Raw genomic sequence first — 54,889 nt, 5'->3', positions numbered from 1 at the left:
CAGTCGAGGCGCCGACCGACCTGGGCCGTCGCCGGGATGACGATGCCGCCGGACGAGCGACGCTCGCCCTCGCCGTTGTCGGCCCGCACCAGCACCCGGTCGTGCAACATCCGGATGGGCAGCTTGTCGTGGCTGGGGCCGGCGGTGGGGCCGGGGGTGGATTGAGCGCTCACGGAACGACCGTATATCAGGCGCGGCCCGCCGGGTCCGCGCGGGGCGGCGGGATCCGCCGCCCGACGCCCGCCCGACACCGGACCGACACCGGACCGGACCTAGTCGCGGCGCCGGCGGGAGGAGAGGACGAGCAGGCCGGTGACCGCGACGGCCAGCAGCGCGACGGGCACGAGCCGTTCGAGCCGCGGCGCGCCCTCGGGCGAGACGAACGTGCCGCGCACGCCCTCGACCCCGCGGCCCACGGCGGTGAACGCCCGGCCCGCGGTGCGGTCCACGGTCTCCGCGGCGCGGGCCTTGGCGTCGCCGACGATCGTCCGGGGGTGCACCCGGACGGCGATCTCGTCCAGGGTCGCGGCGAGGTCCCGCCGCCGCCTGGCGATCCGCGCCTCGATCTCCGCAGGGGTCCTGGCTGCTTCCGCCACCGCTCACGCCTCCGTCGCTGTTCCTGGTTCCCCCACAGTGTGTCAGCTCCTCCGCCGCGTTGCCCGTCGCCTCCCCCGATTAGGCTGGTGGCGATCCACCGTCCCTGACGACCACACCCGACCGCCACCCCCCGAGGAGCACGACACGATGAGCGCGCGTCTGGAGCCCGGCGACGAAGCCCCCGCCTTCACCCTGCCCGATGCCGACGGGAAGCAGGTCTCCCTCGCCGACCACCGGGGGCGCAAGGTCATCGTCTACTTCTATCCCGCCGCCCTCACGCCAGGCTGCACCAAGCAGGCGTGCGACTTCACGGACAACCTGGAACTGCTCGCCACCGCCGGGTACGACGTGATCGGCGTGTCCCCCGACAGCCCGGAGAAGCTGGCGAAGTTCCGCGACCAGGAGTCGTTGCGGGTCACGCTGGTCGGCGACCCGGAGAAGACGGTCGTGGCGGCCTACGGCGCGTACGGCGAGAAGCAGATGTACGGCAGGACCGTCACCGGCGTCATCCGCTCCACGGTCGTCGTGGACGAGGAGGGCCGGGTGGCCCGGGCGATGTACAACGTCAGGGCCACCGGGCACGTGGCCAAGCTGATCAAAGACCTGGACCTCTGAGGGACGGGGGTGCAGGCGATGTCTGAGCGGAAACCGATCGAGTCCTGGCTGACCGACATGGACGGCGTCCTCATCCACGAGGGCGTGCCCGTGCCGGGCGCCGAGCGCTTCGTGACGCGGCTGAAGGAGTCGGGCCGGCCGTTCCTGGTGCTGACGAACAACTCGATCTACACGCCGCGCGACCTGCGCGCCCGGCTGGCCAGGATGGGCCTCGAGGTGCCGGTCGAGTCGATCTGGACCTCGGCGCTCGCCACCGCGCGGTTCCTCGACGACCAGCGCCCCGGCGGCTCGGCCTACGTCATCGGCGAGGCCGGGCTGACCACGGCGCTGCACGACGTCGGGTACGTGCTCAGCGACATGTCGCCGGACTACGTGGTGCTCGGCGAGACCCGGACGTACAGCTTCGAGTCGCTGACCAGGGCGATCCGGCTGATCAACGACGGCGCCCGGTTCATCGCCACCAACCCGGACAACACCGGCCCCTCGATCGAGGGCGCGCTGCCCGCGACCGGTTCGGTGGCGGCGCTGATCACGAAGGCCACGGGCCGCGAGCCGTACTTCGTGGGCAAGCCGAACCCGCTGATGATGCGGACCGGACTGAACCTCATCGGCGCGCATTCGGAGACCAGCGCGATGATCGGCGACCGGATGGACACCGACGTGCTGGCAGGGCTGGAGGCCGGCATGGAGACGTTCCTGGTGCTGACCGGGGTGACCAGGCGCGAGGAGATCGACCGGTACCCGTTCCGGCCGATGGCGGTGGCGGACTCCATCGAGGACCTCATCGAGCTGATCTGACGCCCGGGCACGCCACCCGTACGGCCGCGCTGCGGGTGCGCGGCGCGGCCTCGGCGGCGACCTTCGGAGTACCGAGCCGGAGGTCGTGCGAGATGGTCAGCCTGGGCAGAGCGAGGCCGCTGTGCGGCGCCGCGCGGGTGGCGCGCGTGGGCGCGGCGTTGGTGGGCGCGGCGGTCACGGGCACGGCGTTCGCGGCCACGGCCGTCACGGGCACGGCGTTCGCGGCCACGGCCGTCACGGGCACGGCGTTCGCGGCGGACCCGGGCGGCGGTGTGGGTGCCGTGACGGTGGTGCCGGCGGATCCGAGCCGCGGCGAGGAGGTCGAGCTGCGGGTCACGGGCTGCGCGGGCGACTTCGGCAACGCGCGGTCCGCGGCGTTCGTCGCCGACGCGCCGCTGGCGCCCGATCCGACCGAGGCCGGCGTCCTGGTCGGCGAGACGCTGGTGAGCTCGACGGCGGAGCCCGGCAGCCATCCGGTCGAGGTGTCCTGCGACGGCCACGAGGCCACCGTCACCGGCGAGTTGGTCGTCTCCGACGCCACCGCGGGAGCCGCGGACCCGGGTGGCGCGACCGGTGCCGCCGACGCGACCCGACCCGCGACCCCGGCCGAGCCGAGCCCACAGCCCGCCTCCCCCACCGCCCCCGTGCAGGCGGGCGGCGGCGGCACGGCCACCGGACAGGGCGGTGGCGGCGCGAGCCTGACGATCGGCCCGGCCGGCCTGGCGGTGCTCGCCGGCACGCTGCTCTCGGGCACGGCGGTGGCCGCCAGGCGCCGCACCCGGAGCGGGGAGTGAGATCAGGCCGCCTGGCGTCCTGCGCGGTCTGGACGCTGCTGCTGTTCGTGCTGTGGACGTGGGGCTGCCGGCTCACGGACGGCGGGCCGTTCGGCGGGGCCGGAACGGGGACGACCGCCGAGGGCGCCCCCGCCGTGGCCCGGGCCGCGCCGCTGTCCGGCGACCCGGCCCCGACGCTGCTGGAGATCGACGCGATCGGCGTGCGCGCCGCCATCGTGCCGCGCGGCCTCGACGCGGCGGGCGGCGTCGCGCCGCCGCCGCTGGACACGCCGGATGCGGTGGGCTGGTACGCGGCGGGCCCGACGCCGGGCGCGGCGGGCGCGGCAGTGCTGGTCGGCCACCTCGACACCGCGACCGATCCGGCCGTGTTCCACGACCTCGGCAGCGTCGAACCCGGCACCCGGGCGCGGATCACCAGGGAGGACGGCTCCACCGCGGAGTTCACGGTCAGCGACACGGAGGTGGTGGAGCACGCCGACTTCGACGCGCACCGGGTCTACGGGCCGCACGAGGACGGCGCCGCCGAACTCCGCCTGATCACCTGCGGCGGCGACTACGACCACGAGACGGGCGGCTACTCCGCGAACGTCGTCGTCTCGGCCCGGCTCACCGGCACGGGATGAGACGGGGCGCACCATGCGCAGTCACAGTGCAGCTCTTGCTGGCATAATGATGGCATGACCGCGATCACCATCCGGGACGTTCCCGAGGACACACTCGCCGCGCTCAAGGCCAAGGCCGCCCGGTCGGGCCAGTCGCTGCAGGCGTACCTGCGCGATCTGGTCGCCCGGGACGCCACCACCCCCACGCTGCAGGAGAGCGTCGCCCGCATGCGGGACACCGCCAGCGCGGATCTCAGCGACGTGGACGTGAGCTCCCTCATCGCGGCGGGCCGCGAGCGCCGGTGATCGTCGTCGACTGCTCCGCGCTCGTGCATGCCCTCACCGACACCGGACACCGGGGAAAGGCGGTCCGCGACCGGTTCGACCGCGAGGACGGCCTGGCGGCGCCGAATCTCCTGGACACGGAGATCCTGTCCGCCCTGGTCGGAATGGCCCGCCGGAGCGGAGCGGGCACTCCGGCCCAGCTCTCCGCGCGCGACCGGGACAAGGCCATGGAGATCTACCGGGAGCTCCCGCTGGTGCGCCACGACGTGGTCCCCCTGTGGCCCCGCATGGTTCGCCTGGCGTCGAACCTGTCGGTCTACGACGCCTCCTACGTGGCCCTCGCCGAAACGCTCACCGTGCCGTTCGTCACGAGCGACGCCCGCATCGCGCGCGGCTACGACGCCCTGAACGGCACGCGCTGCCGCATCGAGACCCTCTGAGACGCGGCCGACACCGCGCTCAGGTGCCGGACCGCCGGTCACTGATCACTGATCACCGATCAGTTCGCCGACCACCGGGGCCAGGGCGCGGAACGCCTGGCCGCGGTGGCTGATGGCGTTCTTCTCCTCCGGAGTGAGCTCGGCGCAGGTGCGCGTGTCCCCGTCCGGCTGGAGGACCGGGTCGTAGCCGAAGCCGCCGGCGCCGGACGGGGCGCGGCGCAGGGTGCCGCGCAGCCGGCCCTCGGTCACCCGTTCCGTGCCGTCGGGCAGCGCGAGCGCCGCGGCGCACGCGAAGTGCGCGCCGCGGTGCTCGTCGGGCACGTCGGCGAGCTGGGCCAGCAGCAGTTCCAGGTTGGCCCGGTCGTCCCCGTGCTTGCCGGCCCACCGGGCCGAGAAGATGCCGGGCGCGCCGCCGAGCACGTCGACGCACAGCCCGGAGTCGTCGGCGATCGCCGGCAGCCCGCTGGCCCGCGCGAGGGCGTGCGCCTTGAGCAGCGCGTTGGCCGCGAAGGTGACCCCGGTCTCGGCGACCTCCGGCGCGTCCGGCACCGCGTCGGCGCCGACCAGTTCCACGTCGGGTCCGACGGACGGGGACTCGGCGAGGATGGCGCGCAGCTCGGCGATCTTGTGGGCGTTCCGGGTGGCGAGTACGAGACGGGTCATGCGCCCGATTCTGCCCCAGCCACGGCCTGGGCGAGCAGGCCGTCCACGAAGGCCCGCAGCCCCGGGACGTAGGTGTCCCGCGCGGCCAGTGCCGGCCACTCGTCGCCGATGGCGGCGAGGCTCGGCATCCCGGACATGTCGACGGCGCCGAAGAAGGCGTCGCGGTCGGCGGGTCGCTCGTCGCCGGCCCGCCGGTGGGTGGAGTGGGCGGAGTGGGCCCGGACCAGGATCTCGCCGACGGTGTAGTACCAGGTGCTGCGGAACACGTTCGCGGCCTGCGTGGGCGTGCATCCCGCGTCGACCGCCCCGGCCACGATGGTCTCGACCACGCGCAGCGCCGGTTCGCCGAGGCGGCCGAGGAAGCCGTCGACGGTGAGGATCTCGGCGGCCGACGGCCAGGCGGCGAGGGAGTCGTGGATCGCGGTGGCCGCCGCGACGATGCGGTCCCGCGGCTCGCCCGGGAGGTCGGGCCGCAGGGTCTGGTCCAGGTGTTCGTTGAGCAGTTGGACCAGCAGGTCCTCCCGGTCCCGAACGTGGTGGTACAGGGTCGTCGTCCCGATACCGAGCTCCCCGGCCAGCCGGCGCACGGTCAGCTTCTCCCAGCCGTCCCGCTCGATGATCTGCCGGGCCGCCGCCAGGATCCGGGCGCGGGAGGTCACCGGTGGCCGGCCGGTGCGGCCGTGCGGTGCGTTGCTTCGGGGCACGGCCCCATCATGCCGCCCCCGCCGATTCGCGCTGGACAGGGGTCCGCCGTCGGAGGTACTTTCGGAACATGTTCCCAAAGTCGCCCACCAGCACCTCCACCAGCACCTCCACCGGCTCGGCCACCAGCACGGCCGTCCAGCCCGGGCTCACCCTCGCCGCGGTGGCCGTGGTGCAGTTCATGGTGTCCCTGGACCTGTCGGTCGTGAACGTGGGACTTCCGCGGATCGCCGTCGGCCTCGGCTTCAGCGACGTGGACCTGACCTGGGTGATCCACGCCTACGCCCTCACCTTCGGCGGGCTGCTCCTGCTGGGCGGCAAGGCCGCCGACCGGTACGGCCGCAGGCGGGTCCTGCTCCTCGGGCTCGCACTGTTCGGGCTCGCCTCGCTCCTCGGCGGCCTGGCGCAGGAGCCGGGACAGCTGGTGGCCGCCCGCGTCGCCCAGGGCATCGGCGCCGCCGCGCTGGCTCCGTCCGCGCTGGCGCTGCTGACCGCGACGTTCCCCGAGGGCCGGGCCCGCGTCCGGGCCTTCGGCGTGTGGAGCGCGATGAACGCCGCCGGCGGCGCGCTGGGGGTGCTGATCGGCGGCCTGCTCACCGAGTACGCCAGCTGGCGCTGGGTGATGTTCGTGAACGTGCCGATGGCCGCCTGCGCGCTGGCCCTGACCTGGCGCGGCGTCGCCGCGGGACCGCCGCCGGCCCGCGACAGCCGGCCGGACGTCCTCGGCGCCGGCCTGGCCACGGCGGGCATGACCCTGCTGGTGTTCGGCGTGGTCCGCACCGACCGGTACGCGTGGACCTCGCCGGTCACGGTGACCACCCTGGCGGTCGCCGTCGCGCTGCTGGCCGCCTTCCTCCACGTCGAGCGGACCACCGCCCGCGATCCGCTCGTCCGGCTCGGCCTCTTCGCCCACCGTTCGGTCGCCGCCGCGAACGCCTACAACCTGCTGGTCGGCGGGGCCATGGCCTCGGCCTTCTACTTCGTGTCGCTCTACGTGCAACGGGTGCTCGGCGCCGGGCCCGCGGCGACCGGCATCCAGTTCCTGCCGTTCGCGCTCGGCGTGGTCGCCGGCTCCGTGCTCGCCATCAGGCTCGGCTACCGTCTCGCGCCGCGGACGCTGATGACCGTCGGCGGGCTGCTGACCGCCACCGGGTTCGCCTGGTTCGGCCTGATCAGCCCGGACGGCGCCTTCGCCACCGACGTCCTGGGGCCCTCGCTCGTCGCCAGCGTCGGCTTCGGGCTCTGCCTCGGGCCCGTCGTCTCCGTCGCCACCGCCGGCGTCGCGGCCCACGAGACCGGCACCGCGGCGGGCCTGCTCAACAGCTCCCGCCAGATCGGCGCCTCGCTCGGGCTGGCCGCCCTCGGCACCGCGGCGCACCACCGCACCGGCGAGGCGACCACGCCCGAGGCGTTGAACGACGGCTACGCGCTCGGCCTGACCCTCAGCGCCGCGCTCCTGGTCGCCGCCGTCCTCGTCGCCCTCACCGTGCCGCGCGGGGCTCGCCCGGCCCGCCGGGCCGGGTAGCCGACGAGGCGGCCCGGGGCACGGCGGAGCCGGGGTCGCACCCCGCGAAGACCAGCCCGATGACGAAGCCCGCCACCTCCTCCAGCTGACGGACCCGGTCCAGCGCCCCCAGGACGGCCGGCGTCCCGCCGACGTCGCGCACCAGCTCGCTCACGACGTCGAGCGCCGCCGGCTCGTCGCCGCACATGGCCACCGTCACGAGGGAGACGTTCGCGGTCCCCGGGCCCGCCCCCGTCCCCGTCCACTGGGCGGCGGGAAAGAGGTGGAACGCCTTCACGACGTGCGCTCCCGGAGCCAGGCCGGCGATCCGCCGGGCCATCGGCTCGCCGTCCTCGGTGAGCAGCACGCCGACTCCGTGCGCCACGGCGTTCGTCGGATCGATCAGCGGCGTCCCCGCCAGCGAGCCGTCGGACGCGCCGGCGAGGCGGAGCATGTCCTCGGCCGCGTCCCACGGCACGGCGAGCAGCACCGCGTCGCGCCCGACGACCGCCTCCCGCGGCGGGACGGCGCGCGCCCCGCCGCCCAGCCGGTCGGCGAGCCGCTCCGCCCTGGCGGGCGACCGCCCGCCGATCACCACCGCGTGTCCCGCCCGAACCCAGCCCTCGCCCAGCGCCGCCGCCAGCGCCCCCGTGCCCAGGATCCCGATGCGCATCGCCGTCTCCCTCCTCGCATCCCCAGCGGATCGCGTGGTCAGCCACGGTAGGGAGGTCGATACGCACCGATCGGTGCGTGCCGGGCGTGCGATGCTGGCCCCATGCACGAGTGGGTCGCCGACTGCCGGCTGCGGGCCGCCACCGACCTCTTCGTCCACATCTGGGATCCGGTCGTCCTGGCGGCCCTCGACGGCGGACCGCGCCGCCGCCGCGAGCTCCGCGCCGCGATCGGCGGGATCAGCGACAAGGCGCTCACCGACGCCCTGCGCCGCCTGCTCGCCAACGGCCTGGTCGACCGCCACGCGCACGCCGAGGCGCCGCCGCGCGTCGAGTACGCCCTGACCGCCCTGGGCCAGAGCCTGGTCGACGGCCCGCTGCGGGCCCTCGGCCGCTGGACGACCGAGCACGCCGACGAGTTGCTGGCCGCGCAGGAGAACGCGACAGCGCGCCGGGACTCCCCTCAGGACGCCTGATCCTGAGGCGGCTTCCGTTCCTCCGGCGGCGGCTTCCCTTCCTCCGACGGACCGGCTGACGGCCGAGGCGGGCCGGACGGGCGCGGCGGATGGGGTGGGTGGGGTGGATAGGGCGCCTGGGTCGGCACCGGGAGGGGCCGGGGCGGGACGGGGGTGGAGACCACGATCGAGGTGGTGGTCTGGCCGTGCGGGGCGAAGCGGTCGAGGATCGTTTCGAGGTCGGCCACGGTCGGCGCGTGGATCTTGACCAGGAAGCAGTCCTCGCCGGTGATCCGGTGGCACTCGCTGACCTGCGGCAGTTCGGCGGCCAGCTTGGCGACCCGCGGGAGCTGTCCCGGCGTGGGCCGGATCCGGGTGAACGCCGCCACCGGCAGGCCGAGGGCCTCAGGGGCGACGTTCAGCTGGTAGCCGGTGATGACCCCGGCCCGTTCCATCCGCTGCACCCGTTCGGTGACCGCGGGCGCGGACATCCCGACGCGGCGGGCGAGGGCCGACATGGTGACGCGCGGGTTCGCGTGCAGTTCGGTGAGGAGGCGCACGTTGACGTCGTCGAGCGGCCCGTTCGGCGCGCTGTAGGCGGCGAGGTCGTTCTGCTTCGAATCCTGAGGCATCTGGCTTCTCCCACCTTCAGGTTGCCATTCCATCGCGGCAACGCGCTTTCAAGAATAGCCAGATGCGCCCCCCTCCCGTCTCGTACTTCGTGGTCAGCGCCGTGTTCCACTACCTCGGTCCGGCGTTCGCCGTGCTGCTCTTCGCCCACGTCAACGCGCTCGGCGTCGCGTGGCTGCGGATCGTCAGCGCCGCCGCCGTGTTCGCGGTGTGGTGCCGGCCGTGGCGTGTGCTGCGGCGGGCCGACCGCAGGGAGCGCGGCCTGCTGGTGGCCCTGGGCCTGACGCTCGCGGGCATGAACTCGCTCTTCTACCTGGCCCTGGACGGCCTGCCGCTGTCCACCGTCGGCGCGATCGAGTTCCTCGGCACGGTGGCCCTGGCGGCGGCCGGGATCCGGACGCCCCGGAACCTGTGCGCCCTGCTGCTCGCCGTGGGTGGTGTGGCCGTCCTCACCGACATCCGCCTGGCCGGGGAGCCGTTGGCCTTCGCGTTCGCCTTCGGCAACGCGGCCCTGTTCCTGCTCTACGTCGTGCTCGGCCACCGCAGCGCCAACTCCGGCGCCGGCGCAGTCGACCGACTCGGCGCCGCGATGCTGGTGGCGGCCGTGGCCGCCACCCCGGTCGGGTTGGCGGCCGGCGGCGCCGTCGCGTTCGCCCATCCGACCTGGCTGCTGTGGGGCGTCGGCGTCGGCGTGTGCTCCTCGGTGATCCCCTACGTCGCCGACCAGCTGGCGATGGCCCGACTCCCCCGCGCCACGTTCGCCCTGCTGCTCTGCCTGCTGCCCGCCGTCGCCACGCTCGTCGGGCTCCTCGTCCTCGACCAGGTGCCCACCCCGCAGGACCTGCTCGGCATCGCCCTCGTCGTCGGCGGCGTCGCGCTGCACCACCAGGACACGAAGGAGAACCAGACAGCATGAAGCCGGAGATGACCTACGCCCGCCTCGGCACCACCGGGCTGACCGTCTCGCGGATCTGCCTCGGCATGATGAGCTGAGGCCGTGGTGGCGGCGGTCCGCGCGGTCGCCGAGGCGCGCGGCTGCCCGCCGGCGCGGGTGGCGTTGGCCTGACTGCTCGGACGGCCGGCGGTCACCGCACCCATCGTGGGCGCGACGGCCACCCACCACGTGGACGACGCGGTGGCGGCGGTGGCCCTGACGCTGACCGAGGACGAGACGACGGCCCTCGAACGCTCCTACCGCCCCCACCCGGTCATCGGCCCCGTGTGAAACGACGACATCGTGCGCGGTGAGTCCCGTCTGACGGGACTCACCGCGCACGATGTCCCGCCGCCAGGGACCGCCCGAAGCGCCGCATCTCCCCGTCCGGGAAACGCAGCACACCGGCGGCGAGGTTCTTGGAGTCACGGACGGCGAACCCGCCGGATATGCGCATGATCTCCACGCAGTCGGGACCGTCGCCTGGGCTGTAGGACGACTTGGTCCAGGTGCCGTCGAGTGGGGCCGCGTACAGATCCTTCGGTCCAGAGTTCACAGCTCATCCACCATCCGCTTGACGAGATTGACCGATGCCGTTGGGTCCAAGGCGTTCGCCGCGAGGTCGGCGAACTTGCGTCGGGCTCGACGGAGTTCACTCACATCATCCGTGAACTCGGCATTGCGGGACTTCTCGTGTTGCACCACGCTGGGCTCGTCTGGACCCGGGAAGTCGATGATCATAAACGGCGTGCCGAAGACCGCGGGCGCTCCAGCCGACAACGGGACCACCCGCAGAGTGATGTTGCCGCGCTGCGTCTCCTCAGCGACTCGGAGCAGCTGCTCGCGCATCACCAGCGGGCCGCCCACGACCGCGCGCAACGCGACTTCGAGGCAGAGCACGTCGAGCGTCACGGCGTTCGGCCGGGTGAGGATCTGCTGCCGCTGGAGGCGCGCCTCGACGAAAGCCTCACGTCGGTCGATACTCTCGTCCTTCTGGCCGAACTTCGCCAACGCCTCGATGTAGGCCCGGGTCTGGAGCAGGCCGGGGATGTAGTTCCCCGTGTGGGCCGAGATCCTCTCGGCGGCGTCTTCGAGCGGGAAGATCTGCGCACTCATCCGGGGGAAGAGATCACGGATCTCCGGCTTCTCCCACCACATGCGGGCGGATTCTCGCGCCGTGCGGATCTTGGTCGCGATGGCCGCGCGACGCACCGCGTCAACGCCGTAGAGATCGAGCAGCGGGCCGATCTGTTCGTCGGTAGGCCACTTGCGGCCGACCTCGATCTGCGAAACGCGAGCCTGAGAGATGCCAAGACGCGCCGCCACATCGGCCTGCCGCTTGAACCCCGCCTGGATCCGGAGGTCTCTCAACTCGACGCCCACCTCGCGCCGCAGTCGGATCGCGTTGGTATTGACGCTGGTTGACACGATGCTCCCTCAGATGTCGCCCTTCAAGGCACCCGTTCGGGTGAGCGAGGCCCGGCAGGACCCACTACCGGTCGTACGACCGGTAGTCTGCCACACGCTACGCAGGCGCATGAACACAATGCGCTGTCGAACCCGACGGTTAGGGGAACACGCATGGCCTCACCCGCGCAGTCCGCCGCCCTGTTCGCCTGGACCTTCCCGCGTGAACCCCCTTCCGTCGCGCTCGCCCGCGCGTTCGTCAGCGACGTCCTTCCGCACGTGCCCTGCGTCCGGTGCAACGAGGAACTGCGGCAGACGGTTGTGCTGTTGGTGAGCGAGGTGACCACGAACGCCGTGCGGCACGGGGCGGGGTCACACTTCCTGGTCGAGTGCCAGGTGCCCGACCCCACGCGTCTGACGGTCACCGTCCACGACGACGGGCCGGGCCTGCCCTGCCCCCGCGTGGCGACGGCGGAGGACGAGGGCGGGCGCGGCCTGGCGCTGCTTGACCTCCTGGCCGACGAGTGGCGGTACGAGCATCGCGGCCCCGGTAAGGCCGTCGCCTTCACGGTCACCGCGCCCACGCTGCGGTCTCGGAAATGCGCCGTTCGGGTTACCGCCCTACCGTGAATGAGGAAAGTCGACGAGAAGCTCCCCGCTGCGGGAGCGTCGCGCCGTCGCACAGTGGAATTCATCGCGCAGGAAGCACCCCACCATGCAGATGAACACGGTGTACGACTACGCCATTCATGGCCGTTACCCCCAGCCGACGGGAAAAGGTCCGCTGGACGTCACGGTCTGCAACATGTTGCCCATTCCCCTGGCCGTGTACGAGGGAATCGGCCTCGAGCGCTTCGGATTCGACCCGGACTCGGGGACGTCAGACCTTCAGTGCCCGCCGCGGATCCTTCCTCCCCATGACCCAGGCAAACCGGATCGCGTCACGCTGTGGCCCGACAAAGAGAGCTACCTGCTGTTCATCAGCGCCGTGGGTCAGTCCTTCGTTGCCGCGGCGCAGGTGACCGGGGAAACGACCGAGGTGAGCGTGAACAGCTGGTACCTGCTGGAGCCGAACGACATCGGGACGGTGCCGACGCCGGACGCCACGGAGGGAACGGTCGTCCCCGCTGACTCGCCGCCCGTCGTCGTGGGGTGCGGCAGGGTGGCGGATCCCACCGGTTCCCCCGGCTCGCCGAACGTCGTGATACGCGAGCAGTTCTGGCAGGCCCTGCCGGACTCGTACAGCGTCGCGCCCGGCGAGAAGAAGCAGTACAGCCTTGAGGTCACCTCCGGAATGCAGCGGACGACCTCGGAGGAGGACACGGTCGCGGCGTCGGTCAGCGCGTCCGTCGGTGGCGGCTGGGGGCCCGTCTCGGCCTCGGTGTCCGCGGCGCTGAGCGCGTCCTCCACGACGTCGCAGCAGGTGGTCATCAGCGAGGAGACCACCAAGTACGTCTCGGACACGCACGGACTGCCGGACGACCACGTGTACCCGAAGATGGTCATGCACTGGCAGCTCACCGACCGCGTGACCCTGTACGACAGCGCCACCATCGCCTCGGACCCGGAGAGGGCGCCCCTGAGCTCCGTCGTGGTGAGCACACAGCCGACGCTCGCGAGTTCCTCGGACATCGTGCCCTGACGCGCTCGTCCGGAAAGGCTCGGTCGATGACATGAACCTCGACACCACGCACCAACAAGCGATAGACGGAACGCTCACGTCACCGACGTCGGCCACCGCCCCCGCGGGCTGGGTGACATTCGAGAACAGGACGCCGCTGCCGCTCGGCGCCTACCTGCTGTCCGACACGGGAAGCCGGCTCGGGATGGTCCCGGGCGACGCCGGGCGGAGGGCCGTCGACGTGGGATACCCGCCCGTTCCGGTCCCGCCCCTGGGCACGACCGCGTTCCAGGTGGGACCGGCCCTCAACGGTTGGTACTTCGTCCTGGTCAACGCGGCCACGGGCGCCTTCGTCGACGTCCGGAGCGCGTACGTCAAGCAGGAGGGCGGCGAGTGCCGCATCACCGTCACGCCGAGAGACCTGTGTGCGCCCAATGCCATCGGGAAACCACCCAGGCCCAACAGAGCCGTCGTCATCCCCACCGACTCGGCACGGGTCACGGTCGGCTGCGGAGCCCTCCGGCACGAGGACAACCGCGTCGCCCTCGAACAGTACTGGCGACGCCTGCCGCAGTCCTACAGCCTGGGACCGCAGGAGGAACGGGTGGTGAGCTACACGACGACCTCCGGCATGGACACCACGACGTCGGAGCAGCGTCAGGTGGCCGCGTCCGTCGGGCTCGACGCCAGCGTCGGGTGGGGACCGATATCGGCGAGCGTATCGGCGTCGCTCGACCTGAGTTCGAGTACCTCGCAGCAGGTGAACGTGCGATCCCAGACGACGTCCTTCGTGTCCGAGTCCTTCGAGAACAAGCACGACACGACCAAGCTGATCCTCCTCTGGGAACTGACGACCGTGGCGACGATCTTCGGTCCGGAGGGCACGGCGCTGGCGTCGATCGTGTACGGATCGGAGGATCCCGCGGTGATCGGGGGCCCTTACGACATCGACCACCTGGACCCGCGCCCCCTGGACAAGGCGGAGCCCATGAGCCAGGACATGCGCGCGATCCTGTCCGGCGACAGGGCACTCACCTAGGGCCGGGAGCACGCATGCCCGTCTACTACCTCGTGTACCAACGCGTGGACGCCGGCGCACGGATACTGCTCGCCCGGAAGAACATCTACTACGGTGGCAACCGGCATCCCTACTTCCGCCCACACGAGTGGCCCGTGCCGCTGAACAACGCGGGCCAGATCGTCATTCCGGGAGGGAATCCACCGCAGGGATTCTTTGGAGTGCAAGGCGCCCGAAGGGAATTCCGGGAGGAGGTGGGAATCAACTTCGACGATGACCAGGTCCGCGGCTGGGACTGTGTGGGCGACGAATGGCGGTACAGCCCTGGTAATTTCGTCACCTACTACCAGCGGGTGGAAGACGTGGCCGATCTGGTCGCACGAGGAAACGCCGCCATCGGTGCCCACGGGCTGCGCGTGCACGCCGAGCTGTTGCACGTCTTCGCCGTCGACAGCGCGCAACCAGGCTTCGGCCGCACGGCGCCCCAACTTCAAGGGGATCTCGCAGCGCAGTACAACGACCTGGGCGCCTGGCACCAGCACCACCCACACCCGCCCCTCAACGCCCCTCCCAAGGCAGCGGACCCTCAGAAATGGGCGGGGGACAGGATGGCCGACGATCCCGGTTGGTACACCAGCTCGGTGCAGTACTTCAATCAGCATCTGGACCAACACCCGTGAGGCCGCCGGCCGGCCTCACGGGTGACGTACCGCCTGGGCAGCGCGGCTACCCGGCGCCCTCGACGAGCACCCGGACGTCCCAGGGGCCGAGCAGCAGCTCGTGGCCCTCGGGCAGGGCGGTGTCGGTCAGCGGGTCGGTGGCCGGGGCCGGCAGGCGGTAGGCCGTGGAGTCCCAGGACCAGTTGTGCAGGAACCGCAGCCGGGTGCCGTCGGCGGCGGTGGCGCCGGTGAGGGTCTGGCTGGGGTGGGTGGGGCGCCACGGATCCTCGTCCGGCAGGCACCAGGCGAAAAGCGCCGCGGCCAGCGCCGGGTCGGGCACGGTGCCCAGGTAGCTGACCCGGCCGGCGCCGTGCCGGCGGGTGGTGAGGGCCGGCCAGCGGCCGAAGTGCGGGTGGTCGTAGCCGGCCAGCACCTGGGCGCCGGCGCCCTCGGGCGCCTGCACGCCGTCGATCCAGCGCGTTCCCTGGCCGCCGCCGTCCGGCAGGACCAGCGGCGAGCCGGGCGCCGCCCGGACGGGCACGGGCTGGCGCAGCGTGGAGAACTCGTCGTAGTGGATGCCGGCGGCCTCGGTGAGGAACGCCGGCTTGCGCTCCAGGCGGGCCCGGGCCTCGGCGTCGCCGTATCCGGTGCGGATGCCCAGCAGCAGGTGTCCGCCGGCCGCCGCGTAGGCCGCCAGCCAGCGCAGCTCCGCGTCGTCGGCGACGAGCAGCCCGGCCGCGACCAGCACCGGGTGGCTCGCGGCGAACGCGGCCGGGTCCGCGCCGAACGCCTGGCCCTGGTGGACGATGCGGGCCTGCCGCCCGGCGTCGAAGACGCCGCGGTAGAGGGCGTCGAAGACCGCCTGGTAGGAGTTCCGGTCGGGCCCGCCGTCCGGGTCGGCCAGCATCGGGTTCTCCTGCAGCAGCCACTTGCTGTCCGTGGAGTACAGCAGCGCCACGTCGGCGTCCGGGGTGAGGCCGGCGACCAGGCCGCCCAGGCGTTCCAGCTCGGCGCCCAGGCCGGCCAGTTCGGCGTACACCCGGCCCGGCTCCTGGCTGTGCGGCAGGATGCCGCCCCAGTAGGTCTCGGCGCCGTAGTGCAGGGTGTGCCAGTGCCAGTACTCGATCATCCGCGCGCCGCGCGCGACCAGGGCCCAGGCGGCCTGCCGCCACTGGCCGTCGTAGGCGGGCTCGTTGATCCAGGCCGGGCCGATGGCCTGGGCGTTGGTCTCGGTGACCAGGAACGGCTCCTGGCGCGAGGCGTACATCCGGTCCGCGGACCGGTAGAGCGCCCATGTGCCGTGGGTGGTCCAGCCCTGGCCGGATTCGCCGGCCGCGGGGGGCAGTTGCAGGCTGTCCTGCATCCGGTAGTACGGGTTGCCCGCCGTGACGTCGAGGCGGCGGGTGAGGTCGTCGTCGTGGACGGTGCGCCGCTCGTAGGCGATGCAGGTGGTGACGAACTGCTCGGGCCGCGCGTACTCGCGCACGACGTCGGCCTGCCAGCCGATGAAGTCGGTGGTCAGCGACCCCTGGAAACGGCGCCAGGCCAGGTCGTACTCCGGCTGGCCGTTGGCGTCCGGGGTCCACAGGTCGGCCCAGGTGGACAGCCGGTGCGACCAGTAGGTCAGGCCCCAGCGCTCGTTGATCTCCTCGACGGAGCCGTAGGTGTGCCGCAGGTGGTCGACGAAGCGCTGGAAGACGCCGCGGTTGTGGAAGATCTCCAGGCCCGGCTCGTTGTCCACCTGCCAGCCGATGACGGCCGGGTGCCCGGCGTACCGCTCGGCGATCCGGCGGATCACCCGCTCGGCGTGGAAGAGGAAGGCCGGGTGGGTGTAGTCGATCTCCTGGCGGATGCCCCAGCCCATGGGCTGGCCGGTGCGCCGCTCGGCGTTGATCTCCGGGTAGCGCCGCGCGAGCCACGGCGGCACCGCGTAGGTGGGGGTGCCGAGGATCACGGCGATGCCGCGGGCGTGCGCACCGTCCAGGACCGGCTCCAGCCAGTCCAGGTCGAAGACGCCGTCCTCCGGCTCCCAGGTGGACCAGACGGACTCGCCGACCCGGATGACGCTGAAGTGGGCGCGCGCCATCAGGTCGAGATCGGCGTCGAGTCGGGGCGAGGGCTGGTACTCGTGGTAGTACGCGGCCCCGAACAGAACGCGGTCGGGTAGCTCTGGCATGCGGTGCATCAGCCTTTCACGGCGCCGGTGGACAGGCCCTCGAGCAGCTGCTTGCGCAACAGCAGGAAGACCAGGATGGTCGGTACCGAGGCCATGACGGCGCCCGGCAGCACGAGGTCGAAGGCCCGGTTCTCCGAGCGGAAGAGGATGTTCAGGCCGAGCGGCACGGTGTACTGCTCGGTGTCGGAGATCAGCACCAGGGGCCACAGGAAGTGGTTGTAGCTCTGCAGGAACTGCCAGACGCCCAGCGCCCCGAGCGAGGGCCGCAGCAGCGGCAGCACGACGCGCAGGAAGATGCCGAACTCGCTGGCCCCGTCGATGCGCGCGGCCTCCAGGATCTCGTCGGGGATCGACTGGATGATGTACTGCTGCATCATGAAGATGCCGAAGGCCGGCGCCACCCAGGGCACGGTCAGGGCGAACCACGGGTTCGAGAACCCCGACTTGACCACCAGGATGAACAGCGGGATCAGGATCACCGCGAACGGCACGGACAGCGAGCTGAACATGATGCTGAACAGCACCCGCTTGCCGGCGAAGCGGTACTTGGCGAAGCCGAAGCCGGCGAGCGCGCAGACGAAGACGGCGACCACGGTGGAGATCAGGGCCGTGATGACGCTGATCCCGAACCAGTTCCAGAACGGCTGGCCGTCCAGCAGGTTGGTGTAGTTCTCGGTGGTGGGCGAGTCGGGTATCAGCTTCGGCGGGTACTCGAAGATGTCGCCGCGCGGCTTGAAGGAGGCGCTGATCGCCCAGACCATCGGCGCCACGAAGACCAGCAGCAGCGCGGTCAGCGTCACGTACAGCAGCACGCGTCCGGGGGTGGGCCACCGGCGTGGCCGGGACGGGACGGGTGCGGGCCGGGTGGACGGCGTCCGTGGGGCGGTCGCGGTGCTCATGAGATCCTCCCGATGGACAGCAGCCGGTTCAGCACCTGACTGATCCCGAAGACGATGACGAACAGCACGAGCCCGGCGGCGGCCGCGTAGCCGAACTGCTGGCGCTCGAAGGCCGCCCGGTAGACGAACATGGCGACGGTCAGCGTCTCCTCGCCGGGTCCGCCGCCGGTCACCAGATAGGGCTCGTCGAACAGTTGGGCCGAGCCGATGAACGAGGTGACGACGACGAACGCCGTCACCGGCTGGATGGACGGCAGCGTCACCGTCGTGAACTTCCGCCACATGCCGGCGCCGTCGATGTCGGCCGACTCGTACAGCTCACGCGGCACGGCCTGGAGCGCGGCGAGGAAGAAGATGGTCAGGTAGCCCACCCAGCGCCACATCAGCACGAAGCTGACGGAGACCTTCGCCATCGTCGGATCGCCCAGCCAGTCCACGTTGCCGGTGCCGAACAGGGCCCGCAGCACGGAGTTGACCACGCCGTACTCGCGGTCCAGCAGCAGGCTGTAGACCAGCGAGATCACGATGGGCGACAGCACCATCGGGACAAAGAAGGTGACCCGGAACAGGTCCCGGGCGCGCAGGCCCCTGACGTTCAGGGCCTGGGCTATCAGCAGGGCCGCCGGGACCACCAGGAAGACGCTGACCAGCACGAAGATCAGCGAGTTGGACAGGGCCTTGTGGAAGCTGGTGTCCTGCGCCAGATGGGAGAAGTTCCGCAGGCCGACGTACTCGGGGGTCCCGAGGCCGACCCACTCGGTCAGGCTCAGATAGACCCCGACCAGGATCGGGACGATCATGAACAGGCCGTAGAGCACGTAGAACGGCGCGATGAAGGCGTACGGCGCCAGCTGGCGGCGCCGGCCCGGCGGTCGGCTCGCCGCGGGCGCCTGTGCGGTCTCGGGGGGCGTGGCCTGGGGCGTCGTGGCGGTCATCGGGTCTGCCCTTCGAAGTCGTCCGTGGCCCGCTCCAGGGCCTCCCGCGGTGACATGTCGCCGTTGTAGGCCCGGAGCAGGTAGCCGCTGAGCACCGTGTCGATGACCGGCCGGTCGGCGCTGAGGTAGAAGACCGGCGCCTCGTCCACGATGTCCCGGTAGACCTCGAACATCCGCTGGCCGCCGCAGTACTCGTCCTCGATCCGCAGCAGCGCCGGGTCGTCGAAGACCGAACGCCGGGTCGGCAGGTATCCGAGCTCCTGGTAGCGGCGGATCTGCTCCTCGGGGGTGAGGTAGGCGGCCCGGATCAGCTCGATGCCGCCCTGGGTGTTCTCCTTGCCGCGCAGCGAGGCGAAGCCGGTGCCGCCGAGGAACGAGGCCCGCGAGCCGCCGTCCCGGAAGACCGGCAGCGGACGGATCCGCCACTGCCCCGACTGGTCGGGCACGTTGGGCATCAGCCCGTAGACCTTGTACCAGGTGGCCATCCACAGGCCGATCACCTGGTTGTTGTGCAGCGCGGCCTGCATCGCGGGGCCGTAGTAGTCGGACACCGTGCTGAAGACGCCGCTCTGCACGCCGCGAACCAGGAAGTCCAGGCTCCGCTCGGCCTCGGGCGAGTCCAGCGCGAGCCTGCCGTCCTCGTCGAAGAGCATCCCGCCGTTCTGCAACAGCAGCATCTCGTAGCTCTGCACCACCGCGGTCAGGTCGCTGCCGCCGGTGACGACGGCGCCGAAGGACACCCCGTGGCGCTCGTGCGCCCGGGTGGCGGCGTCCAGGAACTCCTCCCAGCTGCCGATGTCCGTGGGCATGCCGACCCGCTCGAACTCCGGCTGGCGGTAGTAGTAGACGGCCAGCGGCGTGTCGGAGTCGAGGGCGTAGAGGTTGCCGTCCTTGGTGAACGGCGCGGTGCGCACGGTGAGCAGGTCCTCGCGGACGTCGGCGACCGCGTCGTTCAGCGGTTCCAGCAGTTCGGCCGCCAGCTCGCCACGCAGCACGCGCGGGAACTGGTTGATCTCCAGCCCGGCCACGTCGGGGGTGCCGCGACCGGCGATCGCCTGGGCGATCATCTTGGTGACCACGTCGCGGGCCCCCACGATGGTGGGGTTGAGCTGCCATTCGAACGGGGTGGTGCCCGCGCGGTTCTCGGCGGCGGCCCGGAAGAAGTCCACGTAGGCCACGTCGTGGGTCCAGAACGACAGGTCGACCGTGCCCGAGGTGAGCGGTTCGGCGTCGAGTGTGCTGCCGCAGCCGGACAGCCCGCCGCCCAGCGCGGCGGCCCCGAGCCCGCCGCCGAGCCGCAGCAGCCGTCGCCTCGACAGATGCGTGTGTGGGGTCATCTCTCTCCCTCGCTGGCGCTTCTCTTGCCGGCACTGCCCTCGCGGGGTGGGGTGGCGCTGTCCCTGACCACCAGCTCGACCGGGACGCGCCCGGACTCCGCGGGTGGTGGGGTGCCGGTGATGGCGGCGATCAGCCGCCGCATGCCCTGTTCGGCGATCGCGTCGAAGTCCTGGCGGACCGTGGTCAGCGGGACGGACAGATAGGCGGCCTCCGGGACGTCGTCGTACCCGACGACGCTGACGTCGTCGGGCACCCGCAGCCCGGCCCGGGTCAACGCGTGCACGGCGCCGATGGCCATCTGGTCGTTGGCCACGAACAGCGCGGTCAGGGCGGGGCCCGCGCCGGCGGGGCCGTCACCGGCCGAGAGCCTGCCGGCGGCGCGGAGCAGCTCCGTGGTGGCGCGGTGGCCGGAGGCGGGGGACCAGTCGCCGTGCACCGGGGGCGGGACGGCGGCGCCGGCGGCGCGCAGCGCCGCCCGCCAGCCCGCGACGCGGTGCTCGGTGACCTCCCAGCCCGGCGCCCCGGCGACGTGGTGCACGGTGCGGTGGCCCAGCCGCAGCAGGTACTCGGTGGCCGCCCTGGCGCCCGCGGCCTCGTCGTTGCCGACACCCTCGACGCGACCGGCACCGCTGCCGACCGGACCGGCGGGGTCGGCGGCCGGCGGGTAGCCGATGGCCAGCACCGGGATCCCGTGCGGCACGTGGTTCGCGGCCGAGGTGGTGCCGAGCCAGGTGGCGATGACGACCCCGTCGAGGCCCTGGCTGACCAGATGCGTCACGAGGTGACGGGTCTCGTCCTCGTCCTGGTCGTCCGCGTGCCCGACGCTGACGTAGTAGCCGGCGCGGCGGGCCGCCCGTTCCAGCCCGCGCAGCACGGCGGCCGGGCCGAAATACGACGTTCCGGTGGCGACGATGCCGATGCGGCGGGAGCGCCGGGTCACCAGCGCCCGCGCCGACTCGTTGGGCCGGTAGCCGAGCCGGGCGATCTCGCGCAGCACGCGCTCCCTGAGCGCCTCGCTGACGTGCGGCTCGCCGTTGACGACGCGGGACACGGTCTTCTGGGAGACGCCCGCGCTGGCGGCCACATCGCTCATCGAGACCCGGCCCGTCACCCCACCAGCTCCCTCACCAGCACGTCGTCGCACCCGGTTGACTGCGCAGTCAACCGGCGCGGGCAACGCTAGGGAGGGTGGCCGAAAAGAGTCAATACATCGGTTCGAGATTCCGAGATGCGTTCGACCAACCGGTCATCGCAGGACCGCCCGGGCACCGCCGGTACGGCGGCGGGCCCCGCCCGGCCGGTTCACGTCCCGTCGGCGGGGGTGCGGACCTGGGTGAGCTCGTATGGGGGCATCTCCCAGGCCCTCAGGGTCTGGGAGATGCCCCCATGCCCCGCTTCGCGGGGGCGTCACAGCCGGTCGCGGCGACGCCGGCCAGCGCCGCGACCGCCGTGCCCGCCGTTCTCACTGGCCTCACTGGCCTCACTGGCCTCACCCCACGCTCAACTCCCCAACGCCTCCCGTTGCGCGTCGTCCAGCTCCGCGCAGCCGGCCACCGCGAGGTCGAGCAGGGCGTCCAACTCCCCGCGGTCGAACGGCTGTCCCTCCGCGGTGCCCTGCACCTCGACGAAACGACCATCCCCCGTGCAGACCACGTTCATGTCCGTCTCGGCCCGCACATCCTCCTCGTAGGCCAGGTCGAGCATCGGCGTGCCGCCGACGATGCCCACGCTGACCGCGGCCACCCGGCCGGTCAACGGCTGCGACCTCGCCTTGATCAGCTTGTGCCGCTGCGCCCAGTCGATCGCGTCGGCCAGCGCCACGTACGCGCCGGTGATGGCCGCGGTGCGGGTGCCGCCGTCGGCCTGGAGCACGTCGCAGTCGAGCACCACGGTGTTCTCGCCGAGCGCCTTGAAGTCGAGGACGGCGCGCAGCGATCGGCCGATCAGCCGGGAGATCTCGTGCGTCCGGCCGCCGATCTTGCCGCGCACGGACTCGCGGTCGCCACGGGTGTTGGTGGCCCGCGGCAGCATCGCGTACTCGCTGGTGACCCAGCCGAGCCCGCCGCCCCGCCGCCAACGCGGCACGCCCTCGGTGACGCTGGCGGTGCACAGCACGCGGGTGTCGCCGAAGGAGATCAGCACGGACCCTTCCGCGTGCTTGCTCCAACCGCGTTCGATGCTGACGGGACGGAGTTGGTCGGCCGCTCGGCCGTCGATACGAGCCATGCCGGGAGCCTAGCCCGTCGCCGCCCGGGGCCCGTCGGGCCGGCGGCGCCGCCGGCCCGCCTAGACCTGGTAGACCGCCCCGGGCCTGGCCAGTTCGACCGGTCCGTCGAAGACGGCCTTGGCGTCGCAGAGGTTGACCTGGGCGTCGGTCCACGGCGGGATGTGGGTGAGCAGCAGCCGCGCGGCGCCCGCCTCGCTCGCGCACTCCCCCGCCTGCCGACCGTTGAGGTGCAGGTCCGGCACCTCCTCCTTGCCGTAGGTGAACGACGCCTCGCACAGGAAGAGGTCCACCCCGCGGGCCAGCTCGGTCAGCTCCTTGCAACAGCCCGTGTCACCCGAATAGCAGAAGGCCCGGTCGCCGTACTCGACGCGGAAGCCGAAGGTCTCCACCGGATGCGCCAGCCGCGCCGTGCGGACCGTCAGCGGGCCCAGTTCGAAGCTCCCGCCCGGGGTGAGCGTGCGGAAGTCGAAGACCTCGCTCATCGACTCCTCGGAGGGGGTGTCCCCGTAGGCCGCGGTCAGCCGGCGCTCGGTGCCCACCGGGCCGTACACCGGGATCGGATCGCAGCGCCCGCCCTCGTGCCGGTAGTACCTGGCCACGAAGTAGCCGCACATGTCGATGCAGTGGTCCGGGTGCAGGTGACTGATCGCGATCGCGTCGATGTCGTAGAGGCCGATGTGTTTCTGGAGCTCGCCGAGGGCGCCGTTGCCCATGTCCAGGAGCAGCCGATGGCCCTCGGCCTCGACGAGATAACTGGAGCAGGCCGAGTCCGCGGACGGGAATGACCCCGAGCAGCCGACGACGGTGAGCTTCATAGACGGGGGAACCTCCATAGTGGGGTTCGAACGACTGTAAGTCGCGGAACGCGCCGTCGCTCCTCATGCGAGGCTTGGTGTGGGCGGAATCACCAGCGCGGGGTACCGTCGCAGACGTGGACGCTCTGTGGTGGCTGGCGTTGGTGGCCGTGGCCGCGCTCGCCCTCGTCGCGACGCTGATCGACGGGGTGGGTCGACTCGGCCCGCGACGCCGGGGACGCGGCCGGCGTTCCCCCGAGCGACGACCCGAACGCCCGTCCGATCCGCCACCGGACTGACCGTCGTCGGCGGCCCGGCGCGGCCGGTCAGACCACTCCGCGTGACCTGACCCGGATCGCCAGCAGCAGGCCCACGGCGATCCAGATCGCGAACATCGAGGAGCCGCCGTAGGAGAGGAACGGCAGCGGCAGTCCGGTGACCGGCATGATGCCCAGCGCCATCCCGATGTTCTGGAACGACTGGAACGCGATCCAGACGACGATGCCCGCCGCGACGATCGTGCCGTACACCTCGGGCGACGCCACGGCGATCCGGCAGGCGCGCCAGAGCACCACGCCGAGCAGCAGGATCACCAGGCCGCCGCCGAGGAAGCCGAGTTCCTCGCCGGCCACCGTGAAGATGAAGTCGGTGTGCTGCTCGGGCACGAACTGCCCGGTGGTCTGGCTGCCCTCGAACAGGCCCTGGCCCGACAGCCCGCCGGAGCCGATGGCGATCCTGGCCTGGTTGGTGTTGTAGCCGACGCCGGCCGGGTCCAGGCCCGGGTTGGCGAAGGCGGCGAACCGGTTGACCTGGTACTCGTCGAGCACGCCGAGCTGCCAGACCGCCACGGCGCCGCCGACGCCGAGCGCCAGCAGCCCGACCAGCCAGCCGCGCCCCGCACCCGCGGCGAGCAGCACGCCGAGCGCGATGGCGGCGATCACCATGGTCTGGCCGACGTCGGGGGTCAGCAGGATCAAAACGGCGGGCACGGCGGCCAGCAGCAGCGCCTGGAGCACCGACCTGGCGTCGGGGCGCTCCTTGTGATCGCTCTCCGAGGGCGCGGAGAGCAGCGTGGCCATGGCGAGGATGACGCCGATCTTCACCAGCTCGGACGGCTGGAAGGCGAAGCCGCCGCCGAGCTGGATCCAGCTGCGCGAGCCGTTCACCGTGGAGCCGAGCGGGCTGAGCACCAGCAGCGACAGCAGCAGCGAGAGGGCGTAGAGGAACGGCACGGCGTTGCGCAGCCTGCGGTGGCCCAGCCACACCAGCAGGGCGGCCAGGCCCATGCCGATGCTCGCGTTGAGCGCCTGCCGGAGCATGAAGAAGTGGTCGTCGCCGCCGGTCAGGTCGGTGCGCCAGCGGGTGGCCGAGAAGACGAGCAGCACGCCCATCAACGTCAGCACCAGCGCCGCGGTCAACAGCGGCCAGTCGAGCCGCCGGACCAGCGAGGAGCGGTCGGTGATCACGTCCCACAGGGTCCGCTCGGCGCCGGAGCGCCGCCGGACGGCGTGGGAGGAGTAGCTGCGCACGGTCACACGGATGACCCTAAGTCCTGGAGCGGACACCCTCCGTGAGACAGGCCAGCGTCGGCGTGGCCCCGGCGCCGAGCCGGCCGGGAAACGGCGGCGCGCCCGGCGCTGGGTCGGTCGAGCGCCGGGCGCGCAACGGCCCGGTCGGGCGGAGCTGGCGGGTCGGGCGGAGCTGGGCGGCTACGCCCAGAGCTGCCCCTGGAGCAGTTCCACCGCGGCCTCCGTGGACTCGGCGGTGTAGATGCCGGTGGACAGGTACTTCCAGCCGCCGTCCGCCACCACGAAGGCGATGTCGGCGCTCTCCCCGGCCCGGCTGGCCTTGCGCCCCACGCCGATCGCCGCGTGCAGGGCGGCGCCGGTGGAGACGCCCGCGAAGATGCCCTCCTCGGCGAGCAACTCCCGGGTGCGCGCGACCGCGTCGGCCGAGCCGACCGAATAGCGGGAGGTGAGCACGGTCTCGTCGTACAGCTCGGGCACGAAGCCCTCGTCCAGGTTGCGCAGGCCGTAGACCAGGTCGTCGTAACGCGGCTCGGCGGCGATGATCTGCACCCCCGGGCGGTGTTCGCGCAGGTAACGGCCGGCCCCCATCAGCGTGCCCGTGGTGCCCAGACCGGCCACGAAGTGGGTGATGGAGGGCAGGTCGGCCAGGATCTCGGGGCCCGTGGTGGCGTAGTGGGCGCCGGAGTTGTCCGGGTTCCCGTACTGGTAGAGCATCACCCAGTCCGGATGCTGGGTGGCCAGTTCCTTGGCCACCCGGACGGCGGTGTTGGAGCCGCCGGCGGCCGGCGAGGAGACGATCTCGGCGCCCCACATCGCCAGCAGCTGGCGCCGCTCGGACGAGGTGTTCTCCGGCATCACGCAGATGATCCGGTAGCCCTTGAGGCGGGCGGCCATGGCCAGCGAGATGCCGGTGTTGCCCGAGGTCGGCTCCAGGATGGTGCAGCCGGGGGTGAGCCGGCCGTCCTTCTCGGCCTGCTCGATCATGAACAGCGCGGGGCGGTCCTTGATCGAGCCCGTCGGGTTCCGGTCCTCCAGCTTGGCCCAGATCCGGACGTCGTCGGCGGGCGACAGGCGCGGCAGCCGCACCAGCGGAGTGTTCCCGACCGCGGCGAGCGGGGAGTCGAAGCGCATCAGCGCGCGCCCCCGGCCACGGCGGGGAGGATGGTGACGCTGTCCCCGTCGCTCAGCTTCGTGGCGATGCCGTCCAGGAAGCGGACGTCCTCGTCGTTCAGGTACACGTTGACGAAGCGACGCAGCCGGCCGTCGTCCACGAGGCGGTCCTGGATCCCGGGGTGGTGGGCCTCCAGGTCCGCGAACAGCTCGCGGAGGGTCTCTCCGGTGCCGGAGACGGCCTTCTGGCCGTCCGTGTAGCTGCGCAGGATGGTCGGGATGCGGACCTCGATGGCCATGGATGCTCCAGGAGGAAGACTGGGGTGGGCGGACATGTCGCGGCGAACGTGCGACGTCAGAAGCGGTCAGGCGGTCGCCGCCGAGGCGGCCGTACACATGTCACTGGCGAGGCGGCACAGGTCGACGTGGAGACGTGCCACGAGCAGCGTGGGTTCGCGTGCGTCGCTCACGTCCTGGAAAACCATGGCGTCATCGTATCGATTCCCGACCCCCGAACCAGAGGGCTATATCACCATCCGGACGGCTCCGTCTCACATGCCGTCGCATCGGCCCGATGCGGCCCGGATCAGGCCGGATAGGCGTCCACGAAGCGGACCTCCTCCTCGGTGATCGTGCCGTCGACGATGCGGAACGAGCGGAAGGAGACCGGGCCCTCCTCGTTCCCCGACTCGGCGGTGGAGACCACCACGTAGTGCGCGCCCGGCTCGTTGGCGTACGACACGTCGGTGCGGGACGGGTACGCCTCGGTGGCGGTGTGCGAGTGGTAGATGACCACCGGCTCCTCGTCCCGGTCGTCCATCTCCCGGTAGAGCTTCAGCAGGTCGGCCGAGTCGAACTCGTAGAACGTCGGCGAGCGGGCCGCGTTGAGCATCGGGATGAACCGCTCGGGGCGGTCGCCGCCGGCCGGGCCGGCGATCACACCGCACGCCTCGTCGGGGTGGTCGGCGCGGGCGTGCGCCACGATCCGGTCGCGCAGTTCGTGGGTGAGGGTCAGCATGCGGCAACGATAGGACGGCCTGCCGCATCCGCCGTCCGGGGGGCGGCGGTCAGGTCGACATCGTCTCCACGAGCGACTCCTGCAGCCCGCCCAGCCAGAAGTAGGCCATCACCATCGGCTTGTTCGGATCGTCGTCCGGAAGCTCGAAGAGCCGGTCGGTGCCGTCGTCGTCGGTGAGCTCGAGCCGGGCCGCGATCGCCAGCCGCAGATCGTTCAGCGCGCCGAGCCACTGCCGGGAGTCCTCCGGCTTGAGCGTCAGCACGGCCGCGCCGCCGGACGCCTCGCCCGGGTCCAGGGCGTCCAGGGCGTGCACCATGGCGAGCAGGTCGTCGCGCTTCCTGGCCCGCAACTCGCCCTCGGTGAAGCGCCGGAACTCCGCGGAGAACCGGCGGCTCTCGGAGTCCTGCGGCCGCCCCGGGTCGCCGTAGGCGTCCGGGAAGAGCCGGGCCAGCGCCGGATCCCGCGGTGGCTCGCTCGGCCCCTCGGCGAACAGCGCGTCCAGCGGGTCGCCCCCGCCCTTCGCCCCCTCGCCCGCCGCGTCCCCGGCGTCGGGCGCGGGGCCCGGGCCGATCAGCTCCAGTAGTTGCGTGGCCAGGCTCCGCAGGATGGAGACCTCGACCTCGTCCAGCGCGATCGCCGCGCCGCCGCCCGTTGCCTCGAAATAGCCCGCCATCACCGATCCTGCTGCAGAGTGGCCCACAACCCGTACCCGTGCATCGCCTGCACGTCCCGCTCCATCTCCTCCCGGGTGCCCTGGGAGACCACGGCACGCCCCTTGTGGTGCACGTCCAGCATCAGTCTCCTGGCCTTGTCCTTCGGATAGCCGAAGTACGCCTGGAACACGTAGGTGACGTAACTCATCAGGTTCACCGGGTCGTTGTGCACCACCGTGACCCAGGGGACATCGGGCTTCGGCACCTCGGCCGGCGCCGGCTGCGACTCGGTCCGCTCGATCTCCACGGGGATGGCACTCACGTACCCCATGCTGCCACCACCCCCTCCCCCACGCCCAAACGACGCCACCGAAGCAGATATCGTCAGTTTGACGAGATCTGGGGTAGGGTGACGGTATGACGCATCACGCAGAGCACGGGCTGCCGGTGGCGGTGCCCTCCACCGCGCTCTTCACCGACCAGTACGAGCTCACCATGCTCCGGGCCGCGCTGCACGCCGGTACGGCGCACCGGCGTTCGGTCTTCGAGGTGTTCACCCGCCGGCTGCCCGAGGGCCGGCGCTACGGGGTGGTGGGCGGTACGGGACGGGTGCTCGACGCCGTCGAGAACTTCCGCTTCGAGCCCGCCATCCTGGACTTCCTCCGCGAGCGGCGGGTGGTCGACGGGCCGACCCTGGAGTGGCTGGCCGGGTACCGCTTCGCCGGCGAGATCCACGGCTACCCGGAGGGCGAGGTGTACTTCCCGGGTTCGCCGATCCTCCGGGTCGAGGGCACCTTCGCGGAGTCCGTGGTGCTGGAGACCGTGATCCTGTCGATCCTGAACCACGACTCGGCGGTCGCCGCCGCGGCCTCCCGGATGGCGGTGGCCGCCGCGGGGCGCCCGCTGATGGAGATGGGCGCCCGCCGCACCCACGAGCTGTCCGCGGTGGCCGCCTCCCGGGCCGCGTACATCGGTGGCTTCTCCTCCACGTCCGACCTGGCCGCCGGCTTCCGCTACGGGATCCCGACGGTCGGCACCAGCGCGCACGCGTTCACCCTGCTGCACGACAGCGAGCGCGCGGCGTTCACCGCCCAGGTGGAGTCGCTGGGCGCCGGGACGACGCTGCTGGTTGACACGTACGACGTGGCGGAGGCGGTGCGCACCGCCGTCGAGGTGGCCGGGCCCGGGCTCGGCGCGGTCCGCATCGACTCCGGCGACCTGCTGGTCATCGCGCACCGGGTGCGGCAGCAGCTGGACGAGCTGGGCGCGAAGGACGCCAGGATCGTGGTCACCAGCGACCTGGACGAGTACGCCATCGCCTCGCTGGCCGCCGCCCCCGTGGACGCCTACGGGGTGGGCACCCAGCTGGTCACCGGCAGCGGGCATCCGACCTGCTCGATGGTGTACAAACTGGTGGCCAGGGCGGACGGCGACACGCCCGACGCCCCGCTGCGGCCGGTGGCGAAGAAGTCGCTGGGCGGCAAGCTGTCGGTCGGCGGCGTGAAGTGGGCGGCCCGGCAACGGGACGCGGAGGGCCTGGCCGAGGCCGAGGTGGTCGGCACCGGCGAGGTGCCGCCCGAGCTGGCCGGGGAGCAGCTGGTGGTCCCGCTGATGCGGGACGGCCACGCGATCGCCAGGGAGCCGCTCGAGGTGCCGCGGGAGCGGCACGTGCGGGCCCGCGACCGGCTGCCGCTGTCCGCCACCCAGCTCTCCAGGGGCGAGTCCGTGCTACCCACGCGGTACGTGTGACGCGTGGCAGATGCTGCCCGTAGGCTCGGAAATGTCCACCACCAGACCGAAGAGGTGTTCCCCATGCACCGCGCACTGATCGTCGTCGACGTGCAGAACGACTTCTGTGAGGGGGGAAGTCTCGCGGTCGCCGGCGGGGCGGAGGTCGCCGCCGGCATCACGGACCTGATCGGCTCCGCCACCCCCGGATACCGCCACATGGTGGCCACCCGTGACCACCACATCGCGCCGGGCGGCCACTTCTCCGACGACCCCGACTACGTGGACTCCTGGCCGCCGCACTGCGTGACGGGCACGGAGGGTGTCGGCTTCCATCCGAACTTCACGCCCGCCGTGGCGTCGGGCGCGGTGGAGGCGGTCTTCGACAAGGGCGCGTACTCGGCCGCGTACAGCGGCTTCGAGGGCCGCGACGAGGGGGGCACCAGCCTCGCGGAGTGGCTGCGGGCCCGGGACGTGTCCGAGGTGGACGTGGTGGGCATCGCGACGGACCACTGCGTCCGGGCCACCGCGCTCGACGCGGTGCGCGAGGGCTTCCGGGCCCACGTGCTGCTCCCGCTGACGGCGGGCGTCGCCCGCCCGACGGTCGACGCCGCCCTGAAGGAGATGTCCGCCGCGGGCGTCACCCTCACCGGCGACCCCGTGGTCGTCGCGTAGCCCCTCCCCGCGCCTTCCGTACCCACGAAGGGGCTCACCGCCGCGGGCGTCACCCTCACCGGCGACCCCGTGGTCGTCGCGTAGCCCCTCCCCGCGCCTTCCGTACCCACGAAGGGGCTCACCGCCGCGGGCGTCACCCTCACCGGCGACCCCGTGGTCGTCGCGTAGCCCCTCCCCGCGCCTTCCGTACCCACGAAGGGGCTCACCGCCGCGGGCGTCACCCTCACCGGCGACCCCTTGGTCGTCACGTAGCAGCACGGCACGAAGGCTTACCGCCACGGGCGTCACCCACCCTGGTGCCCGCCTCGTCCGCGCGGCAAGCGCTACGCGGCGTGCGGGTGCTGGTGGGCGTGGGCCTCGGGGTGGAGGAGGCGGCACATCGGGTGCCAGCCCTCCGCGGGGTGGCCGGGCGTGGTGCGCCAGACCGCGCCCTCGGGGTGGTGCAGCACGGCCGATATCTCGTCGTGCGTGGGCGGCGCCGCGTTCCCGCGCAGGTAGACCTGGCGCAGGCCGAGGTTGCGCAGCCGGGTGAGCGCCCGCGGCCGGTTCGCGGCGTGCACCAGCACCCGGACGTGCCCGACCCCGGCGGGTCGGGGCAGGCAGAGGGCGACGACGACGCTGCCGTCGAGCAGCCGCACGAAGCCCCCACCGCCTCCGGCGGGCAGGGGGAGGGCGGCCGTGTGGTCGGCCATGGAACGCGGAGTCCTTCCTCGGGTCGCTCGGATCGCTCGGGTCGGGCGAACCCCGCCATAGTGACCCGCCCGGCCGCCGCCCGTCGAGAGGCGGCGGCCGGAACCACGTCACGTCACCGATCGGAGGCCCGACGATGACCGACGGTGACCATATCGGTCAGAAATCCATCGGCACCCGACCGGTCACGACCGGATGGGTCACTCCGCGCTGGCGCCGACCCGCACGGTCATCGGCCGCTCCGGATCGCGCGGCTCGGTCACGATGGTGATGCTGGTCCCCGTGTCGGGCACCTGGACACTGTTCTCGGGGTTGTCCTCGCTCCAGTACGTGCCCGCGCGGTCGTCGAAGACGGTCTCGCCGGGCGCGGCCGGCAGCCGCGTCGACTCGCCCTCGTTGTGCAGCGTGACCGCCTCCACCGGGTAGGTGCTGAACGTCGCGTCCCGGGTCTGGATCCGGTTCCGCATCACCGAGTCGTCCGACCAGGTGTCCGCCTCCGGATGCGCGTCCACCGGCAGGATCAGGCCGGCGCCCGGGTGGGTGCTGGTGTTGTTGTCGGTCTGCGAGGTGTCCCACAGCCACACCAGCAGGCCGTTCTGGTACGGGAAGTGCTCGACCCAGTCGGGCCGGTCGGTGAGCCAGCCGAAGTTGTACGGACCGGTCTCCAGCGTGGCGTCGAAGCCCACGTACTGGCGGTTCTCCACCACGTAGAACTGCGGGTAGTCGTCGGTGACCGACGCGCCCACCGTGCTGAAGCCCTCCACCGTCCAGTCGCCCTCGCCGGACTCGGCGTCGTCCGTGAACACCGGCTCGCCGTCGGCGCTGACGGTGATCTCGTCGGCGGTGAAGCCGGTCAGCGACATCGACCCGTCGGTCTGGTAGCGGAACCGCAGCTGGACCGGCTCGCCCGCGTACGCGTCGAGCGGGAACGACAGCGCGGCCTGCCCGCCGGACTCGCCGGTCAACGCCGGCCGGTCGGCGCCGTCCCGCGGGATCGGCTCGCCGTCGGCGGTGCCGTCCAGCGGGGTCCAGGTGGTGCCGTCGGTGGACGCCTCGGCGTAGAGGTAGTCGTAGTCCTCCTCGATGCTCCACCAGCCGGTCAGGTCCAACGAGGCGGAGGTGGCGCCCGTCAGGTCGACCTCGCGGGTCAGCGTGTTGCCGAGGTCGTCGCCCATCCCGCTCCACCACTGGGACTCGCCCTGGGCCGGCGGGTTGATCTCGGTGGTGACCGTCTTCTCCGGCAGCTCCACCACCAGGCCCTGGCTGGCCCCGCCGGGCTCGCCCTCGGGGTACTCCAGGGCGGAGGCGCCGAGCCGGTGCGTGGACTCGGTGGCGGCCGCGGCCTGGTCGTAGTCCAGCCAGCCCAGCTGGAGCTTCTCCCACGGCCCCATGTCGTTCGGCAGCGAGCCGATCACGCCCTCGCCCCGGCTGAGCCAGGAACCGGAGGACATGGCCGACCAGAAACCGGTGCCGTTCTCGCCGCCGGCCGTGTCGTAGAGGTCGGGCAGGCCCAGGTCGTGCGCGAACTCGTGGGCGAAGACGCCGACGCCGCCGTTCTCCGGCTGCATGGTGTAGTCGCCGACCCAGAGGCCGGTGTCGGCGATCTGGGTGCCGCCCACCGGGTTGTTCTCGGGACCGGTGAGGCCGACGTCGTCGACGAAGGCGTACCAGCGGTGCGCCCAGATGGCGTCCTCGCCCTGCGCGCCGCCGCCGGCCGACTCGTCCTCGCCGGCGTGCACGATCTGGAAGTGGTCGAGGTAGCCGTCCGGCTCGTTGAAGTCGCCGTCGCCGTCGTAGTCGTACCGGTCCTGGAGGTCGTACTCGGACAGCAGCGAGCGGATCTCCTCGGCGGTCAGCCCGGCGGCCAGCTGGTCCTCGTACCAGGTGTTGACGCCCTCGGCGACCAAATCCCAGACGGACCGGCAGACGTTGGAGCCGCAGGCGTTGTTGCCGTACCTGGCCTCGTTGTAGTCCACCCGGACCCAGTCGCTGACCTGGCCGTCGACGGTGTAGCGGCCCGAGGACTGGCTCTCGAAGTACTGCTTGACCGACGGGGTCTCCGGGTCCTTCGCGTAGTAGATGTCCTCGTAGTACTGCCGGTCGAAGTCCGCCTGCCAGATCGTCGTGTTGTCGTTCTCGCGGTCCGGCTCGGCGATCTGGTTGTGCAGGGGCCCCGGGTCGCCGCCGAACTCCGGGTCGACCTCCTCGCCGAACTCGGCCAGGATCGTGAAGATCTTGTCCGTGCCCGTGGTGGCCGTCTCGACGAACTCGCCGTCGCTGAGCCGCACCACCTCGGAGCCGCCCAGCGTGCGGGCGTCGGCCTCGCCGCTGAGGAGCTCCTGGTACGCCTGCTGGCGCTGCGCCTCGCGCTTCTCCGCGAGCGGGTTCTCCAGCTCCGGCTCGGCGGCGTAGCGCTGTTCGAGCTGGCCGGGGTCCGCCGCGCCGACGGGGGGTTGGGCCTGCGCCCCGCCCAGCGGCATCAGGGTCGCCGCCCCGAGGGCGGCGACCGCGGTGGCCGCGGTGGCGATCATCGGTTTTCTGGCTCTGCCTCGTTGGGTCACCTGCGTCATCCTCCCTTGGGAACGCGGTGTCGTGACGGGAGGCATTTGACATGAGTGAGACAGAAAAAGACAGTCCTTGACTCAAGTGATCGGTGTAACGACCCGTCAGTGGCCTCCGGTCGCAGGCATGAACCCGTGCGCCCCCCGTGCTCCCGCGGCCCAGGTAAGGGGACGCTTACCATTTCACCGTCACGGGCATCGAGGCCCGTAGGACCGTTTGGGACACCCTCCGTGCGGAACCCGGGTTCCGCCTGCCCCTTCGAGGACGGAAACCGCCATGCCGCATCCGACCCCCGTGCAGATTGCCTACGGTTCGGCCACCGTCATCTCCAGCACCCTCCTCCTGCTCTTCCTCGTCCCCACCGGCTCGACGCTCGCCGTCTGGCTCGTCGCGGTCGTCGCGCTGCTGCTGGGCGTCGTCGTCGCCGTCGTCTTCGCGTCCGGACGCGCCGCCGGCCAACCGGCGGCCGGGGTCCGCGCCCCCGCCCACGACCGGGCGCACGAACCGGGGCCGGCGCCCGGCGCCGCGCGCGATCCGCAGGACTACCGGGAGCCCGCCTCCGTGTCCGCCCAGGCATCGCGGGCCACCACGTCCTCGCCGGAGGTCGCGCTGCGCGGCCGGTAGCGACCGGAGCCCAGGACTGGGCCCCGTCTGACGAGTCCTCGCCCGACCGGCGCTGTCAGTCGGACAGGACCTGGGCGGCCGAGACCACGACGGTCTTGGCCGCCTTGTCGTGGATGCACTGCCGGTAGGGCCGGTCCCAGGTGCAGAACAGCACGTTCAGCAGCCAGAACAGGAAGCCGATGCAGGGCACCAGCTGCGGCAGCGAGTAGACGCCGGCCCGGAACCAGGCGGGGTTGCCGTGCGGCACGGTGCCGTTGTCGAGCATCGCCACCCGGATCCGCATCGCCATCTTGCCCAGCGTCTGGCCCCGGGAGCTGAGCATCCAGCCGTCGTAGACGAAGTAGACGAGCAGCACGATGGCCTGCTGCACGTACGAGCCGCCGTCGGAGCTCTCGCCCGTGCCCACCTCCCAGTCGCCCATGAGGCCCCAGAGGATCAGGGTCACCGGGATGCCGATGATCAGCGCGTCGATGATCCTGGCGACCAGCCGCCGGCCGAGCGCGGCCAGCGGCGGCATCCCGGCCAGCGGATCCACCGCACCCTCCGCGCCGCCGTACGGGTTGCTGCCGTACGGCGCGTCGTAGCGTGCCGAGTCGTCGCCGGGCGGCGGCGCGCTGGGCAGTCCCGGGCCGTCCGGGCGCTCCCCGCCCTCCCCCGCCGCGCGCGGGGGCTCATCCGGCTGTCCGCCCGGCCGGGGCGGCGGCTGGTCGTTGCTCATGGCGGCAAGTCCACAACGCCGAGGGGCGTGACGCATCCGTCGCCGCGCGTTCGGGCTATGACACTGCGCCAACCGGGGCATCGGCTTCCCCACCCCGGGCCCGCCGGGCCCGGGGGGCGGGATCAGCCGGCGGCGACGAAGGTGCCCGCCGCCTTGTCGTGCCAGCACTGCCGCCAGGGGCGGTCACGCAGGCACCACAGCACGTTGACGACGCCGATCACCAGCACTCCGAGCACGCTGTACACCAGCCAGCGCAGCAGCGCGGCGCCGAACGAGGGACCGCTCTGCCGCTCGACGTCCAGCACCCGCAGCCGGAGGGCCGCCTTGCCGAGGGAACGCCCCCAGATCGCGGTGGGCAGCGCCTCCAGCAGCAGCCCGACGCCGAGGAAGACCCCGAGCACCATCGCCAGGTACCCGCCGGTGGTGCCGTCGATCAGCCAGATGTCGCGGGTGACGCCCGCGTGTTCGGCGGCGTCGATCTGCTGCTGGATGTGGTCCCTGGCCTTGTCGATGAACGGCCAACCGACCAGCAGCGCGCCGCCGATCGGCAGCAGCGAGTCGAGGATCCGGGCCAGCAGCCGCCGGCCGAGCGCCGCCGGATAGACGTTGCCGACATCGGCGAACGCCGGGTCGCCGCGCCGCGGGGTGATCTGGGCCGTGAGCATGTCCGGCTGGACGAAGGGCGAGTCGGCCGCGGAGCGCAGCGGCTGTGGCTGCGGCTCCGGCGGCGCGGACTGCGGCGACGCGGAGTGGGGGTAGCCGTAGCCTCCCCCGGGGCCTGACGGACCGGGAGGCGCGCCCTGACCGGCCGGGGGCGGCCCGGACTGGGGATAGCCGTAGCCTCCCTGACCGACCGGGGGCGGCCCGGCCATGGGGCCACCGCCCGGGCCGCCAGGGCCCGGCGGAGGATAGCCGTACGCACCCGGGCCGGCCGGCTGCGGACCCTGCTGCCCGGGAACGCCGGGCGGCGGAGCCGCCGGTCCCGGCTGCTGCCGCTGGGGCGGCGGGCCCTGCGGAGGCTGCTGCCGCGGGGGTTGCTGCTGTGGAGCCTGCTGCGGGGTCTGCTGGGGGGTCTGCTGGGGCGGTTGCTGCTGCGGCTGGCCGGGCGGCGCCTGCCGCGCCGGCGGCTTCAGCGCGGGCGGCGCGACCGCCGCCGCGCCCTGCTCCTGCGGCGGTGACTGCTGCTGCGGCTGGGCCAGATCGTGCACCTGCTGCCGCCAGGGCGCCGCGCCCTGGATGTCGGCCAGCCGCAGGCCGACGGTCTGCTCCCGCGCGTCGGGCTCCGGGGCCCGGTCCCGGCGGTCCTCAGGCTTCGGCCGCGCCGGCTGATCCTCGGCCCGCTGCTCGTCGGCGGACGGAGCGCGGGTGGGGTCCTGGGCCGGTTCCGGCTCCCTGGGCTCCGGGACGCTCGGCGTCCTGGGCTCCCGCGGGGAGCTGGTCCGCGCGCCCTCGGCCGGCGTGCGCTGGAACTGACCGCGCGGGTCCACCCGGCCCGCCGCGGCGACCGGCGAGGTGCTGACGTCCTCGTCCGAGCCCCAGGTGACCCGCTGGTCGGCGCCGCCCTGCCGCTGCCCGGCCTCGGCGCTCCAGGCGGGCGCCGGCTCGGGCTGTGCGGGCGACACGTCGCCGCGCCGGCGCAGCTCGGGGAGCGCGGAGCCGCGCTCCGCGTCCGGCTCCGCCGCGTCTCCCTGGTCCGCGACCGGTTCGCTCCCGCCGTGGGCGCTCGGCAGTTCGGGCGTCGCCGCCGCCCCCGCCACCGCGCCCTGCGCGGGGGCTCCTCCGGGAACGTCGGGGCCCGCGGGAGGAGTGGGGCGGGGTTCGCCGTCCCGAGGCTCGGGGCGGCTGCTGCCCGGCACCCAGGAGGTGCCGTTCCAGTACCGGATGTAGCCGGGAATGGACGGGTCCGGATACCAGTCGGGCCCCGGAGCGCCGCTGGCGTTTCCTGCGGGTGGGGAGCTCATGAGCGGTGCCGACTCTCCTCGTCCGTGCGGTCGTCGATCTCTGGCCGGGCTATGCATGGTAGTCGCCGAGCGGGCGCGCGTTCCCCCCAGTCCGGCCGAGAAGGACCTTAGCCAACGCGGGCCCGTCCCCGGCAGCCGAGCCCGCGCAACCCAGCTCGGAGAAAACTCCTGGAAATTCTTCGGGACCCGCGTAATGGATCGCGGCCGGCCCCCTCTCTCCCTGTGCGGCCCCTGAAGCACGCACAGCACGATCCCAGGAGCGACGAGGAGCCTGACATGCCTACCACCATCGAGCGGGAGCTCGAAATCGATCTGGTGCTCTCGCCGGACCACAGCGTTCCGGTGCCCGCGCAGCTGGTCTATCGCTCGGACGACCCCTACGCCGTGCACGTCGTCTTCCACATCGGCTCCGAGGTCCCGGTGCACTGGACCTTCGCCCGCGAACTACTGATCGAAGGCGTCTTCCGGCCGTGCGGCCAGGGCGACGTGCGGATCTGGCCCGCCAAGACCTACGGGCGCAACATCATCTGTCTGGCGCTCCGGTCACCGGACGGGGAGGCGCTGGTGCAGGCGCCCGCCATCGCCGTCTCGGCCTGGCTGGAGCGCACCCTGCGGGCGGTGCCGCCGGGCTCCGAGGGCGACCGCATGGACGCGGAGGACGAGTTGTTCGCGCTCCTCGCCCACCGCCCCCGCGACGAGCCCGGCGCGTCCTAGCACGACGCGGGCGGGCGGGACGGGTAGGACGGACGCGACGGGATGGGCGGGAGGGAAGAGCGGGACGGTGGCGTACCGCGGGGACGAAGCGATGGGAACACGGGTCACGTCCGGGGCGAACATGTCCGGCGAGCGACACGGGGCGCAACGCCGGGCGAACGACGAGGGACTTCGAGACGCCCTCAGATCGATATAAAGCCATCGAGCGTGAACCGACCAGTGGCGGGCAGGAGTAAGACACCACCCCCCACAAGCCGCCCCCGCGACCTGCACTCGCGGGGGCGGTCCCGTTCTGCCGCCGGGGAGCTCAGCAGGACGGCACGGACTCGCCGTCGGCCAGGGCGCGCAGGTCCTCGACGGCACCGCGCAGGGTGCTGACCGGCATCAGCCGCAGCCCGTCCGGCGCGGTGGCGGACGCCTCCGCGCATTCGCCCCGCGGCACCAGGAACACCGTCGCGCCGTCCCGTTCGGCCGCCTGGGTCTTCAACGGCACGCCGCCGACGGCGCCCACGGTGCCGTCCGAGGCGATGGTGCCGGTGCCGGCGATGACCTGACCGCCGGTGAGGTCGCCGCCGTCGCCGTCACCGTCGAGCAGTTCGACGATGCCGAGCGAGAACAGCAGCCCGGCGCTGGGGCCGCCGACGTCCCCGGAGTTCAGCTGGACCTCGACGACGCCGGCGTCGAGCCCGAGGTAGGACAGCGCGGCGGTGACCGCGGAGTCCTGCGACTCCCGCATCTGGCCCCGGTTGTACTCCCTGATCTCCTCGGTCGAGTCGCCCACCGGGTAGACCGCCTCGCGGGGCATGACGGCCCGGTCGTCGGCGAAGTAGCCGCTGATCACGTCCGTCAGCCGCACCACGGTGTCCGGCGAGGTGGCGGAGATGGTGGTCATCCGCAGCTCGCCCTCCGGGTCCCGGACCGGGGCGCCGGTGATGCTGATCACCGGCTCGCCGTCGCTCTCCCCGAGCACGTTGGCCGTGCTGCCCGGATAGGTGACCGAGAACGGCAGCGGCGCCAGCAGCGCGACGGCCAGCAGCCCGGCGAACACCACCGCGCAGAGCGCGAGCGGCAACGGCGGGCGCCGCGCCGACGAGGCGGCGGACCCCTCCGACGTGGCGGGTGGTTCGGACGAGCGCGAGGCGGAGGGCGCGGCGGGCATGGCAGCGAATCTAACGCACCCGCTGACCAGCCCCGCCACCCACACCGACACCCGGGCACGGGCCGAACCCGGACAGCACAGCCGCGTGAACGACGCCGCGAGGCAACACAGCTGGCGGCTAGCGGAGGACCGTGGCGATCTCCAGGGCCGCGCGCAGCACCCGTTTGCCGACGTCCGGCGGCACCGCCTCGCTGAGCATCACCACGCCGACGCTGCCCTCTATCCCGCAGTCCCGCGGCAGCGGCGCCGCGGCCCCGCTCGCCCCGGCCTCCAGTTCGCCGTGGGTCAGCACGTAGCCGTCCTCGTCGTGGATGTCGGGACAGCGCCCGGCGAGGATCGCCCGGCCGGCCGCCCCGCGATCCAGGGGATGCCGGAAGCCCGCCCGGTACGCGACGTGGTAGTCCGTCCAGCTGGGCTCGACCACGGCCACCGCCAGGGCGTCGCTGCCGTCCACGACGGTGAGATGGGCGGTGGCCCCGACGTCGTCGGCGAGCGAACGCAGCGCGGGCAACGCCGCCTCGCGCACCAGCGGGTGCACCTGCCGCCCCAGCCCGAGCACGCCGACCCCCACCCGGGCGCGGCCGTTGCCGTCCCGGCGCACCAGGGAGTGCAGCTCCAGCGTGGCCAGCAGTCGGTAGACGACGGTTCGGTTGACGCCCAGCTGCTTGGACAGCTCGGTCACGGTCAGGCCGTGGTCGGTGGCGGCGAGCAGCTTGAGGACCCGCAGGCCCCGGTCCAGCGTCTGGGAGGTCTCGGCGGTCATGAATGCCTCACCACCTGTCGCATTGACGGGGGCGGCGGGCAGGCGACGTCGTCGCGGTCACAGGAGGGGTCTCCGCGGTCACGGGTGCCTCCTTCAGGCAGGCGAGTGACGGGAAACTACCCATCGGCACCGCTCAGCGGAAGGGATGGTCCAGAATCCGGGCGCTTATCCGCGAGTCTACGGGCGTTGGTGTCCAATACGTTACAAAACCCGTGCCCGAAACCGGGCATCGGGCGCCCGCTTCCGGCGCCCGCCTCACCGCATCCGGGTGGCCCACTCCCGCAGCGTGGCCAGCCGCTGGCGCAGCTGCCCCGCCGTGGCCTGCGCGGTCGCCGGACCGCCGCAGCTGCGGCGCAGCTCGGTGTGGATCGCCCGATGCGGCTTGCCGGTCTGGTGCGCGTACGCGCCGACCAACGTGTGCAGTTCCCGCCGCAGCTCCAGCAGCTCCTGGTGGGTCACCACGGGCCGCCGCTCGGCGGGCACCTCGGGCAGGTCGGCCTCCTCGTCCGGCTTCCGCCGGCTGTGCGCGATCTGTCGCGCCTGCCGCTTGTGCAGCAGGATCGCGACCTGGTCGGGCTCCAGCAGCCCCGGAATGCCCAGGTAGTCCTGCTCCTCCTGGCTGCCCGGATGGGCCTGCATGCCGAACTCGGCGCCGTCGTACATCACCCGGTCGAACACGGCATCGGACTCCAGCGCCTCGAAGGGCAGTTGGTCGTCGTCGCCGTCCGGCTCGTCCTGCTGCCGCTCCGCCTCGCGCAGCAGCGCCTCCTCCTCGGCGTACGGGTCCTCCTCAGCGTCCTTGCGCGGCTTGTCCAGGACGTGGTCGCGCTCCAGCTCCAGCTCGTGCGCGAAGCCGAGCAGCGAGGGGATGGTGGGCAGGAAAACCGAGGCCGTCTCGCCGCGCCGTCGGGACCGCACGAACCGGCCCACCGCCTGGGCGAAGAAGAGCGGCGTGGCGATCGTCGTGGCGTACACCCCGACCGCGAGCCGGGGCACGTCCACGCCCTCGGACACCATCCGCACCGCGACGAGCCAACGGCCGTCCGAGTGCCGGAACTCGTCGATGCGCGCCGAACCGCCGCCGTCGTCGGAGAGCACCACGGTGGCCGGCTCCCCGGTGATCTCCCTGATCAACTTCGCGTAGGCGCGCGCCGAGTCCTGGTCGCTGGCGATGACCAGACCGCCCGCGTCGGGGATGCCGCGCCGCACCTCCGTGAGCCGCCGGTCGGCCGCGCCGAGCACCGCGGGGATCCACTCGCCGCCCGGGTCCAGCGCGGTGCGCCAGGCCTGGGAGACGGCGTCCTTGGTCATCGGCTCGCCGAGCCGCGCGGCCATCTCGTCGCCGGCCCGGGTGCGCCAGCGCATGCTGCCGCTGTAGGAGAGGAAGATGACCGGGCGGACCACGCCGTCCCTGAGCGCGTTGCCGTAGCCGTACGTGTAGTCGGCGGCGGACCGGCGGATGCCGTCGGTGCCCTCCGCGTAGGCGACGAACGGGATGGGATTGGTGTCGGAGCGGAACGGCGTGCCGGTCAACGCCAGCCGCCGGGTGGCCGGTTCGAACGCCTCCAGGCACGCCTCGCCCCAGGAGCGCGAGTCTCCCGCGTGGTGGATCTCGTCCAGGATGACCAGCGTCTTGCGCTGTTCGCAGCGGTTGCGGTGCAGCATCGGCCGGACGCCGACGCCCGCGTAGGTGACGGCGACGCCGTGGTAGTCGCGGCCCAGGGGCCCCGAGCTGTATGCCGGGTCCAGCCTGATCCCTATCCGGGCGCCGGCCTCCGCCCACTGGTGCTTGAGGTGCTCGGTGGGCGCGACCACGGTGACCTGCTGCACGACGTGGTGGTGCAGAAGCCAGGAGGCCAGGGTGAGCGCGAACGTCGTCTTGCCCGCCCCGGGCGTGGCCACCGCCAGGAAGTCCCGGGGCTGGTGCTCCAGATACGCGTCCATCGCCGCCTGCTGCCAGGCCCGCAGCGCGCTGGCGGTGCCCCAGGGGGCACGCCCGGGGAAGGCCGGGGAGAGGTGGTGCGAGTGGGACGCGGAACCGGCGGACGAGGAGGCGGAGGAAGAGGCGGTGGTAGTCACGGTCTCCGTGGGGATCGCGGGCGGCAGCAACTCCGCGAGCCTACCCGGGCGACTCGGACCGGTTCGTCCCGGAGCCGTCGCGCAGCCGCCAGGACACCACGAGCGAGAGCAGCGCCGCGACCGCCGCCATCGCGTACACCGCGACGAACGCGCCGGCGCCGACCGCCGCGGCGGCGTCGGATCCCAGGTGCTCGGCGGCGGCCGCGGGGTCGCCGCCGAGGGCGGCGAAGACCGTGCCGACGGTGGTGAGCATCACCACGTTCGACAGGCTGTCGCACACCTGGAGCGAGGCGACGTTGCCGCCCGCCTCCGCGGGCGTCGACAGCCGCAGCGTCAACACCGCGACGGACGAGACCACGAGCCCCATGCCGAACGCGCCGACCGCCAGCACCAGGGCCGAGGTCCACACCGGCACCGCCTCCGCCAGCACGGCGGGCGTGACGGCCACGGCCAGCACGATCAGCACCGTGCCGACCCTGACCAGCGGCAGCCGATAGCGCTCGAACCGCTGCCGGGAGGTGATCTGCGCCGCCAGCGCCCAGGTCATGCCGGAGGCCACCAGGGCGAGGCCGGCCTGGGTCGGCGTCAGATCGCGGCGGACGACGAGCATCAGCGGCACGAAGCTCTGCGTCGTCATCCAGGCGGCGGAGACCAGGCCGCGCAGCATGATCACCGACGGCAGCCCGCGGGCGGCGCGGAACGTGCCGCGCGGCAGCAGCCGGAGCGCGGACGGCACCAGCAGCGCCAGGCCGGCGGCGACGGGCAGCAGCGAGAGCCAGCGCAGGTCCTGCCCGCCGTACTGGAGCAGCCCGCCCCCGAGGGCCACGGCGACGGCCAACCGCAGCCGACGCCAGTCGAACGCGGTCCGGCTTTCCGCCGGGCCCGCAGGGGCCTTCCCGGCTGACCCGTCCGGTTCGTCCCCGGGGCGAGCGACCGCGCCCGCCGCCCCGCGCTTCCCGGCCAGGGCATCCTCCGGTCCAGGTGCGTGCTCGTCCCCGGGCCTGGCCGAGGAGTCGCCTGCCGCGGCGCCACCCGGGCCCGGCGTCGGTCCCGCCGCCACGCCCGCCGCGACCCCCGCGACCGCGCCCGTGGTCTCGGGGCCCGGGACGGCGCCCTCCTCGGGATCCACCCCCGGCGCACCGGCCGGGCCGCGCGCCGGGGCGCCGGCGCTCCCTCCCGGGCCCACCCCGGCGTCCGAAGGGGGCACCTCGACCGGTGCGCCGGCCGCCAGGCCCGAGTGACGGCGCAGTGCGGGAAGCATCACCAGCAGCGGCAGCACCACGAGCACCGTCATGCCGAGGAAGACCCAACGCCAGCCGAGTTGTTCGGTGATCGTGCCGGAGATCACCGGACCGATCATGGACGGCACCACCCACGCCGCGGAGAACGCGGCCAGCGCCGCGGGGCGCAGGCGTTCCGGGTAGGCGTGCCGCACGGTCACGTAGAGCGCGACGATGACCAGCCCGCCGGCGGCGCCCTGCAGCGCGCGCCCGGCCACGAAGAGCCACATGGTCTGGGCCGTGCCGGTCACCAGCAGGCCGCCGGAGAACGTCACGATGCCGGCCACCACGGGCCCGAGCGGCCCCGAACGGTCGCACCACTGGCCGGAGACGGCCATGCCCAGCAGGCTCGTGGTGAAGAAGGCGGAGAACGCGAAGGCGTAGAGCGAGACGCCGTCCAGCGCCTCGGCGGCGGCGGGCATGGCCGTGCCGATCGCCATCGCCTCGAAGGCGATGAGCAGCACCGTGCTGACGCAGCCGAGGGTGAGCGCCCGGTACGGACGGCTCAGCACACCGGCCGTCGAGCTCGCGGACTCGGGAGCGACGGCGACCGGCGTCGTGTTCGTGGCGTCAACATCGGCAGAACCCATGGGGAACACCGTAAGGAGTCAACTCCGCCATGCCCATGGCCGGGGGACGTGATCTGACCCGCCCTAAGTCCTAGGACCGACGCCGGGCGCTCGCGGCACCGCCGGCCACGGCCGGAACGGACGAAGACGCCGCGGACTCCCCACGGCACGCGACACGGCTACCACCGAACGGCCCGTGCTGAAGGGACCAGCGCGGCACGGACTCCCCTCATGAGCCGCGCGGTACGGCTGATGCCGCACAGCCGCGCAGTACAGGCCCACCCAGCGGGCCGCGGTGCCCACGTTCACGCGGCACGGCCGCCCAGTCAACCGGCGACGACCACCCTGCGGCAGGAAACTCGCGGCAAGCGTCTCGCGGCAAGCACCTCGCGGGAAGCGGGTCCTCAGCCCACGCCCACGGCGGACTGGGGGCGGATCGGCAGCCGGTTCACCGGGCGGCCGGTGGCGGCCCGGACCGCCGCGGCGACCGCGGCGGGCGAGACGACCAGCGGAATCGTGCTCACCGCCTTCGCGCCGAACGGGGCCACCACGTCCCGCTCCTCCAGCAACGCCACCACCCGCACGTCGGGCGCGTCCAGCGCCGTGGGGAGCGCGTAGTCGGCCAGGTCGGGACGGCGCACCGTGCCGCGCGCCACCCGTAGGTGCTCGGTCAGCGCGGCGCCCATGCCCTGCACCACGCCCGCCTCGATCCGGGCGCGGAGCTGGCGGGGGTTGAGCACCCGCCCGACGTCCTGGGCGATGGCCATCTCCACGACCCGCACCGAGCCGAGCTCCACATCCACGTCGACCACGGCGCGCACCGCGGCGAACGACAGGCCGACGAAGGCGTCACCCTGCCCGGACTCGTCGAGCGGTTCGGTCGGGTGGGGGCGGCACTGCGCGGTCGCCCACAGCTCCTTGCCCTCCAGGGCCTCGGCCACGGTGGTGCTCAGCACCCCGTCGTAGGAGGCGATCTTCCCGTCCGCGATGGTCAGCAGCTCGGGGGACATGCCGAAGTTGCTCGCCAGCGGCTGCAGCAGCTGGGTGCGCACCATCTTCGCCGCCCGGTCCACCGCGCCGCCGGAGATCCAGGTGTGCCGGCCCCGCCCGCCGGCGCCCGCCGGCGGCTGGTCGGTGTCCACGGGCGCGACGTGCACCTCGTCGACGCCCAGCACGTCCTGCACGATCTGCCGGGCCAGGGTGGCGAAGCCCTGCCCCGAGTCCACGGCCGCGCAGAGCACGGTGGCCACCGTGCCCTCGACCTTGACCGTCGCCGTCGCGACCTCGTCGGCGCCCTCGGCGCCGAGCTGGTGCACCATGCCCAACGCGTAGCCGACGCCGCGGCGCACCGCGGCCGGCTCGCCCGCGCCGTCGGGGCCGCCGGGCAGCAGCCACTCCTCGACCGGGCCGTCCTTGGGCAACGACGGCAGCGGCGCCTCGCGGACCGCGGCCAGCAGCTGCGCCACCGGCGCCGGGCAGGTCACGGTCTGGCCGGTGGGCAGCATGTCGCCGGTGCCCAGCACGTTACGGGCCCGCAGCTCGCCCGGGTCGATGCCGAGCCGGGCCGCGAGCTGGTCCATCTGCCCCTCGTAGGCGGCGCAGACCTGCACCGCGCCCTCGCCGCGCAGGTACCCGGAGGGAGGGTTGTTGGTGCGCACCGCCCAGCCGTCGATCACGGCGTTCGGCACCACGTAGGGCCCGGCGGCGAAGGAGACCGCGGCGGCCAGCGCCTCCGCCGAGTCGTCGGCGTACGCCCCGGCGTCCATCAGCAGCTGCGCCTCGACCTTGACGAGCTTGCCCTCGCGGTCGGCGTGGTGCCAGTAGCGCAGCAGCGTGGGATGCCGGTGCGGATGGCCGAGGAACGACTCCTCGCGGGTCGCGGCCAGCTTCACCGGGCAGGCGGTGCGGATCGCCAGCAACGACAGCGGCAGCTGGAAGCCCAGGTCCTCCCGGTCGCCCAGGCTGCCGGGGACCCCGGTCACGTAGATCTTGACCTGGTCGGTCGTCAGCCCGAGGCAGGCGGCGAGCCGGTCGCGGTCCGCGTGCGGATCGGTGGTGGCGGTGTAGATCTCCACGCCGCCGTCCGGACGGGGCACGGCGAGCCCGGCCTCCGCGCCGATCGGGGCGGCGTCCTGGCGGCCGATCCGGTACAGGCCCTCGATCACGATCTCGCCGGTGGCGGCGGGGTCGCCGTGCCGCAGCGGGATGTGCCTGACCAGGTTGCCGTCGGGGTGCAGCGGCTCGGCCTCGAAGGCCTGTTCGGGGTCGCTGACCGGGTCGAGCACCTCGTACTCGACGGCGATGGCCGCGGCGGCCAGCCGGGCGGTCTCCGGGTGGTCGGCGGCGACGGCGGCGATCGGCTCGCCGTGGTAGCGCACCACCTCGGACGCGAACGCCGGACGGTCGGGGACGGCCTTGCCGAGGAGCGCGTCGCCGGCCACGTCGCGGTGGGTGATGACCGTGCGCACCCCGGGCATCGCGGCCGCGGCCGCGGTGTCCAGGGCCCTGATCCTGGCGTGCGGATGCGGGGACCGCAGCACGGCCGCCCACAGCAGGCCCTCGGCCCACAGATCCGCCGGATAGGGAAACGTGCCCTGCACCTTGGCGTCGCCGTCGGGCGGCGGCACCGGTGCGCCGAGGCCGTGTGGCAGCGCGCCGTCCACGTTCGAGCCCTGCTCGGCCGCCACGGCGCCTCCCGGGCTCACGGTGACGGAGCCGTTCGCCGGGCCGGACGGGCGCCGCCCGCCGCCCCGACCGGCTGGGCGATCTGCCTGGTCGGTCATGGCATGTCTCCTGAGGATGGCCCCGCCTGGTGGGGGATGCGGCCGGCGGCGGTCGACGGTCCCCCCGGCCCTGGAGGCCCGGGAGGTGCCCCCACGGCCGCGGCCGGGCCGGGCCCGGCGCCGTCGGTCGGGCCGGCGAGCGCCGCCCGTTCGGCCGCCACCGCGCGGACCGCGTCCAGCACCCCGCGGTAGCCGGTGCAACGACACAGGTTGCCGCTGAGCGCCTCGCGGGTCTCCAGTTCGGAGGGCGCGTGGTTCCCCTCCAGCAGGTCGTGCACGGTCATCGCCATGCCGGGCAGGCAGAAGCCGCACTGCACGGCGGTGGAGCAGGCCAGCGCGCGCTGCACGTCGGAGGGCACGCCGTCGGTGCTCAGGCCCTCGACGGTGCGGATCTCGCTGCCGGCGACGGTGGCCGCGGGCACCAGGCAGGCGGCCACCAGACGGCCGTCCACCTGGACCGAACACGCGCCGCACTCGCCCTGCGCGCAGCCGTCCTTGGCGCCGGCCAGGCCGAGGCGCTCGCGCAGCACGTAGAGCAACGACTCGCCGATCCAGGCGCCGGAGACCGGGCGGTCGACCCCGTTGACGCGCAGCACGTAGGACACCTCGGGGTGGTCGCTCCGCGAGGGCGGGACCGGCGCGTCGTCCGCCCCGACGCCGGCGGCGGCCTCGGCGGGCACCCCGGCGGTGGATGCGGCGGGGGAATCGGGGCTGGACGCGGGGCCGGATTCGGCAGCGGGTTCGGAGGTGGACGCGGTGTCCCGCGCTGACCCCGCCGGTCCCCCGGCGGGGGTCTCCCCCTGCCAGCCCTCGGTCGCCCCCGGCCAGGGCTCGGCGGTGTCCGCCGCGGCGCCGGGCCAGCCCGCGGCCTGGTTCGGGTCGGCCCCCTGGGCGGCCTGGGTCTCCTCGCCGAGGCTGGGCCCGGGGATGGCGGGGCCGCCGCCCGGCGGCACCTGCCAGGCGCGGGTCGGCCCGGGATCGAGGTCGTCACGGGTCGCGGCGGCCGGCTCCCCGGCGGACGGGTGCGCGGGCGCGCCGGGCACGGGTCCTGGCGCGGCGGGCGGGGCCTCCTCGGCCGCCGCGGGCGCGGCGTCGGGACCGGCCGCGCGGCCGGTGGACAGCGGGCGGCGGGCGGCCCTTCCGCGTCCGGCGCCGCCGAGCGCGGCGGCGCCCTGGCCCATGGCGGCCGCTGCCCCGCCCCGGCCGCCGGGTCCCGGCTGACCCGGCTGGCCTGGCTGACCCGGCTGGCCGGTGGCCGGCTCCGCGCCGGTCCCGGCGGCGCCGCCGTAGGCGAAGGGCATGGTCCACTGACCGGTGGCGCCGGGGTCGGTGGTGGCGCCGGGCGTGGACAGCGGCTCCGCCGAGGTGCCGAGGTCGGGCGGCTGGTATCCGTGGCCGGGGGCGGCGAGCGGCTCCTCGCCCGGCGTCTCGGGGTGACCGGCGGGCGGGAACTCGATGAAGGCCGTGGCGTCGGAGTCGTACTCCCCGCCCCAGCCGCGGTGCGGGGCCCGCTCGTCGGGGTCGGGGTGGTCGTCCGGCCGGTGGCCCTGCCGCTGGTCGTCGCTCATCCGAGAGCCCTCCCGAGTCCACGGCGGGCCAGTGTCGCCACGGTACGCCTCAAGTGCAGGACGGCGGGGGCGAGTTGCGGTGGTTCCCCGCCCTCGGCCGGCGGCTGCGGATCCGGGATGCACGCCATGCCGACGTAGTCGCCGAAGGCGGAGAGCACCTCGGGCGCGAGCCCGCGCTCGCCGTCCCAGTCGAGCAACGACGCCACCCAGCGCTCCGCGTCCAGCGGGCGCAGCGGCATCGGGGCCACGCCGCCGACCGCGCAGCGCACCTCGCGCCGCATCGGGTCGAGCACCACGGCGACCGAGGCCAGCGCGCGACCCGGGCCGGTGCGCGTCGTGGCCTTGAGGAACGTCTGGGGGGCGTGCAGCAGCGGCACCCGCACGTGGGCGAGCAGTTCGCCGGGACGCAGCCGGTCCCGGCCGGTGAGCAGATGGCTGACCGGAACCTGCCTGCCCTGCCCGTCGGGGCCCGCCACCAGCAGCATCGCCTCCAGGGCGGCCAGCACCGGAAGGGTGTCACCCGAGGGGGCGGCGGAGATGACGTTGCCGCCCAGCGTCCCCGCGTTGCGCACCTGCGGCGGGCCGGCGGAGCGGGCGGCGGCGGCCAGCGCCGGGATCAGCGCGGCGAAGTCGGGGCGGCTCATCCTGGCGTGGGTGAGACACGCCCCGAGCAGCGCGTGTCCGTCCTGATACGCCCAGCCACGCAGCTCCGCGAGCCGCCCGAGCCCGACCAGGGCGGCCGGGCGAAGCAGCCCGGCGTTCACCGCGGCCATCAGATCCGTGCCCCCCGCGACCGGCACCGCGGCCGGCTGCTCGGCCAGCGCCGCCACCGCGTCGTCCAGCGTGGCCGGGAGGGCGACCAACCGCGCGGTCTGTGGCGCCTGCGGTGCGTGCGTGCTCAATCCAGCTGCCCCTTTCCGGATCGTCCCGGCTGCCGAGGCGTACGCTACCCGCTTCGCCGGGCGCCCGGGACCGCCGCACCGCTGTCGCATGGCAGCACGCACGGCGGTCGCGCCACACGACCACCGCGACCGCGCCAGGACGGGGCTTGACGCGCGACGCCGGGGCTACTTCCGGTCGCCGTCCTTGCCGCCACCGAACGAGCCCATGGACTCGTAGATCTCCTTGCAGGTGGGGCACACGGGGTACTTCTTCGGGTCCCGGCCGGGCACCCAGACCTTCCCGCAGAGCGCGACGACGGGGGTGCCGTCCAGCGCGCTCGCCATGATCTTGTCCTTCTGGACATAGTGGGCGAAGCGCTCGTGGTCGCCGTCGCCATGCGTCGTCTGCGGTGCGGGTTCGACGAGGGTGCCGGTGCCCGCTCCGCGTTCGGGCTCATGAGTGCTCATGCTCACCAAGCCTAATTGAGCGACGGGTCGTCCGGGTACGTGGCGAGCAGGGCCAGGCTGCCGCGCTGGCGGCGCAGCACGGCGCGCCAGAGCCGCTCCGGCTCGGGGGCCGAGACGTCGCCCGGCTCGGAGTCCACGACGTACCACGCGCCCTCGTCGAGCTCGCGTTCCAGCTGCTCAGGGCCCCAGCCGGCGTATCCGGCGAAGATCCGCAGGCTGCCCACCTCGGCCGCCAGCACCTCGGGCGGCGCCTCCAGGTCGACCAGGCCGATGGAGCCGTGGACCCGGCGCCAGCCGAGCGGGCCGCTGCCCGGCACCACGGCCAGGGCGAGGGCGGCGTCCAGCGCGACCGGCCCGCCCTGGAAGACCACCCCGGGCTCGCCCGCCAGCGACGCCCAGGACTCCAGCACCTCGGAGACCCCGACCGGCGTCGGGCGGTTCAGCACGACACCGAGCGCCCCCTCGCGGTCGTGGTCAAGCAGCAGGACGACGGATCGGTCGAAGTTCGGATCGGACAGTGCCGGGGTGGCCACCAGCAGCCGCCCGGTGAGCGAGGACGCCTCGGTCATGCGCCCATGATTCCCCATCCCGCGAGCGCTGGGGAGTGCCGGCAGACAGCCGGCGGAGCCGACCGGTGGACGGCCGCCGGAGCCGACAGAATCGATGGCCGGCGGAGCCGACAGGATCGATGGCCGGCGGAGCCGACAGAATCGATGGCCGGCGGAGCCGGACGTGCGACGGGGGTGGCCCGCCCGGTCGAGGACCGGTCGGGCCACCCCCACGCACTCCGGTCACTTGCCCTTGGCGGCTTCCTTGAGCTTGGTGCCCGCGGAGACCTTCACGCTGTAGCCGGCCGGGATCTGGATGGGCTCGCCGGTCTGCGGGTTGCGCGCGGTGCGGGCGGCGCGGAGCGTCCGCTCGAAGGTCAGGAAGCCGGGAATGGTGACCTTCTCGTCCCCCTTGGCAACGATCTCTCCAACGGTGTCGGCAAGGGCCGACAGCACCCCGTCGGCGTCCTTTCGCGTCACCCCGGCGCGCTCGGACAGAGCGGCCACCAGCTCACTGCGGTTCATAGTTCGTACTCCCGTGTTCATCTTGCCAATGGGGCGTGAGATCGAAGCCGATGCTGCCAGGGCCCACTGACAGTGCCCGGACCCGGGTCCGCCTTGAGCCCCTCGCGCCCGGTTACGCATCCTGCCCCTACGCGTGGTGGGAAGGCCAATCCGGCATCCCCGTGGTTCACGCGACGTGGCGCAGGCGTCTCGCCGCGGAGAGGGTGCCCGAAGTGCCCGCGGGCCAGCCTCCCGGTCACCCTAAGGGTCCCTCAGCCGTGCCCGGCAACCGACTCGCCGCCCGTGGCCTGGGCCGCCTCCCGGACCGCGCCGGCCACCGCGGCGGGCACCCGCTCGTTGAACACGCTGGGCACGATGTAGTTCGCGTTCAGCTCGTCCTCGCCGACCACGTCGGCCAGCGCCCGGGCCGCGGCCAGCATCATCTCCTGGTTGACCGTGTGCGACTGCGCATCGAGCAGGCCACGGAAGATGCCGGGGAAGACCAGAACGTTGTTGATCTGGTTGGGAAAATCTGAACGACCAGTGGCGACGACGGCCGCGGTCTGCCGGGCCAGGAACGGGTCGATCTCCGGGTCGGGATTCGCGAGAGCGAAAACGATGGCGTCGTCCGCCATCGCGGCGACGTCCGCCGCGCCCAGCACGTCGGGCGCGGAGACGCCGATGAAGACGTCCGCGCCCGCAACGGCGTCCCGCAGCGTGCCGGAGACGCCCTCCGGATTGGTGTGGTCCGCGATCCAGCGCAGCGGCGAGTCGCCGTCGGCCGCCACCAGGTCGTCCCGGCCCGCGTGCACCACGCCGTGGATGTCCGCCACCACCGCGTGCCGCACCCCGGCGGCCAGCAGCAGCCGCAGGATGGCGGTGCCGGCGGCGCCCGCGCCCGACATCACCACCCGCACGTCCGCGAGGCCCTTGCCGACCACCCGCAGCGCGTTGTGCAGGGCCGCGAGCACCACGATGGCGGTGCCGTGCTGGTCGTCGTGGAAGACCGGGATGTCCAGCGCCTCGTGCAGCCTGGCCTCGATCTCGAAGCAGCGGGGGGCGGAGATGTCCTCCAGGTTGATGCCGGCGAAGCCGGGGGCGATGGCCTTGACGATCTCGACGATGGCGTCGGTGTCCTGGGTGTCCAGGCAGATCGGCCAGGCGTCGATCCCGGCGAAGCGCTTGAACAGCGCGGCCTTGCCCTCCATCACCGGCAGCGCGGCGTGCGGGCCGATGTTGCCCAGGCCCAGCACGGCGGAGCCGTCGGTCACCACCGCGACGCTGTTGCGCTTGATGGTCAGCCGCCTGGCGTCCTCCGGGTTCGCCGCGATCTGCGTGCACACCCGGGCCACGCCCGGCGTGTAGATCATGGACAGCTCGTCACGATTGCGAATCGGGTGCTTGGACTGCATCTCGATCTTGCCGCCGAGGTGCATCAGGAAGGTCCGGTCGGAGACCTTGCCGATCGCCACGCCCTCGATGGTGCGCAGCTTCTGGACGATCTCGTCCGCGTGCGCGGTGGAGCTGGCCGCGATGGTCACGTCGATGCGGAGCTTCTCGTGCCCGGAGGCCGTGACGTCGAGGCCGGTCACCGTGCCGCCGGAGGACTCCACGACGGTGGTGAGCTGGCTGACCGCCGTTCCGCTGGCCGGAACCTCCAGACGGACTGTCATCGAGTAGGAAACGCTGGGCGCCGTTGCCATGGCCGACTTCCTTCGCTGTGCTGTGTCCGCGCTCCGTCCGCGGTAGACAAGCGGCCATCGTCGCACCAACGGGCGTCGGGAGGCCAATCTTGGCCAACTGCGCTGACCTTCCGCGGTCCAGCTCTGCGCAGGGTTCGACAGACGGCTCCACGCCCGGTCCCGGTCCGCCCGGCCGGGCATGACGAAGCCCGGCGGGGAACCCCGCCGGGCTGGGAAAGTAGCGGCACCGACCCGCCAGCTCGCCTCGCGGCAAGTGGTCGCTCGTAGCGACAATGGTTGGGCCCGGGGGCATGGAACGGGCCGGCGCCTTTCCCAGGCTACCCGGACGTCCCCGGGCTGGCCAAGCGTTGCCGTGGCCGAGCCGGTCCGGCGTCTCCCGCTGCCTCCCGGTGCCTCCCGCGGAACGGCTCGACGGGGGACCTCCCGGCCACGACGGGAATCCGGCGACGGATCGCCTGGTCGGGGCGCCGATGTCGGGACACGAGCGCCCGCGGCCCGGCACGCCCCGTGCCGGCCGGCGGGCCAGGGCGCGCGGCGCGGGCCTGGCTGGGTGACGTGATTCACGTCGAACCAGGGCCGTGTTGTCCCTTGTCGTCCCTTGCCGTGCCCTGCCATCGGCTTCGCCCACGAGGCGCACCCCGTGACGGTGGGCGACGCCCGCGGTTCAGCTCGGGTCGGCGGATGCGGCGTCGGCGGCTGGGACGGGGGCGCGGAGCAGGGCGGGCACGCCCGTCTCGTCCGGCTGGTCCTCGGGCAGCGCCAGCACGGTGAGCCGCTGGGTGGCGCGGGTCAGCGCGACGTAGAGCACCCGCGGGCCGGCCGGGGACTCCGCCGCGATCTCGGCCGGGGAGACCACGACCGTGCCGTCGTACTCCAGGCCCTTGGCCTCCAGGCTGCCGAGCACCACCAGGCGCCCGGGCGGGGCCGCGGGCCGGCGGCCGGCCGGAACGGGCCCGTCGGAACGCGCCGCCGGCTCGTCGTCCAGCAGGTCGGCGAGCCAGCGGCGGGTCTCCTCGCGGCGGCGCATCGCCACCACCACGCCGACCGTGCCCGGCACCTCGGCGAGCAGGCGTTCGACCTCGGCGCGCACGGCGGCCGCGCGGTCGGCCGCGGCGGCGGCGCGGAACGAGGGCTCGACGCCGGTGGCGCGCACGGCGCGGGGCGGCCGGGCGCCCGGCAGGGCGAGCTCGAGAACCCGGTCGGCGACCCGGGCGATCTCGGCGGAGTTGCGGTAGTTCACGGTGAGTTCGAAACGTCTTCGCTGCCGGTCGCCGAGCGCGGCGTCCCGTTCCGCGGCCGCCTCCTCGGGCGCCGGCCAGGAGCTCTGCGCCGGATCGCCGACGACGGTCCAGGTGGCGCGGCGGCCGCGGCGGCCGACCATGCGCCACTGCATCGGCGTGAGGTCCTGGGCCTCGTCGACGATGACGTGCGCGTAGTCGGTGCGCGGTCCGGCGCCCGGATCCGCCTCCCGGGACGGCGGCTCGCGCCGGGCGGCCAGCCGTTCGGCGTAGGTGGTCAGCTCCTCCAGGCCGGTCAGCTGGTCCAGCGGGTCGGCGTCGCGCGCCCGTTCCTGCCTGGCCGGGGCGCCGAGCAGCACCCGCAGCTCGTCGAGCAGCGCCACGTCGTGGGCGGACAGGCCGGCGCCGTCGGCGGTGACCCGGCGCAGCGAGCGGGCCAGCAGCCGCACCTCGCTGTTGCGCAGCGTCCGCCGGGCCCAGCGGCCCAGCCGGCGCTCGTCGGCCATCGCGGTCAGCACCTGGAGCGGTGTGGTCTCCGGCCACCAGGCGTCGAGGAAGTCGCGGAACGCGTCCTCGGTGCCGATGTCCTCGTAGAACGCCTCCCGCGCCTCCTCGGCGAGTTCGGGGTCCGGGTACCGGGCGGGGCCGCCGGACCGGCGCCACAGCGCCTCCAGCAGCAGCCGTCGGGCGCGCGGGCGCATCAGGTTGACGGGCGCGGTCCCGGCGAGGGTCTGCCGCCGGACCTCGCGCAGCTCGTCCGCGTCGAGCTCGACGCGCGCGTTGAAGGCGACCACCCGGAGCCGGTCGGGGGCGGGGGTGGCCTCCAGCAGGCCGCGGGCCGCGCGGTGCAGCACCTTCGCCATCCGGCCCGAGCCCTTGATCCGGGCGACCGCGGGCTCGTCGTACGTGTCGGCGTTGACGCCCTCGATGAGCTCGCCGAGCGCCCTGATGGCCACCTGCCCCTCCTCGCCGAGCGCCGGCAGCACGCCCTCGGTGTAGGAGACCAGCAGCGGGGTGGGGCTGACGATCAGGATGCCGCCGGCGTATCTGCGGCGGTCCTGGTAGAGCAGGTAGGCGGCGCGGTGCAGGGCGACGGCGGTCTTGCCGGTGCCGGGGCCGCCGCCGACCTCGGTGACGGAGACCGCGGGAGCTCGGATCACCCGGTCCTGCTCGGCCTGGATGGACGCCACGATGTCGTGCATCCGGCGCTCCCTGGCCCGGCCGAGCGCGGCCATCAGCGCGCCGTCGCCGACCACCGGGAGCTCGACGCCGTCCAGCAGGGCGCGCAGCCCGGGGCGGAGCAGGTCGTCCTCGACGCTCAGCACCCGGCGGCCCTTGCTGCGGATCACCCGGCGGCGCACCACCCGTCCTGGGGACACGGGGGTGGCGCGGTAGAACGGCGCGGCGGCGGGCGCCCGCCAGTCGATGACCAGCGGCACGTAGTCCGCGTCGAGCACGCCGAGCCGCCCGATGTGCAGCGTCTCGGCGATGTCGGCCTCGCCGACCGCGGCCGGGTCGGGCGCCGCCTCCTCGTCCCCGGCCCGGTCCCCGTCGTCGAGGTCCGTGGCCGGGTCGGGATCCGGGTCGGGCTCGGCCGGGCGCACGGCGTCCTCGGCGGGCTCCACGGAGGTGTACGCGCCGTCCGGGCCCCGCTTGCCGTCCTTGCCGCGCAGCAGGTCGATGCGGCCGAAGAGGAAGTCCTCGAACTCGCTGTTCAGCCGGTTGAGGTGGAGTCCCGCCTGGAACACCTGGGCGTCCCGTTCGGCCAGCGCGCCGGGCGTGCCCACCTGCACCCGGCGGGCGGCGTCCGCCACCAGGTACTCCGCCTCGTGGATCTTCTCGGTCAGCCGCCGGTAGACGGCGTCCAGATGCCGTTGCTCGTGACGGATCTCCCGTTCGCGCACGTCCACCGCGGCGGCCCCCTTCTGCAGTCCGGCAGGGAAGCCGTCCACCGTACGCGAGATCAGCCCCCTGCGCGGAGCATCCGAAGCCTATCCTCCGCCGCATCAGCCCCAGTCGCCATACTCCCGTCCGCCGGCCAGCACCTCAGCCAGCAGCTCAGCCAGCACCTTGGCGAGCCCGGAGCGCGCCGGGAGAGAGCCAGACCACACGGGCGCGTCGCCGGGGGATCAGCTCCAGTTGCCGTACTTCTGGCCGTCCACCGAGGGGTCGAGGGCGAGCCGGTAGCCGCGCTTGACCACGGTCTGGATCAGCGTGGGGGCGCCCAGCGCGGTGCGCAGCCGGGCCATCGCCGTCTCGACGGCGTGCTCGTCGCGCCCGGCGCCCGGCAGCCCGCGGAGCAGTTCCGCGCGCGGCACCACCCAGCCGGGCCGGCGGGCCAGCAGCCGCAGCAGCGCCATGCCGGCGGGCGGCACCGACCGCAGCTCCCCGTCGACGACCACGGCGTGGCCGCGGATCTGCACGTGGCGCCCGGCGACCGGAAGGCTGCGGGCCCGGGTGGGCAGCTCGTGGCAGAGCAGCTGCACCAGCGGCCCGAGCCGGAACCGTTCGGGGTGGCAGGTGGGCACGTCGTGGGCCTGGAGCGGTAGCGCGGTGACCGGTCCCACGCAGGCGGGCAGCACCCGGGTGCGCAGCGCGGC

General features: G+C 73.3%; 57 protein-coding genes and 1 pseudogene (2 of these 58 only partly in view). 19 read left to right on the top strand and 39 right to left on the bottom strand.

The annotated features are described in order from the left end of the window. Both ABGB06_RS00505 and ABGB06_RS00500 read right to left on the bottom strand, forming a co-directional pair. Positions 1-110, bottom strand: partial view of a co-chaperone GroES gene (locus ABGB06_RS00505; protein WP_347585382.1) — the 5' end (the start) only. The gene continues 193 nt to the left of window position 1, outside the view; 110 of the gene's 303 nt are visible here — the first part of the coding sequence; its start codon is at positions 108-110; its stop codon lies beyond the left edge, outside the window. Between the two features lie 162 nt (positions 111-272). After that, positions 273-596, bottom strand: a complete 324-nt coding sequence (locus tag ABGB06_RS00500; protein ID WP_347584536.1) for a DUF3618 domain-containing protein — start codon at positions 594-596, stop codon at positions 273-275. Positions 597-744: 148 nt separating this feature from the next. Between ABGB06_RS00500 and bcp the strand changes: the two genes are divergently transcribed. The 6 genes from bcp (at position 745) to ABGB06_RS00470 (ending at position 4,131) form a co-directional block, all read left to right on the top strand. Further along, positions 745-1,212 carry a thioredoxin-dependent thiol peroxidase gene (bcp, locus tag ABGB06_RS00495; RefSeq protein ID WP_347584535.1) on the top strand — a complete coding sequence of 156 codons (468 nt, stop codon included), beginning with the start codon at positions 745-747 and terminating at the stop codon, positions 1,210-1,212. Between the two features lie 18 nt (positions 1,213-1,230). Continuing rightward, positions 1,231-2,010 carry an HAD-IIA family hydrolase gene (locus tag ABGB06_RS00490; RefSeq protein WP_347584534.1) on the top strand — a complete coding sequence of 260 codons (780 nt, stop codon included), beginning with the start codon at positions 1,231-1,233 and terminating at the stop codon, positions 2,008-2,010. A gap of 92 nt (positions 2,011-2,102) precedes the next feature. Continuing rightward, positions 2,103-2,804: a hypothetical protein gene (locus ABGB06_RS00485; protein ID WP_347584533.1), complete on the top strand. Its 702-nt coding sequence runs from the start codon at positions 2,103-2,105 to the stop codon at positions 2,802-2,804. Next, entirely contained in the window at positions 2,801-3,427 is a 627-nt protein-coding gene (locus ABGB06_RS00480) for a class F sortase (RefSeq protein ID WP_347584532.1), read from the top strand. The genes ABGB06_RS00485 and ABGB06_RS00480 overlap by 4 nt, the downstream gene beginning before the upstream one ends. A 54-nt stretch (positions 3,428-3,481) precedes the next feature. Then, the gene (locus ABGB06_RS00475; protein ID WP_347584530.1) at positions 3,482-3,712 is read left to right on the top strand and encodes an antitoxin; all 231 of its coding nucleotides are present in this window, start codon (positions 3,482-3,484) and stop codon (positions 3,710-3,712) included. Continuing rightward, positions 3,709-4,131 carry a type II toxin-antitoxin system VapC family toxin gene (locus ABGB06_RS00470; RefSeq protein WP_347584529.1) on the top strand — a complete coding sequence of 141 codons (423 nt, stop codon included), beginning with the start codon at positions 3,709-3,711 and terminating at the stop codon, positions 4,129-4,131. The genes ABGB06_RS00475 and ABGB06_RS00470 overlap by 4 nt, the downstream gene beginning before the upstream one ends. A gap of 45 nt (positions 4,132-4,176) precedes the next feature. Here ABGB06_RS00470 and rdgB read toward each other — a convergent pair whose 3' ends face one another. Beyond that, the gene (gene rdgB / locus ABGB06_RS00465; protein ID WP_347584528.1) at positions 4,177-4,794 is read right to left on the bottom strand and encodes an RdgB/HAM1 family non-canonical purine NTP pyrophosphatase; all 618 of its coding nucleotides are present in this window, start codon (positions 4,792-4,794) and stop codon (positions 4,177-4,179) included. Then, a complete protein-coding gene (locus ABGB06_RS00460) occupies positions 4,791-5,498 on the bottom strand; it encodes a TetR/AcrR family transcriptional regulator (protein ID WP_347584527.1) in 708 nt (235 codons plus the stop codon). The genes rdgB and ABGB06_RS00460 overlap by 4 nt, the downstream gene beginning before the upstream one ends. A gap of 68 nt (positions 5,499-5,566) precedes the next feature. Here ABGB06_RS00460 and ABGB06_RS00455 point away from each other — a divergent pair, with 68 nt between their 5' ends. Further along, positions 5,567-7,021, top strand: coding sequence for an MFS transporter (locus ABGB06_RS00455; protein ID WP_347584526.1), 1,455 nt, complete (start codon positions 5,567-5,569; stop codon positions 7,019-7,021). Here ABGB06_RS00455 and ABGB06_RS00450 read toward each other — a convergent pair. After that, entirely contained in the window at positions 6,978-7,781 is an 804-nt protein-coding gene (locus ABGB06_RS00450; protein ID WP_347584525.1) for an NAD(P)-binding domain-containing protein, read from the bottom strand. The genes ABGB06_RS00455 and ABGB06_RS00450 overlap by 44 nt on opposite strands. Between ABGB06_RS00450 and ABGB06_RS00445 the strand changes: the two genes are divergently transcribed. Next, the gene (locus ABGB06_RS00445) at positions 7,776-8,147 is read left to right on the top strand and encodes a helix-turn-helix domain-containing protein (RefSeq protein WP_347584524.1); all 372 of its coding nucleotides are present in this window, start codon (positions 7,776-7,778) and stop codon (positions 8,145-8,147) included. The genes ABGB06_RS00450 and ABGB06_RS00445 overlap by 6 nt on opposite strands. On the opposite strand, the gene ABGB06_RS00440 is transcribed toward ABGB06_RS00445, so the two are convergent. Beyond that, positions 8,135-8,758, bottom strand: coding sequence for an Lrp/AsnC family transcriptional regulator (locus ABGB06_RS00440; RefSeq protein WP_347584523.1), 624 nt, complete (start codon positions 8,756-8,758; stop codon positions 8,135-8,137). The genes ABGB06_RS00445 and ABGB06_RS00440 overlap by 13 nt on opposite strands. A gap of 62 nt (positions 8,759-8,820) precedes the next feature. Here ABGB06_RS00440 and ABGB06_RS00435 point away from each other — a divergent pair, with 62 nt between their 5' ends. After that, positions 8,821-9,672 carry an EamA family transporter gene (locus ABGB06_RS00435; protein ID WP_347584522.1) on the top strand — a complete coding sequence of 284 codons (852 nt, stop codon included), beginning with the start codon at positions 8,821-8,823 and terminating at the stop codon, positions 9,670-9,672. Between the two features lie 78 nt (positions 9,673-9,750). Further along, positions 9,751-9,981, top strand: a pseudogene (locus tag ABGB06_RS00430) (aldo/keto reductase); the annotation flags it as partial. Between the two features lie 40 nt (positions 9,982-10,021). Here ABGB06_RS00430 and ABGB06_RS00425 read toward each other — a convergent pair. After that, the gene (locus tag ABGB06_RS00425; protein WP_347584521.1) at positions 10,022-10,246 is read right to left on the bottom strand and encodes a DUF397 domain-containing protein; all 225 of its coding nucleotides are present in this window, start codon (positions 10,244-10,246) and stop codon (positions 10,022-10,024) included. Beyond that, the gene (locus ABGB06_RS00420) at positions 10,243-11,118 is read right to left on the bottom strand and encodes a helix-turn-helix transcriptional regulator (protein WP_347584520.1); all 876 of its coding nucleotides are present in this window, start codon (positions 11,116-11,118) and stop codon (positions 10,243-10,245) included. The genes ABGB06_RS00425 and ABGB06_RS00420 overlap by 4 nt, the downstream gene beginning before the upstream one ends. A 153-nt stretch (positions 11,119-11,271) precedes the next feature. Here ABGB06_RS00420 and ABGB06_RS00415 point away from each other — a divergent pair, with 153 nt between their 5' ends. The 4 genes from ABGB06_RS00415 to ABGB06_RS00400 all read left to right on the top strand — a co-directional run bounded on the left by ABGB06_RS00415 (position 11,272) and on the right by ABGB06_RS00400 (position 14,416). Further along, positions 11,272-11,727, top strand: a complete 456-nt coding sequence (locus ABGB06_RS00415; protein ID WP_347584519.1) for an ATP-binding protein — start codon at positions 11,272-11,274, stop codon at positions 11,725-11,727. Positions 11,728-11,812: 85 nt separating this feature from the next. Continuing rightward, complete coding sequence (locus ABGB06_RS00410; RefSeq protein WP_347584518.1) at positions 11,813-12,739, top strand: hypothetical protein; 927 nt, start codon at positions 11,813-11,815, stop codon at positions 12,737-12,739. Between the two features lie 112 nt (positions 12,740-12,851). After that, positions 12,852-13,757: a hypothetical protein gene (locus ABGB06_RS00405; RefSeq protein WP_347584516.1), complete on the top strand. Its 906-nt coding sequence runs from the start codon at positions 12,852-12,854 to the stop codon at positions 13,755-13,757. A gap of 14 nt (positions 13,758-13,771) precedes the next feature. Then, the gene (locus ABGB06_RS00400; protein ID WP_347584515.1) at positions 13,772-14,416 is read left to right on the top strand and encodes an NUDIX domain-containing protein; all 645 of its coding nucleotides are present in this window, start codon (positions 13,772-13,774) and stop codon (positions 14,414-14,416) included. A gap of 46 nt (positions 14,417-14,462) precedes the next feature. On the opposite strand, the gene ABGB06_RS00395 is transcribed toward ABGB06_RS00400, so the two are convergent. The 7 genes from ABGB06_RS00395 to ABGB06_RS00365 all read right to left on the bottom strand — a co-directional run bounded on the left by ABGB06_RS00395 (position 14,463) and on the right by ABGB06_RS00365 (position 22,785). Next, entirely contained in the window at positions 14,463-16,571 is a 2,109-nt protein-coding gene (locus ABGB06_RS00395; protein WP_347584514.1) for a beta-galactosidase, read from the bottom strand. Between the two features lie 8 nt (positions 16,572-16,579). Continuing rightward, positions 16,580-17,470: a carbohydrate ABC transporter permease gene (locus tag ABGB06_RS00390; RefSeq protein ID WP_347584513.1), complete on the bottom strand. Its 891-nt coding sequence runs from the start codon at positions 17,468-17,470 to the stop codon at positions 16,580-16,582. Then, positions 17,467-18,405, bottom strand: a complete 939-nt coding sequence (locus ABGB06_RS00385) for a sugar ABC transporter permease (protein ID WP_347584512.1) — start codon at positions 18,403-18,405, stop codon at positions 17,467-17,469. Before ABGB06_RS00385 ends, ABGB06_RS00390 begins: the two co-directional genes overlap by 4 nt. Next, complete coding sequence (locus ABGB06_RS00380; protein WP_347584511.1) at positions 18,402-19,742, bottom strand: extracellular solute-binding protein; 1,341 nt, start codon at positions 19,740-19,742, stop codon at positions 18,402-18,404. The genes ABGB06_RS00385 and ABGB06_RS00380 overlap by 4 nt, the downstream gene beginning before the upstream one ends. Beyond that, entirely contained in the window at positions 19,739-20,854 is a 1,116-nt protein-coding gene (locus tag ABGB06_RS00375; RefSeq protein ID WP_347584510.1) for a LacI family DNA-binding transcriptional regulator, read from the bottom strand. Before ABGB06_RS00375 ends, ABGB06_RS00380 begins: the two co-directional genes overlap by 4 nt. 389 nt (positions 20,855-21,243) lie before the next feature. Continuing rightward, a complete protein-coding gene (gene rph / locus ABGB06_RS00370; protein WP_347584509.1) occupies positions 21,244-21,969 on the bottom strand; it encodes a ribonuclease PH in 726 nt (241 codons plus the stop codon). A gap of 60 nt (positions 21,970-22,029) precedes the next feature. After that, the gene (locus tag ABGB06_RS00365; RefSeq protein WP_347584508.1) at positions 22,030-22,785 is read right to left on the bottom strand and encodes an MBL fold metallo-hydrolase; all 756 of its coding nucleotides are present in this window, start codon (positions 22,783-22,785) and stop codon (positions 22,030-22,032) included. Positions 22,786-22,901: 116 nt separating this feature from the next. Here ABGB06_RS00365 and ABGB06_RS00360 point away from each other — a divergent pair, with 116 nt between their 5' ends. Beyond that, positions 22,902-23,063: a hypothetical protein gene (locus ABGB06_RS00360; RefSeq protein WP_347584507.1), complete on the top strand. Its 162-nt coding sequence runs from the start codon at positions 22,902-22,904 to the stop codon at positions 23,061-23,063. Between the two features lie 27 nt (positions 23,064-23,090). On the opposite strand, the gene rodA is transcribed toward ABGB06_RS00360, so the two are convergent. From rodA to clpS, 7 genes are all read right to left on the bottom strand, one after another. Continuing rightward, entirely contained in the window at positions 23,091-24,239 is a 1,149-nt protein-coding gene (rodA, locus tag ABGB06_RS00355; RefSeq protein WP_347585381.1) for a rod shape-determining protein RodA, read from the bottom strand. Between the two features lie 234 nt (positions 24,240-24,473). After that, positions 24,474-25,424: a cysteine synthase gene (locus ABGB06_RS00350; RefSeq protein WP_347584506.1), complete on the bottom strand. Its 951-nt coding sequence runs from the start codon at positions 25,422-25,424 to the stop codon at positions 24,474-24,476. Next, the gene (locus ABGB06_RS00345) at positions 25,424-25,702 is read right to left on the bottom strand and encodes a MoaD/ThiS family protein (protein WP_347584505.1); all 279 of its coding nucleotides are present in this window, start codon (positions 25,700-25,702) and stop codon (positions 25,424-25,426) included. The genes ABGB06_RS00350 and ABGB06_RS00345 overlap by 1 nt, the downstream gene beginning before the upstream one ends. A 66-nt stretch (positions 25,703-25,768) precedes the next feature. Further along, positions 25,769-25,888: a putative leader peptide gene (locus tag ABGB06_RS00340; protein ID WP_347584503.1), complete on the bottom strand. Its 120-nt coding sequence runs from the start codon at positions 25,886-25,888 to the stop codon at positions 25,769-25,771. 101 nt (positions 25,889-25,989) lie between these two features. Next, on the bottom strand, positions 25,990-26,421 hold the full coding sequence (locus ABGB06_RS00335; protein WP_347584502.1) for a M67 family metallopeptidase: 432 nt from the start codon (positions 26,419-26,421) through the stop codon (positions 25,990-25,992). Between the two features lie 49 nt (positions 26,422-26,470). Continuing rightward, a complete protein-coding gene (locus ABGB06_RS00330) occupies positions 26,471-27,094 on the bottom strand; it encodes a DUF2017 domain-containing protein (RefSeq protein ID WP_347584501.1) in 624 nt (207 codons plus the stop codon). Beyond that, a complete protein-coding gene (gene clpS / locus ABGB06_RS00325) occupies positions 27,094-27,405 on the bottom strand; it encodes an ATP-dependent Clp protease adapter ClpS (protein ID WP_347584500.1) in 312 nt (103 codons plus the stop codon). Before clpS ends, ABGB06_RS00330 begins: the two co-directional genes overlap by 1 nt. 86 nt (positions 27,406-27,491) lie before the next feature. Between clpS and ABGB06_RS00320 the strand changes: the two genes are divergently transcribed. Together ABGB06_RS00320 and ABGB06_RS00315 are read left to right on the top strand one after the other, a co-directional pair. Continuing rightward, on the top strand, positions 27,492-28,823 hold the full coding sequence (locus ABGB06_RS00320) for a nicotinate phosphoribosyltransferase (protein ID WP_347584499.1): 1,332 nt from the start codon (positions 27,492-27,494) through the stop codon (positions 28,821-28,823). Between the two features lie 63 nt (positions 28,824-28,886). Continuing rightward, positions 28,887-29,477, top strand: a complete 591-nt coding sequence (locus tag ABGB06_RS00315; RefSeq protein WP_347584497.1) for an isochorismatase family protein — start codon at positions 28,887-28,889, stop codon at positions 29,475-29,477. A gap of 323 nt (positions 29,478-29,800) precedes the next feature. Here ABGB06_RS00315 and ABGB06_RS00310 read toward each other — a convergent pair whose 3' ends face one another. Together ABGB06_RS00310 and ABGB06_RS00305 are read right to left on the bottom strand one after the other, a co-directional pair. After that, complete coding sequence (locus ABGB06_RS00310) at positions 29,801-30,169, bottom strand: hypothetical protein (RefSeq protein WP_347584495.1); 369 nt, start codon at positions 30,167-30,169, stop codon at positions 29,801-29,803. Between the two features lie 198 nt (positions 30,170-30,367). Next, positions 30,368-32,698, bottom strand: coding sequence for an immune inhibitor A domain-containing protein (locus ABGB06_RS00305; RefSeq protein ID WP_347584493.1), 2,331 nt, complete (start codon positions 32,696-32,698; stop codon positions 30,368-30,370). Positions 32,699-33,005: 307 nt separating this feature from the next. On the opposite strand from ABGB06_RS00305, the gene ABGB06_RS00300 reads away from it, so the two are divergent. After that, on the top strand, positions 33,006-33,353 hold the full coding sequence (locus ABGB06_RS00300) for a hypothetical protein (protein WP_347584491.1): 348 nt from the start codon (positions 33,006-33,008) through the stop codon (positions 33,351-33,353). A gap of 55 nt (positions 33,354-33,408) precedes the next feature. Here ABGB06_RS00300 and ABGB06_RS00295 read toward each other — a convergent pair whose 3' ends face one another. After that, complete coding sequence (locus ABGB06_RS00295; protein ID WP_347584489.1) at positions 33,409-34,071, bottom strand: RDD family protein; 663 nt, start codon at positions 34,069-34,071, stop codon at positions 33,409-33,411. A gap of 122 nt (positions 34,072-34,193) precedes the next feature. Continuing rightward, complete coding sequence (locus tag ABGB06_RS00290; protein ID WP_347584487.1) at positions 34,194-36,032, bottom strand: RDD family protein; 1,839 nt, start codon at positions 36,030-36,032, stop codon at positions 34,194-34,196. Between the two features lie 276 nt (positions 36,033-36,308). Here ABGB06_RS00290 and ABGB06_RS00285 point away from each other — a divergent pair, with 276 nt between their 5' ends. Further along, on the top strand, positions 36,309-36,746 hold the full coding sequence (locus ABGB06_RS00285; RefSeq protein WP_347584485.1) for an SsgA family sporulation/cell division regulator: 438 nt from the start codon (positions 36,309-36,311) through the stop codon (positions 36,744-36,746). A 307-nt stretch (positions 36,747-37,053) separates the two neighbouring features. Here ABGB06_RS00285 and ABGB06_RS00280 read toward each other — a convergent pair whose 3' ends face one another. The 13 genes from ABGB06_RS00280 to ABGB06_RS00220 all read right to left on the bottom strand — a co-directional run. Beyond that, positions 37,054-37,818 carry a hypothetical protein gene (locus ABGB06_RS00280; protein WP_347585379.1) on the bottom strand — a complete coding sequence of 255 codons (765 nt, stop codon included), beginning with the start codon at positions 37,816-37,818 and terminating at the stop codon, positions 37,054-37,056. Positions 37,819-38,023: 205 nt separating this feature from the next. Beyond that, positions 38,024-38,668: a helix-turn-helix domain-containing protein gene (locus tag ABGB06_RS00275; protein ID WP_347584483.1), complete on the bottom strand. Its 645-nt coding sequence runs from the start codon at positions 38,666-38,668 to the stop codon at positions 38,024-38,026. Positions 38,669-38,923: 255 nt separating this feature from the next. Further along, positions 38,924-40,747: a DEAD/DEAH box helicase gene (locus ABGB06_RS00270; protein WP_347584482.1), complete on the bottom strand. Its 1,824-nt coding sequence runs from the start codon at positions 40,745-40,747 to the stop codon at positions 38,924-38,926. A 40-nt stretch (positions 40,748-40,787) separates the two neighbouring features. Continuing rightward, on the bottom strand, positions 40,788-42,617 hold the full coding sequence (locus ABGB06_RS00265; protein WP_347584480.1) for an MFS transporter: 1,830 nt from the start codon (positions 42,615-42,617) through the stop codon (positions 40,788-40,790). A gap of 383 nt (positions 42,618-43,000) precedes the next feature. Next, on the bottom strand, positions 43,001-45,379 hold the full coding sequence (locus ABGB06_RS00260) for a molybdopterin cofactor-binding domain-containing protein (protein ID WP_347584478.1): 2,379 nt from the start codon (positions 45,377-45,379) through the stop codon (positions 43,001-43,003). Continuing rightward, positions 45,376-46,947 carry a 2Fe-2S iron-sulfur cluster-binding protein gene (locus tag ABGB06_RS00255; protein ID WP_347584476.1) on the bottom strand — a complete coding sequence of 524 codons (1,572 nt, stop codon included), beginning with the start codon at positions 46,945-46,947 and terminating at the stop codon, positions 45,376-45,378. The genes ABGB06_RS00260 and ABGB06_RS00255 overlap by 4 nt, the downstream gene beginning before the upstream one ends. Beyond that, entirely contained in the window at positions 46,944-47,849 is a 906-nt protein-coding gene (locus tag ABGB06_RS00250; protein ID WP_347584474.1) for an FAD binding domain-containing protein, read from the bottom strand. Before ABGB06_RS00250 ends, ABGB06_RS00255 begins: the two co-directional genes overlap by 4 nt. A gap of 165 nt (positions 47,850-48,014) precedes the next feature. Then, positions 48,015-48,296, bottom strand: a complete 282-nt coding sequence (locus tag ABGB06_RS00245) for a DUF3039 domain-containing protein (protein ID WP_347584472.1) — start codon at positions 48,294-48,296, stop codon at positions 48,015-48,017. 11 nt (positions 48,297-48,307) lie between these two features. Then, positions 48,308-48,865 carry a YqgE/AlgH family protein gene (locus ABGB06_RS00240; RefSeq protein ID WP_347584470.1) on the bottom strand — a complete coding sequence of 186 codons (558 nt, stop codon included), beginning with the start codon at positions 48,863-48,865 and terminating at the stop codon, positions 48,308-48,310. A gap of 222 nt (positions 48,866-49,087) precedes the next feature. After that, complete coding sequence (locus ABGB06_RS00235; RefSeq protein ID WP_347584468.1) at positions 49,088-49,369, bottom strand: HU family DNA-binding protein; 282 nt, start codon at positions 49,367-49,369, stop codon at positions 49,088-49,090. A gap of 251 nt (positions 49,370-49,620) precedes the next feature. Next, positions 49,621-51,051, bottom strand: a complete 1,431-nt coding sequence (locus ABGB06_RS00230) for an NAD-dependent malic enzyme (protein WP_347584466.1) — start codon at positions 51,049-51,051, stop codon at positions 49,621-49,623. A gap of 664 nt (positions 51,052-51,715) precedes the next feature. Then, a complete protein-coding gene (locus tag ABGB06_RS00225; RefSeq protein ID WP_347584464.1) occupies positions 51,716-54,241 on the bottom strand; it encodes a helicase in 2,526 nt (841 codons plus the stop codon). Positions 54,242-54,418: 177 nt separating this feature from the next. Then, a protein-coding gene (locus ABGB06_RS00220) for a uroporphyrinogen-III synthase (protein WP_347584462.1) crosses the window boundary here: on the bottom strand, positions 54,419-54,889 show its end. The gene runs 873 nt beyond the window's last position; 471 of the gene's 1,344 nt are visible here — the last part of the coding sequence; its start codon lies beyond the right edge, outside the window; the stop codon is at positions 54,419-54,421.

This window comes from Streptomyces sp. B6B3 (assembly GCF_039871525.1).
In the GTDB taxonomy this organism is placed as follows: domain Bacteria; phylum Actinomycetota; class Actinomycetes; order Streptomycetales; family Streptomycetaceae; genus Streptomyces.
The sequence above is the reverse complement of the archived record's forward strand: the minus strand, read 5'-3'. Positions and strand labels throughout refer to the sequence as shown.

Excerpts from the sequence above, each read along its gene's own strand:
- bcp (WP_347584535.1), top strand. The coding sequence starts at position 745 with ATGAGCGCGCGTCTGGAGCCCGGCGACGAAGCCCCCGCCTTCACCCTG.
- ABGB06_RS00490 (WP_347584534.1), top strand. The coding sequence starts at position 1,231 with ATGTCTGAGCGGAAACCGATCGAGTCCTGGCTGACCGACATGGACGGC.
- ABGB06_RS00485 (WP_347584533.1), top strand. The coding sequence starts at position 2,103 with ATGGTCAGCCTGGGCAGAGCGAGGCCGCTGTGCGGCGCCGCGCGGGTG.
- ABGB06_RS00475 (WP_347584530.1), top strand. The coding sequence starts at position 3,482 with ATGACCGCGATCACCATCCGGGACGTTCCCGAGGACACACTCGCCGCG.
- rdgB (WP_347584528.1), bottom strand. The coding sequence starts at position 4,794 with ATGACCCGTCTCGTACTCGCCACCCGGAACGCCCACAAGATCGCCGAG.
- ABGB06_RS00455 (WP_347584526.1), top strand. The coding sequence starts at position 5,567 with ATGTTCCCAAAGTCGCCCACCAGCACCTCCACCAGCACCTCCACCGGC.
- ABGB06_RS00445 (WP_347584524.1), top strand. The coding sequence starts at position 7,776 with ATGCACGAGTGGGTCGCCGACTGCCGGCTGCGGGCCGCCACCGACCTC.
- ABGB06_RS00440 (WP_347584523.1), bottom strand. The coding sequence starts at position 8,758 with ATGCCTCAGGATTCGAAGCAGAACGACCTCGCCGCCTACAGCGCGCCG.
- ABGB06_RS00435 (WP_347584522.1), top strand. The coding sequence starts at position 8,821 with ATGCGCCCCCCTCCCGTCTCGTACTTCGTGGTCAGCGCCGTGTTCCAC.
- ABGB06_RS00415 (WP_347584519.1), top strand. The coding sequence starts at position 11,272 with ATGGCCTCACCCGCGCAGTCCGCCGCCCTGTTCGCCTGGACCTTCCCG.
- ABGB06_RS00410 (WP_347584518.1), top strand. The coding sequence starts at position 11,813 with ATGCAGATGAACACGGTGTACGACTACGCCATTCATGGCCGTTACCCC.
- ABGB06_RS00400 (WP_347584515.1), top strand. The coding sequence starts at position 13,772 with ATGCCCGTCTACTACCTCGTGTACCAACGCGTGGACGCCGGCGCACGG.
- ABGB06_RS00395 (WP_347584514.1), bottom strand. The coding sequence starts at position 16,571 with ATGCCAGAGCTACCCGACCGCGTTCTGTTCGGGGCCGCGTACTACCAC.
- ABGB06_RS00390 (WP_347584513.1), bottom strand. The coding sequence starts at position 17,470 with ATGAGCACCGCGACCGCCCCACGGACGCCGTCCACCCGGCCCGCACCC.
- ABGB06_RS00385 (WP_347584512.1), bottom strand. The coding sequence starts at position 18,405 with ATGACCGCCACGACGCCCCAGGCCACGCCCCCCGAGACCGCACAGGCG.
- ABGB06_RS00380 (WP_347584511.1), bottom strand. The coding sequence starts at position 19,742 with ATGACCCCACACACGCATCTGTCGAGGCGACGGCTGCTGCGGCTCGGC.
- rph (WP_347584509.1), bottom strand. The coding sequence starts at position 21,969 with ATGGCTCGTATCGACGGCCGAGCGGCCGACCAACTCCGTCCCGTCAGC.
- ABGB06_RS00365 (WP_347584508.1), bottom strand. The coding sequence starts at position 22,785 with ATGAAGCTCACCGTCGTCGGCTGCTCGGGGTCATTCCCGTCCGCGGAC.
- ABGB06_RS00350 (WP_347584506.1), bottom strand. The coding sequence starts at position 25,424 with ATGCGCTTCGACTCCCCGCTCGCCGCGGTCGGGAACACTCCGCTGGTG.
- ABGB06_RS00345 (WP_347584505.1), bottom strand. The coding sequence starts at position 25,702 with ATGGCCATCGAGGTCCGCATCCCGACCATCCTGCGCAGCTACACGGAC.
- ABGB06_RS00340 (WP_347584503.1), bottom strand. The coding sequence starts at position 25,888 with ATGGTTTTCCAGGACGTGAGCGACGCACGCGAACCCACGCTGCTCGTG.
- ABGB06_RS00335 (WP_347584502.1), bottom strand. The coding sequence starts at position 26,421 with ATGCTGACCCTCACCCACGAACTGCGCGACCGGATCGTGGCGCACGCC.
- ABGB06_RS00330 (WP_347584501.1), bottom strand. The coding sequence starts at position 27,094 with ATGGCGGGCTATTTCGAGGCAACGGGCGGCGGCGCGGCGATCGCGCTG.
- clpS (WP_347584500.1), bottom strand. The coding sequence starts at position 27,405 with ATGGGGTACGTGAGTGCCATCCCCGTGGAGATCGAGCGGACCGAGTCG.
- ABGB06_RS00320 (WP_347584499.1), top strand. The coding sequence starts at position 27,492 with ATGACGCATCACGCAGAGCACGGGCTGCCGGTGGCGGTGCCCTCCACC.
- ABGB06_RS00315 (WP_347584497.1), top strand. The coding sequence starts at position 28,887 with ATGCACCGCGCACTGATCGTCGTCGACGTGCAGAACGACTTCTGTGAG.
- ABGB06_RS00310 (WP_347584495.1), bottom strand. The coding sequence starts at position 30,169 with ATGGCCGACCACACGGCCGCCCTCCCCCTGCCCGCCGGAGGCGGTGGG.
- ABGB06_RS00305 (WP_347584493.1), bottom strand. The coding sequence starts at position 32,698 with ATGATCGCCACCGCGGCCACCGCGGTCGCCGCCCTCGGGGCGGCGACC.
- ABGB06_RS00300 (WP_347584491.1), top strand. The coding sequence starts at position 33,006 with ATGCCGCATCCGACCCCCGTGCAGATTGCCTACGGTTCGGCCACCGTC.
- ABGB06_RS00295 (WP_347584489.1), bottom strand. The coding sequence starts at position 34,071 with ATGAGCAACGACCAGCCGCCGCCCCGGCCGGGCGGACAGCCGGATGAG.
- ABGB06_RS00290 (WP_347584487.1), bottom strand. The coding sequence starts at position 36,032 with ATGAGCTCCCCACCCGCAGGAAACGCCAGCGGCGCTCCGGGGCCCGAC.
- ABGB06_RS00285 (WP_347584485.1), top strand. The coding sequence starts at position 36,309 with ATGCCTACCACCATCGAGCGGGAGCTCGAAATCGATCTGGTGCTCTCG.
- ABGB06_RS00275 (WP_347584483.1), bottom strand. The coding sequence starts at position 38,668 with ATGACCGCCGAGACCTCCCAGACGCTGGACCGGGGCCTGCGGGTCCTC.
- ABGB06_RS00265 (WP_347584480.1), bottom strand. The coding sequence starts at position 42,617 with ATGGGTTCTGCCGATGTTGACGCCACGAACACGACGCCGGTCGCCGTC.
- ABGB06_RS00260 (WP_347584478.1), bottom strand. The coding sequence starts at position 45,379 with ATGACCGACCAGGCAGATCGCCCAGCCGGTCGGGGCGGCGGGCGGCGC.
- ABGB06_RS00255 (WP_347584476.1), bottom strand. The coding sequence starts at position 46,947 with ATGAGCGACGACCAGCGGCAGGGCCACCGGCCGGACGACCACCCCGAC.
- ABGB06_RS00245 (WP_347584472.1), bottom strand. The coding sequence starts at position 48,296 with ATGAGCACTCATGAGCCCGAACGCGGAGCGGGCACCGGCACCCTCGTC.
- ABGB06_RS00240 (WP_347584470.1), bottom strand. The coding sequence starts at position 48,865 with ATGACCGAGGCGTCCTCGCTCACCGGGCGGCTGCTGGTGGCCACCCCG.
- ABGB06_RS00235 (WP_347584468.1), bottom strand. The coding sequence starts at position 49,369 with ATGAACCGCAGTGAGCTGGTGGCCGCTCTGTCCGAGCGCGCCGGGGTG.
- ABGB06_RS00230 (WP_347584466.1), bottom strand. The coding sequence starts at position 51,051 with ATGGCAACGGCGCCCAGCGTTTCCTACTCGATGACAGTCCGTCTGGAG.